The organism is Pseudomonas sp. Pse35 (assembly GCF_024519715.1).
Classification (GTDB): domain Bacteria; phylum Pseudomonadota; class Gammaproteobacteria; order Pseudomonadales; family Pseudomonadaceae; genus Aquipseudomonas; species Aquipseudomonas paracarnis.
Genome location: NZ_JALJRP010000008.1, coordinates 54,684 through 111,759 on the forward strand (window position 1 = coordinate 54,684; position 57,076 = coordinate 111,759).

Here is a 57,076-nt window from a genome sequence, read left to right on the forward strand (position 1 = left end):
ATGCCGACGGGGCCGTTGATTGCATGGCCATATGTACGCAAGGACCGCTCAATAACTTTTCCGCCTTGGTGGGTTTCACCAAGACCACTCTTCGCCGCATCGGCTCCCCCGCTAAGGATGCCTTCGACGATATGATCGTAGACCGCCCAACCGAGATCAGCATCAAATTCAAGGATTGCCACCAGGTGCTGTTGGAGCCATCGGCTCAAAGTATGGTTCAGTTTGACGATAATTATATGCGGGAGCCGTGCTACTCGGTTCAGGAATACTCGTCTCAGCCTGATTGTGGTGTCTGCAGGAAACTCATTGATCATGGACGACCAGAGCGCTTCTGGGTGGTCGCCAGCTCTACTTGCAATCGTTAGCGCAGACAATGCCTTTCGCGGATTCACTTTCACCAAGCCAGTAAAGGGTCGCTTCTCGATGAAGCTGCCAAAGTCACGTTTCAGCTCTTCCTTTGCCTTGGAAACTACCTCGCTTACGGGAAGATCCAAGACCGCATCTGGTTTTTCGTCCGTACCGACCCAGCCGGTGTGGGGGCCGTGCTCAGTGACCGTCGAAGTCGCCCAAGCGTCGCTCCAACCATGAATACCTCCGATCATCTCGGCAAGCCGGTCACTACGAATGGTTGTAAGCTCACAACCCTGTAGTTCGAGATATCGAGCGTATCTTGCAGTGAACTCATCCCGCAGGTCATGGAACTCTTCGTCAGACCATTGAATACGCTTATCGGGGCCCGTCAAGATACGGTCGATGACCTGATTCCGCTTCACCTGAGAGAACTCTTTCCATCGGTCAACCAGTAAGAAAAGAAGCTCTCTGGCCACATCAATGTCCCAGAATGCCTCCTGATCTAAGAACAAGACTTGCTCGGCAACCCAGTCGGCCTCGAAGACGTTTACTTTGCTATATGCGTAGAGTTTTAGCTTTCGGAAGAAGAATCGCTCCGTTGCGGGCCAAGTCGTTACATGTGCCTTCGCCAGTTCTGGCAATTTGGCAGCCATTTGGTCGAAAAGTTGAATAAACCAAGCCACGGCCTCCGCTGCTTTCGTGATGTACTTTTTCCCATCAATCTCACGTTCCGGATAGCAGGTGGGTATACGGAAGTAGATGGTCTCGATATCCCCCAATAGCCCTGAGGCGACAGTAAGTTGCTCCTGCAGGATGCCAAATACCTGTGGTAATACGTCGTCGGGGATGTCTAAATTTTCGTTGTGCTTATCAAGGAACATGACTTCGTACTGACCAAGATCGCCGAGATGAATGTCCCCCCAAGATGCCAACGGAGGCTTGGACTGCCCCAAGCCAAAAGGTCTCTTGATCTCCAATCGCGGAGTCGTAACCTTCCGGAATTCTCTTAGGACACTAGCCGTCCATCCCTCAGAATTAATACGCTTCTTTAAGTCAAACCATTCGCCATTCCACTGACGATTGCGAGGGTCTCGATGGTGTTCGAGGATGAGGTTCCAGATATGACGAGCTCGTTCGTTGAGAGCCTTTGAATGCTCCACTTGCCACTCAAGCTGCTGTAGAAGTCGCGGATGCAGACCGTTCTGACGAATGGTCCACCAGGCCAGCACAGGGCTTTCGATGGTCTTGCTTACCCAGGTGATAAGGTGGCCAAGCCTTATTGGCGTCGCCTCGAAACCTCCTACCTGTAGACCACCCAACCGATGAAACTCATGTGGATTGTCGTCTTCGTCTCGCCAGACTAATAGATTGTCGTTGCTTACACCCTGCTTGCGATCACCCTCAGAAATATCGCGCAGATCGTCATCAAGCCCGTAAGCAACTACAGGGTTAAAGCTCTCTGCATCGCCGCCGTAGCCGCGACTTGGCTGGGCAGATCTGACATACGCATCCATCACACATACCCATTCAGGATGCGGTGTCGGATCAGCTTCCGAGAACAATCTCGCTCCCTGTACTGTGCGAAGGACGTGAGCCACTTGGCCACGCTCATGAGGGGCAAGGACCTTCGGGTCCTGCTGACTTTGAGCGATTATAGATGCACGCCAGCTGCGCGGATCATCGGCTCGTTCGGCCCAAGCTTCCATGCTCATCCAGAGGTGCGAGTGATCGGAATAGGCTATGGCTGTAACCCCTCGGTCACGCCACTTAGCTTCGATGTCCTCAGGAAGCCCACGGTCAAAGGCATAGAGTCGGGACCGATCATACTGGCCGTCATGGTTCAGGCCCTGAAGAAGATATTTAACGGGAGGGTCTTCCGCCTGATAGCCGACTAAGACAACGGTATGTCGTTCGAGGAGGTGCCTGATGAAGTTGGTGGCCCATCCCTCTGAGAGGTATGCGCGTCCGAAGTCCGCGCTGCTCAGTACGTAGGGATGAGTTTCAGAGACTGCTTCCACCAGTCGCCCGTGAAGATATGTGATGCCCTCTATCTTCGATCCGAAGTTCAGATCAGGAAAAGCAGGCGGCACATGCCAGGCCAGATGCCCTCCTACTTGCCCTGCCTCGAATAATCGGTCGAAGTTCGTCGTGACAATTTGTGGCACGCCACTTTGACTCGAAGAAATCCGCTTGATCAGATCGTGCTCACGTCCAATATCTTTGCTTTGTAGGGGAGCACTTAGCCGCTCTGTGACCAGAGCGTTAACTTCATCCTTACCGTATTCAAGGTGCAGGAGGTTGAAGATTTGGTCGAGTGGGACATTCGCTGCAGATTGACCGTCCAGCCATGGCCGAAACGCGGTCATAATTTCTGAATCGGCAGGCGGGTCAAAAAATTCAATGACGTGACGAGTAAGCCCGACGAAAGTAGGCATACCCGATGGAAGCGAAACCCCGGCACCGCACAGGAATACGACGCGGCCAGAGTCACAGCGCTCCAGGAGGATATCTGGGATCGAAGGGCCATCGGGATGGAATCTCATACGTTCAATTCATCAATGCTGTTTAAAGTTGTCATATCGGAGTGGCGATTACGCTTTCGACGATAGGAATACTGATACTGAGTCGCCAGTATAGGCGCGCATCTACGGTAACTGCCGTCTATATCATGCACATCAATCTAATGTTCATAGCTAATACCTGATCCTGAAGGTACCGCTTTGGCCGTTAGTGGACGCTCAGGCTCCTTAGCCTTTAGCACAATCCCACGTCCAATCGAGGAAAGGCATACCCACAACGGTGTCTTAAATTTCCCGAAAAAAGGCAGGATTGCGGAAGCGATCCGAAAAATTGCGGAAGCGATCATCAAATCGTAGGCAATAAAAAACCCCGTAGACGTTAATCTACGGGGTTTTCAAGAGTGGAGGCCGAGGTCGGAATCGAACCGGCGTAGGCGGATTTGCAATCCGCTGCATAACCATTTTGCTACTCGGCCTCAAACGATCAATGCCCTGGTTGCTGACATTCACCGCATACAAACTTGAGTGGGCTACGTGAAGCCTGCCTCTACTCTAACTCATTGAATACATTGAAGTTTTTAATGCTTCGTTGCGTTCGATGGGCGCCATTATGTACTCATTTGCCTAGGCCTGCAACCCCTTGATTTCAAAAAATATTCTGCCTTGGCATCAAGGGGTTGCGCCTCTGCCCTACTCCTTCACCGTGTGGATTTGGTAGTGCGGGTCGGCCTTGATCTGGGCCTCGGTGAAGGGCAATGGGCGCAGTTTTTTCTCGGAGAAGGCTTGGGTCTGGTCCTTTGAATAGGCGGACGCCGGGTTGCTGGACTCGGAGAATGCCAGGACGCCGACTGCGTTGGGGCCTTTGTCGTCGAAGCTGACGATTTGCAGGTAGCTGGTGCCGCTGACGACTTCGCGTTTGCCGTCGGCGCGGGGCACGGTTTGCATGGCGTTGTAGATACCGAGTTCTTGCGGGCCGCCGTGGATGGGGGTTTGGCCGGAGACTTGGATATCGCCCCAGCGGGTCTGCCCCAGTTTGCTGACCTCAGCGCTGGAGGCCAGCATGGCTGCGCGCAGGGCCTTGGCGACCGGGGCGCGGTCGATGGCGAGGCCGCTAGGGGTGGTCAGGGGATGGGCCGGGTCGAAGGCCACGCGCCAGGCGTCAGGGATTTGCTGCAGGTGCTGCACCAGGTTGATGAAGTGCACCAGGCCGACGCCGCTGTCGAGGTTGGCGCGCTGGTCCCAGTTTTTCAGGCTGGTGCACAGCGGCTGTAGCGTAGCGGCGTCAGCGCCCAGGTGTTTGGCGCAGAACGTCAGCAGGTCGGGCATGACTTGGCCCGCCAGGTACACCTCGTTGTCCATGACCATGTCTTGCAGATCAGTGACGGTGATCGGCTGCTGCTCGAGGGTTTGCAGGCGCTGGAGCGCGAAGCGCGCACGCGGGCCGAGGCCGATGTTGTCCTGGCTGATCACCGGCGAAAAGCCACTTAGCGGCGCCTTGGGGTTGGCCATCCAGGCGGAATCGTTGGAGTGTTGCACGTAGTCGGTGCGTTGCAACTGGGGCAACTGGTCGGCCGGGAAGATACCCGGCTGGGCCGCGCGCGGGTCGATGTCCCACGCGCAGGCACTATGGGCGCCGTCGAGCATGATCATTTGCAGGCCGGCCCGTGGGTCGCTGCATTTTGCCAGCTTGGCGGCGCTGACGTTGGGCACTACCGACAGGTTCATGTACAGGCTTTGGCCCTGGTCATCGGCGGCCAGGGTGTTGACCCAGGGGATGCCTTGCAGGGTATGCACTGAGGTTTGCAGCTCCTTGAGGCTACCGGCGCGGTTCATGGCGTACCACTGTTGCAGCACCCGGTCGTTGCCCAGGTTGGCGTCGCGCAGGCTGAAGGCGTAGTGGTTGTCCCAGTCGAGCTTGCCCGGCCATTGCACCACGGGGCCGAACTGCGAACTGTAGACGGTGTGGGTCACGGCCTTGAGGCTGCCGTCGGCTTGCTTGACCTGTACCGTTACGGCGGTTTTCTCCAGGGGGATGGACTTGCCGTCCAGCAGGTAACGGGTGGCGTCCTTGGGGTCGAGGGTCAGGCGGTACAGGGTGAAGTGTTTGGACGTGTCCACGGTGTGGGTCCACGCCACATGCTGGTTGAAACCGATGTTCACCACGGGCAGCCCTGGCAGTGCGGCGCCCATCACATCCAACTGGCCCGGGATGGTCAGGTGCATCTCGTAAAAACGCATGCCGCCCACCCACGGGAAATGCGGGTTGGCCAGCAGCATGCCACGGCCATTGAATGAGCGGTCACGGCCCACGGCAACGGCATTGCTGCCTCGATCCAGCGTGAAGCGTTGCTGGTTGGCGGCGGCCGTGGCAAAGGCTTTGGCACCGGACTGCACACTGGCGGTGGCCTGCGGCGGTGCTGCCCCGACCAAGGCTTCGGCGAATTGGCCGATGCCCCCTTCCACCAATAGCCTGCGGGTCAACTTCACCAGGTCTTGCACTACCAAGGGCCGTACCCACGCGGCCTGGCACTGTGCGGGTGCGCCCTTATCCTTGAGATAACGGTTGTAGCCGGCCACGTACCCTTCGATGCGCTGTTGCATTTCGGGCGTCTGGGCTTTCCAGAATGCCGCAACGACCTCGGGTGTATTCAGCCAGTTGAAGAATACATCGCTGGCAAGGTTGTTGCGCTCTTCCAGGGTCGCCTGGTCCGGCCCGAAAAACCTCGCCCGCTCGCCATTGACCGTGACTATTTCATTGGCCAGCAAGCACAGGTTGTCCTGGGCATAGGCGTAACCCATACCCACCCCCAGGCCCCGCTCATCAGAGGCGCGAATATGCGGCACGCCATAACTGGTACGCCGTATATCCGCCGACGTTTGCGTCACTTGCTCGCGTGCCGATACGGCCAGGCTCAAGGCGAGTAACAGCCCTGCCGTGCCCACTCTGGACAACCCCTTGGAAATAATCACGCCGACTCCACAGTCAAATTGAACAGCCTTACGAGGGATGGTTACCCCACCGTAAGAACGCACATCGCCCGGCAAAATTTAACCGCACAAGGTTGCCTATCGACGGCGCAGGGGATGTGACAAACCTGATACCGACAAATTTTCTACATCCATCGTTTCATGATTTGCGTCACTCGTTCGTCTTATTACCCAAGAGCACCATCTTTTTCCTGATCAGGCTCTGAAAAGGAGTTTTTGCATGTATAACCCGCAAGTGCCCACGGATGGACATTCAAAGGCCGCAGATACCCACTATGGCAACGACGCACGGGCGTTCGGTAACGCGCCCGAACAGCAGGGCAACCAGCGCATCCGCCATTTGCTCAAGTGTTTCGGTTTGCGCACCAGCCTGATCCGGCTGAAGGTCATCGACGCCCTCCTCGCTGCCGCCGACAACCAGCGCACCCTCGGGGTACGCGGCGTGCACAGCCATTTGCTGGAGCTGGGCATACCGTTGTCGTTTCTCAGCGTGCGCGAGGTGCTCAAGCGTCTATGCAGCGAGGGCGTGATCACCCTCAACGCTGACAAGAGCTACAGCCTCCATGAAGAGGCTGCCAAGGTACTCGAAGGTCGTGCCTGACTGACGCCCGTCAGAAGTTAGGCTTGACCTTGCGGCGCATGATGCCGTTGATCACGACGACGACCACGGCAATCGCGATGGCCAGGTACTGGAAGGTTTTTTCACTGATCACGCCTGCGTTCTGCAGATAAGACAGGCCGAACATCGCGCCCAGTACAGCCAGGGCAATCAGAAGCGAGTATTTCAAGCGTTGCTTTTGGGTCATGACGAGTTCCTGAACCTGAAGAATGTATCCACTGTGTATCGCCGTGCATGCCAAGCACATACCCAGTCACGGGGATGGCGCGGTTTCGGCAGGGTCTTATGTTACAGGCGATGAAAAGTTTTGGCTTGCCCTCCGCCTGACAGGCCTTGCGAATACCCCTTGGAGAACTGTGAAATGCTGCGACGACTCATCCTGCTGATTCCACTGATGATCATGCTGAGCCTGGGCGGTTGTTTCTTCTTCCCGCGCGGCGGGGGCTGGCATGATCACCGCTATGAGGGTGGTGGCGGTTACCAGCGCCGCTGATCTGCATCCGGATAACGCTTCGTGCACAACGCGTGCAGCACGCTTGGGGGCTTCACGCGTTACTGCATCGACATTACCTACTCGTCAGGCGGGTTCGGAGCCTCGACGCCGGTTTCAACCACTTAGCCGCCATGCACCCACCGCCGATGCAACCAACGCGCAAACGCATCCAGCGCGAACCCCAGCACCCCGATCACCACCACCATCGCCATCAACTCCGAATACGCGAGCCGATCACGGGTGTCGAGGATGTAATACCCCAGCCCCGCACTGACCCCGAGCATTTCGCAGGGCACCAGCACGATCCACAGGATGCCGATGGCCAGGCGCACGCCGGTCAGCACATGCCCTACCACGCCAGGAATGACCACCCGGCGCAAGGTTTCCCAACGCGTGGCGCTCAAGCTCTTGCTCAACTGTAACCAGCGCGGGTCGAGCTGACGCACGCCCGCTGCGGTGTTGAGCATGATCGGCCAGACAGCGGCAAAGGCCAGCAGGAAATAGATTGGCTGGTCGCCCACGCCCATCAGCATCACCACGATCGGCATCCAGGACAGCGGCGAAATCATCCGCAGAAACTGGAACGCTGGCGTGGTCGCCGCCTCCAGGTTACGCGAACTGCCCACCAGCAGCCCGAGGGGTACGCCTACCAACAACGCGATAAACAGCCCGACGAAAATACGCTTCAGGCTCACGGCGATATGCAGGTACAACTCACCCCGCCCGAGCAATTCCCACAAGCTGCTGGCGGTGGCCGCCAGGGAAAAGCGCGCCGACAGGCCATCGGCCTCGCCGAACACTTTCACGCCCAACCACCACAGCACCAACAAACCCGCCAAGCCACTCAGCCCCAGCCACCAGCCGGGGATTCTGCTGTTGTTCAAACGCCGATCTCCTCGTGCCGCTCATAACCATCCGGCAAACCGAAGGTCTGCATGCCACCCACGGCTTCGATCGCGTTGCGCACGAAGCGGTCGTCCACCAGGTCCTTGGCCACGAAGGCTGGGTCCAGGTCCGTGAGAAACTTTTTGTCGCCTTCGATCAGGGTGTCCTTCAAGCGCCGCACCAGTTCTTCGGTGTAGCTGGGGAACGGGTACGGTTGGAAGTCGATGCGATGCTCGTCCCAGTTGGCGTGCTGGATCGCGCCGTCGGCCACGTAGGAGGCGCGGTCGCTGGCCGCCGGCGCCAGGACTTTGCTCAACACCGGTTCGGCATGGGGCGTGTAACGGTTCGGGCCATCCTTGGACAGCAGCTTCACCGCCTCTTCACGGTTGTTGCGGGTCCACACCTGGGCCTTGACGATGGCGTTCACCACCTTCTGCGACCACTCCGGACGGTTGGCCAGGTCGTGCTCGTGCATGAACACCACGCAGCACGCGTGGTTGCGCCACACGTCACCCGTGAAGCGCTGCACGCGACCGACCTTGAGGTTTTCTGCCAGGGCATTGAACGGTTCGGCGACGATGTAGCCGTCGATGCGTTTGCTGGCCAGGGCCGGAGGCATGTCCGAGGGCGGCAACACGATCAGGTTGACCTCATTGGCGGCAATCGAACTGCCGGTGGCACGAGTGACCGGCGTGAGGCCGTTATCGCGGAACAGTTGCTGCACCACCACGTTATGAATCGAGTACCAGAACGGAATCGCCACCGACTTGCCACCCAGTTGCTTCACGTCGGTAATACCTGGGGATACGGTCAAGCCCGAACCGCCCACATGGTTCCACGCCACGACTTTGGCCGGCACTTTACTGCCGTAGCGCGCCCATACGGTCATTGGCGACAGCAGGTGTATCACGTTGACCTGGCCGGAGATAAACGCCTCGATCACTTGGGCCCAACTGCGCAACAACACTGGGCGCTCGGCCTTGATACCTTCGGCTTCGAACAGGCCATTGTTGTGGGCCACCAGCAGTGGCGTGGCGTCAGTGATAGGTAGATAGCCAATACGCACCGGCGCGTCGGGCTCGTTGGCGGCACGCGCCTGCAGGCTGCTCAGCAGAGGCAAGGCGCCGGCGGCACTGAGCACGGCGGAGAGTTTGAGAAAGTCACGGCGCGAGTGGGCCAGGTCATCCAGACACATAAGTAAACTCCTGTCGTTCAAGGGGGTTGGGTTGAGGGCGGCTCGCCTGCCGTAAGGTTTTCAAAATTTCGATACGCAGCGCGCCGATGGCCTCGACCTGTTCTTCCCGTGGATGCGGCAAATCGATAGCCCACTCGCCCAACGTCCGCGCCGGGCGGTTACCCAGTAGCAGGATGCGGTCCGACAGCAGCAGCGCTTCGTCGATGTCATGGGTGATCAATACCGCCGCCGAGCCCTGCTCACGATTGACCTTGAGCAACAGGTGCTGCATGTCGGCGCGGGTCACTTCGTCCAGGGCGCCGAAGGGTTCGTCGAGCAGCAACACTTGCGGCTGACGCGCCAGGCAGCGAGCCAATGCCGTGCGCTGGGCCATGCCACCGGACAATTGCGCCGGGAACTGCTGGCGCGCAGGTTCCAGCCCTACCGCTGCAATGGCGTGGTCAACACGCCGGCGGCGCTCTTCACCACTCAAGTGCGGTTGGCGGGCGAAATCCAGACCAAAGGCGACGTTCTTTTCCAGGGTCAACCAAGGCAGCAGGCTCGGGTCCTGAAAGGCCACCACCACGCGCGGATGCGGGCCGCTCAATGGCTCGCCCAATACCTGCACACGGCCAGATTGAGGTACCTGCAAGCCAGCCAGCACCCGCAGCAGGCTGGATTTGCCCACGCCGCTGGGGCCCAGGATCGACACCACTTCACCCGGTTGCAAGTGCAAGTCGAAGCCTTGCAACACCGGCCCGCTGCCGTACCCCAGGCAAATGCCCTGGGCCGTCAATACCGCCTGGCTCATAGACTGGCCTGGCGGTGCAGCTCGGTACGCAGTTGCACCAGGCTAGGCGTCACAATCGGCACAAAGGCCGACTCGCGCCAGCGCCGCGCAAAACCGCTGCCGTGGGCGGTAAGGTAGGCCTTTCCGCCACTGGCTTGCAGTTCAAGCTGTACAGCGCTGGCGGCGGTTTCGGCCAAGGCGATACGCAGTTTGAACAGCGGTATGGGCTCGGCGGTAAAGCGCCCGGCCAACAGCCCCTTTTTAAGCTCGCTGACCAGATGATCCAGCGTTGCGCGCAGGGCTTCCAGCTCGTCGCGCAACACGGTACGACTGGCGCCCAAATGGTGGGCTACTTCAGCCAGGGAACGCCGTGCCAAACCAATCGACATACCGCACTGCAAGCCTAGAAACGCCGGGCGTACCGCCGGTAAAAACTTGCGCGCATCCTCGTGCAACAACCACTCGCGACTCAGCTCCACGCCTTCCAGGCCCAGCGCTGCGGTGTTGCTCGATTGCAGCCCGAGCAGCTCCAGGTCACGGGAGCGCTGCAACCCGGCCACCGAATCCGGAATGGCCAGGATAAATGGCGCGCCGCCCCCGGCATGCTCGATGGCCGCCGCAGCGACAAAGCCATTCTTGCGCAAGTTGGTCACCCAGTGCAGGCGACCGTTGAGGATCCAACCGTGGTCGTTGGGCTCGGCGCTGATCTGCAACGTCTCGATACCCGACAGGAACTTCATCGCATTCGACAGCCCGGTGGCGCCGGCCAACTTGCCGCTGAGCAGGTCTGGCATCAGCTGCTCGCGCAAGCGCTGATTGGGGCTCTGCAGCAGGTACTCGATAAACGAGCGCTGGCCCCAGCACACAAACGCCGCAGCCAGGGAATGGCTGGCCACATTGGCGATGGCCTCGACCGCACCCGCCACATCGCCGCCCAGGCCGCCCAGGTGGGTGGGCACGCCGATTCTCAGAATATTGGCTTCTGCCAGCCGTGGCAGCACTTCCTGTGGATCGCAACTGCCCACGTCCAGGGCCTGCGCTTGAACATCGAGCCAACGGCTCAAGATTGGGTCAAGCATTCATGTCTCTCCTTTTACAGCAGGTGGGCCAACGCCGAATCAGTTGGCCGGTTTTTCCCAACGGTATTGCGCCAGCTCCGGGTTCAGCGGGGTGCGGGCAAACACGTTGGCGAAGTTGCACAGGGTTGCCAGGCTGACACCCAGGATGACTTCCAGCGCGTGGCCGTCGGTGTAGCCAGCGGCGCGGAACGCCTCAAAGCCCGCGTCACTCACATCCCCACGGGTGGCGATCACTTCACGGGTAAACGCGGCAAGTGTCTCATAGCGCGCGTCAGGCAACTCACCCCGGCGGCGCAAGGCCTCGATCACCTCCTCGGGCAACTTGGCTTTGTTGCGGGCAACCGCCGTGTGGCCAGCGACGCAGAAATCACAACCGTGGGTAGTAGCGGCAATCAGTTGCACCACTTCACGGTCGGCCAGGCTCAGCTCGGCCTTGGCATTCAAGCCGGAGACAGTGATGTAGGTTTCCAGCGCAGCCGGTGCGTTGGCCAGTACGCCCAGTAGGTTAGGGATAAAACCCGAGCCTTTCAGCGCGTTTTCCAGAAAGGGCTTGGCGGCTTCCGGTGCGGTTTCAGGCGTGAGCAACGGTACACGGGACATGAAGTGGACTCCTGTTGGGTTTGAATGCCCCAGTCTGTTGGTTCTAAAAAAAGCGCTCAATAGGCTAAAGTAGCGATTACTTGCTCTTGAGTCTTTCCATTAGATGAATTCGTCCGATGTACTTGTCGATTGGTTATTAGATAGCCTCGAACTCAACACCAGCCTGTTTCACGTCGGCCGTTATTGCGGTGACTGGCACGCGAGCACCCATGGCCTCGCGAAGGCGAGCTTCCACTTGATTGTGCAAGGCGAATGCTGGCTGCATATCGACGGTGATCCAACGCCCCAACACCTGAACAATGGTGACGCGGTGTTCCTGCTGCGTGACTTTGCCTTCAGGCTTTCCGGCCAAGCCACGGCGGCCGGCGCCCAGCAGTGCCCACGCCGCTCGATGCTGCCTCTCGATAGCACGGCCACGGACGGCGTAGGATTAGTCTGCGGTTTCTTTCACTTCCAATCCGGATTGTCGACGCTGATCGTCGACACCCTGCCCAGCTGGATCATCCTGCGCGCCGGCGACCCGTCGCTGATGGCTGCACGCAACCTGTTCGAATTGATCCTGCAAGAATGCGCACGCACCCCAGCGCCCTCTTCCGCGCTGCTTGAGCGCCTGTGCCACCTGCTGTTCCTGTATGTGCTGCGCCAGCAAGTACTCGACAACACCGAGCTTGGCGGCTTGGCGGCGCTGGGCCGGGCACCGGCGTTTGCGCATTTGCTGGAACAATTGATCGCCCGCCCGGCCGAGCCCTGGAGCCTGGAAAGCATGGCGGCCTGTACCGGGTTGTCGCGCTCGGCGTTTTTCAAGCGCTTCAGCGAACTGTGTGGGCAGTCGCCCGGGCAAGTACTGCTGATGATCCGCATGCGCCACGCCTCTGGGTTGCTCAAGGCGGACCAGACCGTGGCCGAGGTTTCGCTGGCGGCCGGGTATCAATCGGTGGCGGCGTTTACCCGAGCCTTCCATAAAGTCACCGGGCAACAGCCTGGTGCCTATCGAAGGGCGCAAGCCTAGCCTTGTAAGCCGGTGCCGGGCCGAGCGCACAACTGCACCAGCCAATCGACGAACACCCTCACCCGCTGCGACAACTGCCGATGAGGCGGGTACAACGCAGTCAGCGCCATCTTCGGCACTGCAACATCTGGGAGCACCTGCACCAGCGTGCCCTCGGCCAGTTGGCGCAGGGCGTGATAACGAGGTGCCTGGATCAGCCCGTAGCCGGCTTCGCACGCAGCGAAGTAACCGGCAGAGCTGTTCACGGCAACCACTTTCGGCAGGTTGATCGGATGCAACTCGCTGCCCAGCAGAAATTCCAGGCCAAAACGTTTACCGCTGGCGCTGGACACGTACTCGACCATTTGGTGACCCGCCAACTGCTCCAGGCAAGTGGGCGTGCCCATGCGTTCAAGGTACGCGGGGCTGGCCAGGGTCAGTTGTTCCATCATCGCCAAGGGGCGTGCAACCAGCGATTCATCCAGGGCCTGACCACCGCGCAACACGCAATCGACGCCTTCGCGAATCAGATCCACTGGCCGGTCATTGAGGCCGATCTCCAACTCGATCTGTGGGTACAACGCGGTAAACGTTGGCAAAGCCGGAATGACAATCAAGCTCCCAATGCCTGAGGGCATATCGATGCTCAATGTGCCCCGGGGGTTCTGGCGCCGCGTGGAGAACACCGCCTCGGTTTCCTCAAGATCAGTCAGCAATTGCACGCAACGTTGGTAGTACGCCGCGCCATCCAGGGTCGGGCTGACGTGGCGCGTGGTGCGCTGCAGCAGTTGCACGCCGAGATGGGCCTCCAGTTGCTTGATCAGGATCGTCACGGAGGCGCGTGGCAATTGCAGGCTGTCGGCGGCCTTGGCAAACCCGCCCAATTCAACAATCCGAGTGAACACGCGCATGGCGTTAAAACGATCCAATAAAATGCTCCCGTGGGGAATTGTTTAGATATTACGAACAGTGATAGCACTTTTAGCGGGTTTATCTGCATTTTTTCAAGGGTAACAATGGGCCCCTCATCACAAGGAGCTTCCCTATGCACACTCGACAACTCGGTAAAAACGGCCCGCATGTGTCTGCCATCGGCCTTGGCTGCATGGGCATGACCGATTTCTACACGCCCGGCACCGATACCACCGAAGCCACCGCAACCTTGCACCGCGCCCTGGAGCTGGGCGTCAACTTTCTCGATACCGCGGACATGTACGGCCCGCACACCAATGAGCAACTGATCGGCAAGGCTATTGCCGGCAAGCGCGACCAGGTCTTCCTGGCCAGTAAATTCGGGATTGTGCGCGACCCTGCCAACCCCGTAGTGCGCGGGGTGAATGGCCGGCCCGAGTATATCCGCAACGCCATCGACGGCACCTTGCAACGCCTGGGGGTGGATACGCTGGACCTGTACTACCAGCACCGTATCGACCCCGACGTGGCCATCGAAGAAACGGTCGGCGCCATGGCCGACCTGGTGAAACAGGGCAAAGTGCGCTATCTGGGCCTGAGCGAGGCGTCCGCCGCTACTCTGGAACGGGCGCATAAGGTCCATCCCATTAGCGCCCTGCAAAGTGAATATTCGCTGTGGAGCCGCGACCAGCAAGACAATGGCTGCCTCGCCGCCTGCCAGCGCCTGGGCATCGCGTTTGTGCCGTACAGCCCGTTGGGCCGAGGTTTTCTCACCGGCGCCTTGAAGAGCCCGGATGATTTCGGCGCCGATGATTACCGACGCTTCAGCCCGCGCTTTCAGGGTGAGAACTTTGCGAAAAACCTGCTGCTGGTAGAACAGGTCAAGCGCTTGGCGGCAGACAAAGGTGTCACGGCCGGGCAACTGGCGCTGGCCTGGGTATTGGCCCAAGGCGATTACATCATCCCGATTCCCGGCACCAAGCGGCGCACCTATCTGCAAGAGAATGTGGAGGCGCTGTCGATTTCCCTCAGCGCGGACGAACTGGCTGCGCTGGATGCAATCTTCCCTGCCAATGCAACCGCAGGCCTGCGTTACCCCAAGGAAGTGCTGGCCATGCTGGATATCTAGCGTCTGCTGGAAACCCTTGTGGGGGCCGTTCTCAGCGGGATTGATCAACGGTCTGCCGACTCCCGTGCAAAGCATGGGAGTCAGACTATTCTCACAACTCCTAGTGTAAAAACCGCCACACAGGAGGTGTGTCATGCACGCGACTGAGCATTCGGTCCGCTTGGAGCAGATCAGTCAGGAACGCTTCATCCAGGCGCCGATCGAGGCGGTTTATGACTATGTGACCCAGCCCGACCGCTGGCACGAGTGGCACCCCACTTCCATCAGCGCCGACACCGGCACCACCGGCTCATTACCGGTCGGCACGCGTTTTACCGAAATCATCGACCTGCTGGGCATACGCGTCCCCATGAGTTACCGAGTACAAATCGCCCGCCGCCCCAGCGAGTTCAAGACCGTGTTCACCTCCCTGGCGGTTGACGGTTGTATCCATTACTGCTTGCGCGCTCATCAGGGCGGCACCCTGTTCAAACGGGTGCTGACCTACGAGACTGAACTGCAACTGGCGTCTTTGCATGAGCGCATGGTCGCGTTGTCGTCAATTGCGTTGGACCGGCTCAAGCAGCGGCTCGACAATCAGGGGTTCGTATAATTTAGAAACATTACCACGACGTCACATTGCAAACATGCCGGCAAAAGCAGGGAGAATGCCCGGCTTATTGCCGCGCCTTCAGTGAGACCCACGATGAAAACCCCATTGCGACTGGCCCTGCTCAGTGCCCTGTTTACCACCACCCTGGCCCAGGCCGCCGAACTGATCCCCATCGATGTACACCGCGACGCCAACTGCGGCTGCTGCAAGAAGTGGATCAGCCACTTGGAGAGCAACGGTTTCAAGGTCAACGACCATGTTGAAGCCGACATGAGCGCGGTGAAACAACGCTTGGGCGTGGCGCCACGCCTTGGCTCCTGCCACACCGCGGTGATCGACGGCAAGTTCGTCGAAGGCCACGTACCCGCCGAGCAGGTCCTGGCTCTGCGCAAGCGCAACGACCTGCTGGGCCTTGCCGCACCAGGCATGCCATTGGGCTCGCCAGGCATGGAAGTAGACGGACGCAGCGAGGCGTATCAAATCATTGGCCTGACCCGCGACGGCGAAGACGTGGTGGTAGCGGACTACCCGGCTCACTGACCGGTGTTGATGGGGTACCTGGGGCTGTTCGGCGCGGCATTTGGCGCCGCGACGTTATTGCCCCTGCAGTCGGAAGCTGTGCTGGTCGGCCTGCTGCTCAGCGGGCATTACAACCTTTGGCTGCTGCTGGGCATCGCCACCCTGGGTAATGTGCTGGGCTCGCTGGTCAATTGGCTGCTGGGGCGCTCGGTCGAGCGCTTCAAAGAGCGACGCTGGTTCCCGGTGAGCGCCAATCAGCTGGACAAGGCTCGCAGCCATTACGCACGCTGGGGGCACTGGACGTTGTTGCTCAGTTGGGTGCCAATCATTGGTGATCCGCTGACGTTGGTGGCTGGGGTGATGCGTGAGCCGTTGTGGCGTTTTCTACTGCTGGTAACCCTGGCGAAAAGCCTGCGCTATGGCGTAATCGCAGCGCTGACGTTGCAGTGGGCGTTAATCCCCCGTTAATCGCGGGCAAAGAGCATCCGGGCATCTGTCTCGGAGCCAAAACCCATGCCTTTTATCCGTACATTATGCGTAGCCGGTTTGTTTTCGGTCAGCGCGGCGCCCGTGTTAGCTGACACCTACGGCCCTGAGTTGCAGGGCTTTGCATACCCCTACCCTTTGAATCATTTTGCCTTCCAATCCCAGGGCAAATCCCTGCAAATGGGCTACATGGACGTCCCCGCCACCGGCACTCCAAACGGCCGCAGCGTGGTGCTGATGCACGGCAAGAATTTTTGCGGCGCTACCTGGGAGGGTTCGATCAAGGCGCTCAGTGACGCCGGTTACCGCGTCATCGCCCCGGACCAGATTGGTTTTTGCACCTCCAGCAAGCCCGACCACTACCAGTACAGCTTCCAGCAACTGGCGACCAACACCCATCAACTGCTGGAAAAGCTCGGCATTCAAAAGGCCACGGTGATCGGCCATTCCACCGGCGGCATGCTCGCCACACGCTATGCGCTGATGTACCCCCAGCAAACCGAACAGTTGGGGCTTGTGAACCCCATTGGCCTGGAAGACTGGAAAGCCCTCGGCGTGCCCTACCAGAGCGTCGACCAGTGGTACCAGCGCGAGCTGAAACTGAGCGCCGACGGTGTACGCAACTATGAGCGCACTACCTATTACGTGGGGCGCTGGAAACCTGAATACGAGCGCTGGGTAGACATGCTCGCCGGCCTGAACCAAGGCCCGGGGCATCTTCAGGTTGCCTGGAACTCGGCGCTGATTTACGACATGATCTTCACCCAACCGGTGTACTACGAGTTCAAGGACTTGCGGGTGCCCACCCTGCTGCTGATCGGCACCAGCGACACTACCGCCATCGGCAAAGATGTGGCGCCGGCGGCGGTCAAGGCCAAAATTGGTCATTACGAGGTACTGGGCAAGCAGGTGGCCAAGCTGATTCCCCGCGCCACGTTGGTGGAGTTCCCCGGCCTGGGCCATGCGCCCCAGATGGAAGAGCCGGAACAGTTTCATAAAGCCCTGTTGCACGGGTTGAACGCCCTTTAATTGCCACTTTTCGAGGCCCGCGTGCATGTCGATACAAATCGCAGTGATGGATGATTGGCAAAACGTGGCCAGCGACGTGGCAGATTGGTCGGCGCTGGACAGCGTGGGCAAGGTGCACTTTCTCCACGACTACCCCGCCGATACCGCCACCATGATCGAGCGCTTGAAAGGATTCGAGGTGATTTGCCTCATGCGCGAACGCTCAACCTTTGACAAAGCCCTGCTGCAAGGGCTGCCCCAGCTCAAATTGCTGGTGACCGGCGGCATGCGCAATGCGGCCATAGACCTTCCCGCAGCCAAGGCCCTGGGCATCCAGGTATGCGGCACCGACAGCTATAAACACGCAGCTCCGGAGCTGACCTGGGCCTTGATCATGGCCTCTACACGCAACCTGCTCGCCGAAGCCAACTCGCTGCGGGCGGGCGGATGGCAGGTCGGCCTGGGCGGCGACCTGCACGGCAAGACATTGGGCGTCCTGGGGCTGGGCAGTATTGGCCAGAAAGTCGCAAGGTTCGCCCAGGTGTTTGGCATGCGGGTGATTGCCTGGAGTGAAAACCTCACACCGGAGCGCGCGGCTGAATCGGGGGTGACCTGGGTCAGCAAGCGCGAGCTGTTTGAGCAGGCGGATATTCTGACCATCCATCTGGTGCTCAGCGAGCGCAGCCGTGGTCTGGTGGATGCGCAAGCGTTGGGCTGGATGAAGCCCACAGCGCGCCTGGTAAATACCGCACGCGGGCCGATTGTGGACGAGCAGGCACTGCTGCAAGCATTGCGCAGCGGACGCCTGGCCGGGGCGGCGCTGGATGTGTTTGCCGAGGAACCGCTGCCGGCTGACCACCCGTTTCGCCGCTTGCCCAATGTGCTCGCAACGCCACACGTGGGGTATGTGAGCGAGCAGAATTACCAGCAGTTCTATCAGCAGATGATCGAAGATATACACGCCTGGGCCAATGGTGTGCCCATTCGCGGGCTCGGCTAACGCACCATTAAAGTGCGCCCCCCCCCCTGTGGCGAGGGAGCTTGCTCCCGCTGGAGTGCGCAGCGCTCCCAAAATTTTGGGGCCGCTACGCGCCCCAGCGGGAGCAAGCTCCCTCGCCACAGGAGCATATCGTTAAAAGTTTTTTGTCCTACAAAATCTGCATGAAAACCCAGCAGGCGCTGGGATCTGTCCTAGACTCATGACCGATGGGTCCGTTCCAAAACAAAAACCCCGCAAAAAATCTAAACTTTCGAAACCTGCCGCTGGTCAAGTTTTAGGTAAGGGCGAGCACGCGCGCTTCAGGCCGAATGCCCGCTCATCCAATCTTTTTTAGCCGACGTTACAACTGGCATACGCCTTGCCAGCTTGTATAGCGCTTGTGTGCCTGGCCGCAGGATGCGGTCACTCGGAGCTGATGGCAGCGGGCCATTAGCCAACCAACAGATGGGAGTGCATTATGATCAGTGCCGCAGTAGATACTCAGGGAGAGCGTTTTAGTCAGCCGGCAGGAGGGCCAAAGTCTTTGGCCGACCTGCCCAACACTGTGCGGCCGGTCGTGAGTCAGAATCCGAATCGAAAGAAAGTCTTGTTTGTCACTTCCGAGTTCGCGGACCTGGTGAAAACCGGCGGCCTGGGCGACGTCTCCGCGGCCCTGCCCCGCGCCATGGCGCACCTGCATGACGTGCGGGTGCTGATTCCGGGTTACCCGCAAGTGATGGAAAGCGATAACCCGATTCATATCGTCGGTGAACTGGGTGGCCATGCCGCGTTGCCCCCGTGCAAGATCGGGCGCATGGACCTTGCGGACGGCCTGGTCATCTATGTGCTGATCTGCCCCGAACTGTATGAGCGCGAAGGCACGCCCTACGGCGCCAACAACGGCCGCGACTGGCCGGACAACCATATTCGCTTTGCCCGCCTGGGCTTGGCTGCCGCGGACATTGCCGCCAACCTTGCACAAATCCACTGGTGCCCAGACCTGGTGCACGCCCACGACTGGCCTGCGGGCCTGGCCCCCGCGTATATGCACTGGCGTGGGTCACGTACGCCAACTCTGTTCACCATTCATAACCTGGCCTACCAGGGCGTGGTCAGCCTGGCCTCGACGCCTGAGTTGGGCATTCCACCCCACGCCCTGCAACAGGAAGGCATGGAGTTCTACGGCAAGATGTCGTTTCTCAAGGCAGGCATGGCGTATTCCAGCCATATCACCACCGTGAGCGCCACCTACGCCCAGGAGATCACCACCCCGGAATTCGGTTGTGGCCTGGATGGCTTCCTCGCCAGCAAGACCCAGCAAGGCCTGCTCAGCGGCATTCCCAACGGCATCGACGAAAGCTGGGAAACCTCCACCGACACGCACCTGACCCACAACTTCAATATCGGCGATTGGGAAGGCAAAGCCATCAACGCCGCCCACGTGCGCGAGCTGTTTGAGCTGCAGCCATCCAGTGGTCCGCTGTTTGCTGTGGTCTCGCGCCTGGTCTACCAGAAAGGCCTGGACCTCACCGAAGCCGTCGCCGGTTTCATCGTCGAAAACGGCGGCCAGATTGCGATCATCGGCCGTGGCGAGCCGGAAGAAGAGCAGGCCATGCGCGAATTGGCACTGCGCTTCCCGGGCCAGGTGGGCGTACGCATTGGCTTCAACGAGACCGATGCGCGCCGCATGTTCGCCGGCAGCGATTTTCTGCTGATGCCGTCGCGCTATGAGCCCTGCGGCCTGAGCCAGATGTACGCGCAACGCTTCGGCTCGTTGCCGGTGGCGCGTAACACCGGCGGGCTGGCGGACACCATTGAGGATGGCGTCACCGGGTTCCTGTTCAATGAATCCACGGTGCAAAGCTACGAAGAGGCGTTGCGCCGCGCCTTCAAGGTGTTCGCCTTCCCCGGTCTGCTCAATGCCATGCGCAGCCGTGCCATGACCCAGCCGTTCAACTGGTGCCAGGCCGTGGAACCCTACGCCGAACTCTACGAACAACTGGTGGCCAAGGCCCTGGGGAAATCGAACAAGTAGCGACTGGAACAACTAAGGGAGGTCTTCATAGATGCCGTCAAGGACTCTGGAAACCTGGCCCCACGGCGCAATCATGCTGGACGCGCACCGCACGCGCTTTGCGTTATGGGCGCCAGACGCATTTTATGTCAGCGTTGAATTGGATCAGGGTAAAACCATCGTCATGCTGCCCCAGGCCGGTGGTTGGTTTGAAGTCGAAATCGCGTGCCCTGCCGGCACGCTTTACCGTTTTAACATCGATGGCGAAAACACAGTGCCCGACCCCGCCTCCAGGGCCCAGGCGCTGGACGTGCATGGGTGGAGCCGAGTAGTCGACCCCCTCGCCTATGAATGGCGCCACAGCCAGTGGCAGGGTCGCCCGTGGCACACGGCGGTGATTTACGAGCTCCATGTCGGCGCCATGGGCGGCTACGCTGCCGTCGAGAAACACCTGGCACGCCTGGCCGAACTAGGCGTCACCGCGATTGAATTGATGCCTTTGGCGCAATTTCCCGGCGAACGCAATTGGGGCTATGACGGCGTGCTGCCCTATGCGCCCCACGCCACCTACGGCACTCCCGAGCAACTCAAGCAGCTGATCGACAGTGCCCACGGCCACGGTTTGGCCGTGATCCTCGATGTGGTCTACAACCACTTCGGCCCCGACGGCAATTACCTGGGCCAGTACGCCCAGGGGTTCTTCCAGGAGGACGTGCACACCCCCTGGGGCGCTGGTATTGATTTCGAGCGCTGTGAAGTGCGGGATTTCTTCCTCGATAACGCCCTGATGTGGCTGCTCGAATACCGCTTCGACGGCCTGCGCCTGGATGCCGTGCACGCCATTGACAACCCCGGGTTTCTACAGGAACTGGCACAACGGGTACGCCAGCAGGTGGACAGCGGACGCCACGTGTGGCTGATGCTGGAAAACGAACTGAACCAGGCCAGCCTGTTGCAGCACGATTTCGACGCCCAATGGAATGACGACTTTCATAACGTGCTGCACGTGCTGCTCACCGGTGAAACCGACGCCTACTACAGCGACTTTGCCGAGCAGCCTACCGCCAAGCTGGCGCGTTGCCTGGCCGAGGGGTTCATCTACCAGGGCGAGACGACACGCCATGGCCATGCGCGCGGCGAACCCAGTGCGGATCTGCCCCCCAGCGCCTTCGTCGCGTTCCTGCAGAACCACGACCAGGTCGGCAACCGCGCCCTCGGCGAACGCCTGCACCAGCTGTGTTCGCCCCAGGCACTGAGCGCCGCGACCGCCCTTCTGTTGCTGTGCCCCATGATCCCGATGTTGTTCATGGGCGACGAGGTGAATGCCGCCGAGCCGTTCCTGTTTTTCACCGACCATCATGGCGAACTGGCCGAGGCGGTGCGTGAGGGGCGGCGCAATGAATTTGCCGACTTCGCGGCGTTTCACGACCCCAAGCAACGCCAGCGCATCCCCGACCCCAACGCGCTGCAAACCTTTTTACAGTCGGTGCCCTCTTTCGTCGAGAACGACCACACCCAGCTCTACCGCCACCTGCTGAGCCTGCGTCACGTGCACGTGGTGCCACACTTGCCCGGCACCGTCGCCCTGGGCGCGCACGTGCTGGCTGACCATGCCGTCACCGCGCGCTGGCGCCTGGGCAACGGCCGTGTGCTGCAGATCGACCTGAACCTGAGTGAACAGCCCCTGGATCATCCGGCACCCCACCCGATTATTTTCCAAACGCCTGCCCCGCAAGGTGCGCACTTACCGCCCTTGAGCGCACGCGTTTGCTTATCCCCTGTTGGAGACATTCTTTGAGCGAAGCGAACCTGGAAATTCTCGCCAGCCGCGCGGGCCTGGCCGTCGATTGGATCGATGCCAACGGTCGCCCGCAACATGTAAAGCCTGATGCCCTGCGCGCCGTCCTCAAAGGGCTGGGGCACCCGGCCGACAGCGATGCCGAAATCGACGCGAGCCTGCTGCAACTTGAGCAGGCGCAGCAGGACCGGCACCTGCCGCCCTTGATGACCACCGACAGCGGTGCGGGCCTGGACCTGGCACGCTACTTCGCCCCGGACACCCCGTGTCGCGTCAGCCTGGAAGGCGGCGAAACCCTGGAGCTGCGCCTGGATGGCGAGGCCGTATTGCCCGGCGTGATTGCCCTTGGCTACCACCAGGTGCATATCGACGGGCAAACCTTCACCCTGGCCGTCGCGCCCAGCCACTGCTACAGCGTGGCCGACGCGGTGGACAGCCAACCCGCTCGCGCCTGGGGCCTGAGCGCTCAACTCTATGCCTTGCGCCGCCTGGGCGATGGCGGTTTTGGCGACACCCTGGCCCTGGAGCACCTGGTGCGTTCCGCCGCCGAGCGCGGCGCCGACGCCGTGGCAATCAGCCCGATGCACGCGATGTTCAGCGCCGACACTGAGCGTTTCAGCCCCTATTCACCCTCCAGCCGCCTGTTTCTCAACAGCCTGTATGCTTCGCCGGCGTGCATACTCGGTGAACGTGAGGTGCGCAACGCCATCGAAGCTGCCGGGTTGGCCGAGGAGCTGCATGCCCTGGAACAGCTCACGCTAATCGACTGGCCGGCCGCCGCCAAAGCCAAGCAACGCCTGCTGCGCACACTGTATGAAGACTTCCGCCACGGCGCGCATCCCCAGCATGCCGACTTTCAAAGCTTCCGCCAGGCCGGCGGCGAAGCCCTGGAAAACCACTGCCGCTTCGAAGCCATACAGGCCCAGCGTGCCGCCGCGGGTGAGGACCTGGATTGGCGCCAATGGCCCGAAGCCTGGCGTACGCCACAGAGCCCGTCCCTGGCGCAGTTCGCTGAGGACAACCGCGACGAAATCGGCTATTTCGCCTTCACCCAATGGCTGATTGCCCGCAGCCTTGAGCGCGCACAACAGGCCGCCCGTGGCAGCGGCATGGGCATCGGCCTGATCGCCGACCTGGCGGTGGGCGCCGACGGCGGCGGCAGCCAGGCCTGGAGTCGCCAGGATGAACTGCTGGCCGACCTCACCGTCGGCGCGCCACCGGACATTCTCAACCGCGCAGGGCAAGGCTGGGGCATCTCTGCCTTTTCCCCTGAGGGCCTCAAGCGCAATGGCTATCGCGCCTTTATCGAAATGCTGCGGGCCAACTTCGCCCATGCCGGCGGCTTGCGCATCGACCATGTGATGGGCCTGCAACGCCTGTGGGTGCTCCCTCTGGGCGCGTCCCCCCGTGAAGGTGCCTACTTGTATTACCCGGTGGACGACCTGCTGCGTTTGCTCGCCCTGGAATCGCACCGCCACCAGGCCATCGTCCTCGGTGAAGACCTGGGCACCGTGCCCGAAGGCCTGCGCGAAAAGCTCAGCGCCCGTTCGATCCTGGGCATGCGTGTGCTGCTGTTCGAACAGAACCATGACGGCCAGTTCAAGCCCATCCTCGATTGGCCCGACAACGCCTTGGCCACCACCAGTACCCACGACTTGCCGACCCTCAATGGCTGGTGGCACAGCCGCGATATCGAATGGAATATCCAGCTGGGCCTGATCGATGCGCCCACCGTAGACCAATGGAGCGAACACCGCCTGCGCGAACGCCAGGCACTGCGCCAAGCCTTGAGTCAGGACCCGCAGAACTTCATCGACGAGATCCGCAACGACACCGACCATATGGTCGACGCCAGCGTGCGCTACCTGGGCCATACCCGTGCGCCACTGGTGTTGTTGCCCTTGGAAGATGCATTGGGCATCGAGGAGCAAGCCAACCTGCCGGGCACCCTCGACACCCACCCCAATTGGCGCCGACGCTTGCCCGGCGAAGCCGCCAGCCTGCTCGACAATGACAGCGCCGCGCGTCGCCTCGAACTGCTGGCCGTGGCGCGCAACCAAGCCTATGAGCGTGACCGATGAACGCACTGCCCCTGAGCGCCACCCAGCGCCTGCAATTTCATAAAGGTTTTACCCTCGATGACGCGGTGCCACTGGTGCCGTACTTTGCCCAACTGGGCATCAGCCACCTGTATGCTTCACCACTGTTAAGCGCCCGCGCCGGCTCCATGCACGGCTACGATGTGGTCGACCCGACCCGCGTCAACCCGGAACTGGGGGGCGAAGCGGCGTTGCGTCGCCTGGTCGCCGCGCTGCGTGAGCACGACATGGGTTTGATCCTCGATATCGTCTCCAACCATATGGCCGTGGGCGGCGCGGATAACCCTTGGTGGCTGGACCTGCTGGAATGGGGCCGCCTGAGCCCCTATAGCGAGTTCTTCGACATCCAGTGGCACTCCCCCGACCCGCTGCTCAAGGGCCAGTTGCTGATGCCCTTCCTCGGCAGCGATTACGGCGAAGCCTTGCAGAACGGCACGCTGGCGCTCAAGTTCGATGCCGCCCAGGGGAGTTTCTACGTCGAGCATTACGAACACCGTTTTCCGATTTGCCCCAGGGACTACGGCTTGATTCTGGGTAGCGACGAGTTACTCAAATCGCTGGCCGAACGTTTCGCCGCCCTCGCCTATCAGCACGACGCCTACGCCGAGGCCACCGAGCTCAAACAAGCCCTGGCCGAACGCGCCAGCGAGCTGCTACCCGCTATTGAACAACGCCTGACCGCATTCGACAGTCGCCAGCCCGAGGGTTTCGAGCGCCTGCATCACCTGCTCGAACAACAGACCTATCGCCTGGCCAGTTGGCGCACAGCCGCAGACGACATCAACTGGCGGCGTTTTTTCGACGTCAATGAGCTCGGCGGCCTGCGGGTCGAACGCGCGGCGGTGTTCGAAGCCACCCATGGCAAGATTTTCGAGCTGATCAGCGCGGGGCTGGTCGACGGGCTGCGCATCGACCATATCGATGGCCTGGCCGACCCGCGTGGCTATTGCCGCAAATTGCGCCGCCGCGTAGACGCGCTGTCACCCCAACGCCACTTGCCCATCTTTGTTGAAAAGATCCTTGGCGAAGGTGAAACCCTGCGTGAAGACTGGCAGGTGGATGGCACCACCGGCTACGAGTTCATGAACCAGTTGTCATTGCTGCAACACCATCCCGAAGGTTTTGCACCGCTGGCCGAGATGTGGACGCGTCACAGCGAGCGGCCCTCAGCCTTCGGCGAAGAAGCGCGGCTGGCGCGCCAGCAGATCCTCAATGGTTCGTTGGGCGGCGACTTCGAAAGCGTAGCCCAGGCGCTGCTGCAAGTGGCCCGCGATGACGTGATGACCCGCGATCTGACCCTGGGTGCCATCCGCCGGGCCTTGCAGGAACTGATCGTGCATTTCCCGGTGTACCGCACCTATATCAGCGCCAAGGGCCGCAGTGCGGCCGACGACAAGGTGTTCCAGCACGCCATGGAGGGTGCACGCAGTACCCTCAACGAAGGCGACTGGCCGGTGCTCGACCACCTGGAGCAATGGTTGGGTGGCCAGCCCTGGCGCAATCGCCCGGTAGGCCGCGCGCGCAAGATGCTCAAGCATGCCTGCGTGCGCTTCCAGCAACTGACCTCGCCCGCCGCCGCCAAGGCTGTGGAAGACACCGCGTTCTACCGTTCGGCGGTGTTGTTGTCGCGCAACGATGTGGGCTTCAGCACCGAGCAATTCAGTGCGCCGTTGGCAGATTTCCATGCGGCCAATCAACAGCGCCTGAAGACCTTTCCCGGCAACCTGCTGGCCACCGCCACCCACGACCACAAACGCGGGGAAGACACCCGTGCGCGCCTGGCGGTGCTCAGCGAGTGCGCACCCTGGTATGCCGAACAGGTCGAGCAATGGCGCCGTCTGGCCGAACCCCTGCGCGAGAGCGCCGACAGCCCCTCGGCTGGCGATGAGTTGATTCTCTATCAGGTGCTGCTCGGCAGTTGGCCGCTGGAGCCCAACCCCGATCTGGAGGCGTACCAGCAACGCCTGTGGCAGTGGCAGCAAAAAGCCCTGCGCGAGGCCAAGTTGCAGAGCAGTTGGAGCGCGCCCAACGAGGCTTACGAACAGGCGGCGGAAGCGTTCCTCAAGCGCCTGCTGCTCAGTGAGGCCGGTGCGCCGCTGCGCAGTGCGTTGGACAGCGCTGCGCAGGCCATCGCCCCCGCCGGCGCCCTGAATGGGCTGGCGCAAACCTTGCTTCATCTGACCGTGCCTGGTGTGCCGGATATTTACCAGGGCGATGAGTTCTGGGACTTCAGCCTGGTCGATCCAGACAACCGGCGCCCGGTGGACTTCGCTGCGCGGCAACGTGCCTTGCAGGCACCACCGGACATCGGCGAACTGTTGTTCAACTGGCGCGACGGGCGTATCAAACAGGCAGTGATCGCCCAGGTACTGGGCCTGCGTAAAGCCTGCCCCGAGCTGCTGCGCCATGGCAGCTATACGCCTTTGGAAGTGACGGGCCAGTACGCTGAGCGCGTGGTTGCGTTCTACCGTGAACATCAAGGCAAGCAGTTACTGGTGGTGGTGCCGCGTTGGTCTTATCCGTTGCTTGAAAACGGGATGTTTCCCCAGATCAATGCGCAGGTTTGGGGCGATACGCGGGTGAAATTACCGTTCGCCGCCCCTGCACAAAACTGGAAGGGACTTTTTCAAACGGGCGTAGTCACACCCAACAAGGAGCTGTTGATCAGCGCTGCCCTGGGGGATCTCCCGGTCAATGTCTTTATCAATCCTGATAATCAAGAAAGCTGAAAATTTTCTGTGAGGAGTTTGTGATGAGTAAAGAAGACAAACGCATTCGCGAACTGGCGCATCAGATCTGGGAGTCTGAAGGCAAGCCCGATGGCGCCCACGATCGCCACTGGGAGATGGCGCGCAAGCTGGCGGAAGCCGAGGCGCTGACGCCGAGCAAGCCTAAACCGGCCGCCAAGCCGAAAACCGCGCCCAAGGCTGCGGCAAAGCCCAAACCTGCTGCGCCTGCCGCCGCCAAACCTGCGGCGAAGAAACCCGCCGCCCCGAAGAAGCCCAAACCGCCCGCCCCATGATTTCTCGGGCCTGCAGCACGCATTGCGCGCTGCAGGCCCTTTTCCGTCCAAGCCATGCGCTGAAGCACCGTCAGTACGGCGGCCTTCGGCCCGAAAAAAGACCTTTTGCAGGAGCAACTCGATGAGCAAACCCGACAACACCACAGCGACGCCGGTTCATGAGCCGTCGCGGATCCGTGAAGGTTTGCCCTTCCCCCTCGGCGCCACCTGGGATGGCCTGGGTGTTAATTTTGCGCTGTTTTCCGCCAACGCCACCAAGGTGGAGCTGTGCCTGTTTGACGATACCGGCGAGGTCGAACTGGAGCGCATCGAACTGCCCGAATACACCGACGAGATCTTCCACGGCTACCTGCCCGATGCTCACCCCGGGCTGATTTACGGCTACCGCGTATACGGTGCCTATGACCCGGCCAACGGTCATCGTTTCAACCACAACAAGCTGCTGATCGACCCCTACGCCAAGCAACTGGTGGGCGAACTCAAATGGTCCGAAGCGCTGTTTGGCTACACCATCGGCCACCCGGACGACGACCTCAGTTTCGATGAACGCGACAGTGCGCCCTTCGTGCCCAAGTGCAAGGTCATCGACCCGGCGCACACCTGGGGCAACGACCAACCGGTACGGGTGCCGTGGGACCGCACGATCATCTACGAAACCCACCTGCGCGGCATCAGCATGCGCCATCCTTCGGTTGGCGAGTCGGTGCGGGGCACCTGCGCCGGTCTGATGGAAGATGACGTGCTCAAGCATATTCGCCAACTGGGCATTTCCTCGGTCGAGCTGTTGCCCGTGCACGCCTTCGTCAACGACCAGCATCTGCTGGAAAAAGGCATGACCAACTACTGGGGCTACAACAGCATTGCGTTCTTTGCCCCCGACCCACGCTACCTGGCCAGCGGCAAGATCGCCGAATTCAAGGAAATGGTCGCGCACCTGCATGAGCAAAAGCTGGAAGTGATTCTGGACGTGGTCTACAACCACACCGCCGAAGGCAACGAGCGCGGCCCGACCCTGTCCATGCGTGGCATCGACAACGCCTCCTACTACCGGCTGATGCCCGACGACAAGCGTTTCTACATCAACGATTCCGGCACCGGCAACACCCTGGATCTGAGCCACCCGTGCGTGCTGCAAATGGTCACCGATTCCCTGCGCTACTGGGCCACCGAGATGCATGTGGACGGCTTCCGCTTCGACCTGGCGACCATCCTCGGGCGCTACCGCGACGGGTTCGATGAGCGCCACAGTTTCCTCGTGGCGTGCCGCCAGGACCCGGTGCTGCGCCAGTTGAAACTCATCGCCGAACCCTGGGACTGCGGCCCCGGTGGCTACCAGGTGGGCAACTTCCCACCAGGCTGGGTGGAATGGAACGACCGCTTCCGCGACACCGTGCGTGCGTTCTGGAAAGGCGACGACGGCCAACTCGCAGACTTCGCCGGGCGCATGACCGCCTCGGGCGAGATGTTCAATCACCGCGGGCGCAGGCCGTACAGCTCGGTGAACTTCATCACCGCCCACGACGGCTTCACCCTGCACGACCTGGTGTCGTACAACGACAAACACAACGAAGCCAACGACGAGAACAACCAGGACGGCAGCAATAACAACCTGTCCTGGAACCACGGCGTCGAAGGCCCTACCGACGACCCGGAGATCAACGCGCTGCGCCTGCGCCAGATGCGCAACTTCTTCGCCACTTTGCTGCTGGCCCAGGGCACTCCAATGATCGTCGCCGGGGACGAGTTCGCTCGCACTCAGCACGGCAACAACAACGCCTATTGCCAGGACAGCGAGATCGGCTGGGTCAACTGGGATCTGGACGATGACGGCAAGGCGCTGCTCAAGTTCGTCAAGCGCCTGATCAAGCTGCGTCTGGCGTACCCGATCCTGCGGCGTGGGCGCTTCCTGGTGGGCGACTACAACGAAGACATCGGCGTGAAGGACGTCACCTGGCTCGCGCCGGATGGCAACGAAATGACTACCGAGCAATGGGAAGACAGCCAGGGCCGCTGCCTGGGCATGTTGATGGATGGCCGCGCCCAGGAAACCGGGATTCGTCGTGCCGGGGCCGACGCCACGTTGCTGCTGGTGGTCAACGCCCATCACGACCTGGTCAATTTCCGCCTGCCGCCGGTGCCGGAGGGCGAGTTCTGGACGTGCCTGCTCGACACCAACGACCCGGCTGTGCGTGGCCAGGAACGCTTTGATTTCGAGCATGAGTACGCGGTCACCGCTCGCTCGCTGCTGCTGTTTGAACTGCAGCACGAAGGCGAGGTGTGAAATGGCGTTGCACGGTTTCCTTCAGGGCTACCGGGGCTATGCCGACACGCAAGCCCTGGGTAATGCCCTGAGGGCCCTTCAGGAAGAAGGCCTTGATCAACTGCCGTTACCGGGCAGCGGCCAGACTCTGTCCCGCTTGAGCCAATTGGCCCAGGTGGCCGGGCATGACCTGCGTCTGTGCAAGTTGTTCGAAGGCCATACCGATGCCCTGGCGATCATTGCCGAACTCGACAGCCCCTTGCCGCCGCTGGGCAGCACCTGGGGCATGTGGGCGGCCGAGCCGCCGACGGCCAAGGTGCGTGTGCGTCGCGACGGCCAGCGGCTGCTCGTCGAGGGGCGCAAGGCCTGGTGTTCCGGTGCGGCGGTGGTCAGCCATGGTTTGCTGACGGCCTGGGACGAAGAGGACCGCCAGCAATTGGTGGCCGTGGCGATGGATCAACCGGGCATCACGGTGACGGATGAGGGTTGGAAGGCGGTGGGCATGGCGGCGACCGGTAGCGTCGACATCCTGTTCAGCGCCGCCAGGGGAATTGCCGTGGGCGGCCCGGGCGACTATCTGTCCCGTCCGGGCTTCTGGCACGGTGGGATCGGCATTGCCGCGTGCTGGTACGGCGCGGCGCAACGCCTGGGTGAAGTACTGCGCGCCCAGTGCGCCACACGTGCAGAGCCCCATGCGCTGGCCCACCTCGGCGCGGTCGACAGCGCCCTGAACAGCGCCGCCTGCGTGTTGCGCGCCAGCGCCGCGCAGATCGACCGCGAGCCTCGCGCTGATGCGCGGCAACTGGCGCAACAGACGCGTGCGTGTATCGAGGACACAGTCGAGCAGGTGATCCAGCATGTGGGCCGCGCGGTCGGCGCCGGGCCGTATTGCAAGGATCCGCACTTTGCCCAGTTGATGGCCGATTTACCGGTGTATGTGCGGCAAAGTCATGCCGAACGCGACTTGGCCGCCCTCGGTGAACAGGTCGCCGGCGAGCCCACAGGGAGATGGGCGCTATGAGGCCCAATCCGATTGTTGGCCAGGGCACGCCGTTGAGTCACTGGCAAAACAGCGCACGATTGGCCGAATTGCAGCACATCAGTGTGGCGCAGTTGGTGCCGCCAGGGCATCGAGCGGTGATAGTCGCCCCGCATCCGGATGACGAGGTGCTGGGCAGTGGTGGCCTGCTGCAAGGGCTGGCTGCGCTGGATCGCCCTATCCAGTTGATCTCCGTCACCGATGGCAGCGCCAGCCACCCGGGCTCCCGGCGCTGGCCGGTGGAGCGTCTGAGTGTGGTGCGTCCGCAGGAATCGGCCCAGGCCTTGCACCGCCTTGGCTTGCCGCTGCACAGTTTGAAATGGCTGCGCGGCGGGTTTGCCGATAGCCATGTGGCCGAGCGCGAAGCCCAGCTCTGCGAATTTATCCAGCGCCACCTCAAGCCTAACGATGTGGTGTTCGCCACGTGGTGCGAGGATGGGCATTGCGACCATGAGGCCGTGGGCCGCGCCAGCGCCAGGGCAGCCAAGGCCGTCGGTGCAGTGCTGTGTGAACTACCGGTGTGGACTTGGCACTGGGCCACCGCCGAAGACCACAAGGTGCCCTGGCATCGGGCGCGCAAGATTCCGCTGACCGCTGAGCAAGTGGCACGCAAACGCCATGCGATCCACGCCTTCGCCAGCCAGTTGGAGGGCGACCCGCAAATCGGCCTGCCACCGGTGCTGGCGCCCTATGTGGTGGAGCGCTTGCTGCAACCTTTTGAGATGGTGTTCGTATGAGTGTGGCAACCCCCTACTTCGACCAGTTGTTTGCCGGCAATGACGACCCTTGGGCTTTTCGTCAGCGCTGGTACGAACAACGCAAGCGCGCCCTGACCTTGGCCGTGCTGACGCGGCCGCGCTATGCGTCGATATTCGAGCCGGGTTGTGCCAACGGCGAACTGAGTGCCGAGTTGGCCCCGCGTTGTGAACGCCTGCTGTGTTGCGACACTGCAACTGCGGCGGTACGGCTGGCACAAGCGCGGCTGGAGTGTTTTCCTCATGCCCGGGTGGAGCAGCGTCGCCTGCCGGAACAATGGCCCGGCGGGCAATTCGAGCTGATCTTATTGAGTGAGCTTTGTTATTACCTCGATGCAGGTGATTTTAATCGTCTGATCGATTGCGCACTCGCCGCCTTGACCGCTGACGGGCAAATCCTGGCCTGCCATTGGCGAGTGCCCATTGACGGTTGCCCGCAAACCGCCGAACAGGTGCACGCCGTGCTGCAACAGCGTCTGGGTGTAGCACCGTTGGTGCAGTACCAGGACCCGGATTTCCTGCTCGACCTGTGGAGCCTCGATGGCACCTCGGTCGCTCGCCATGAGGGTTTACGATGATCGGTATTCTGATCCCGGCACATAACGAAGAAGCCCTGTTGGATGATTGCCTGCGGGCTGCGCGGATCGCCGCCGACCACCCGGGCTTGCTGGGTGAAGCGGTACAGATTCTGGTAGTACTCGACAGTTGCAGCGATGCCAGCGCGGCGATTGCCCAGGCCCACCAGGTGCATTGCCTGCACGTGCAGGCGCGCAATGTCGGCCACGCCCGCGGCGTGGGTGCACGGTACTTGCTGGAGCAAGGCGCGCGGTGGATTTCCTGCACCGACGCCGACAGCCGTGTCGCCCCTGACTGGTTGGTGGCCCAACTGGCCCAAGGCTGCGACGCAGTGTGCGGCACAGTCACCGTGGACGCCTGGAGCGACGGCTTCGACCCGGCCGCGCAGATTCGTTATCAGCAGGCCTACCAGGCCCGCGATGGGCATCGGCATATTCATGGGGCCAACCTGGGCGTGAGTGCCCGCGCCTACGTAGAGGCCGGTGGGTTTGAACCACTGGAATGCCACGAGGATGTACAACTGGTACGTGAATTGGAGCGTTGCGGTGCCTCCATTGCCTGGAGCCATGCGCCGCAAGTGGTGACCAGTGCGCGACTGGATTGCCGGGCTGAGGGTGGGTTTGGTGATTACTTGAAGAGCTTGATGCGGGCTGGGTAAAAACAAAATCGCAGGCAAGCCAGCTCCCACAGGGATCCGCGCCAGGCGCAGATATTGTGGGCAACATAGCCCCCTGTGGGAGCTGGCTTGCCTGCGATGACGTCAGCCCAGCAAACATCGCATCAAAGTTGTGCAGATACCCATGCCTGTCTATGCTCCTAACGCCTTGCATGGCATTCCTTGATTGGCATGCTGCGCACTCACCCAGCGGAGCCTGCGGTGAAGACAAGAGCGTCGTCCCGTCAACGGAGCACGACCCGGTATCAACCGACAAGGATGTGACACCCCATGAAGCCTGCCTCCTTAAGCGAAGGCCGTCGCGGCCCCGTGCAAATCTGGAACAGTGCGCCGCAGTTGGCGCAAACCCCCATCATCTCCCTGAACACCCTGGTACCACCCGGTGCTCGCGTCGTGGTAATCGCACCTCATCCTGGCGATGAAGTGCTGGCGTGCGGCGGTTTGCTGCAACTGCTCAGCACCCGCGAGCATCCGCTGCAATTGATCTCCATCACCGATGGCAGCGCCAGCCATCCCGGCTCTCAGGTATGGCCGGCCAGCCGCTTGAGCGTGGTGCGCCCCCAGGAAAGCGCAGAGGCCCTGCGCCGATTGGGTATGCCCTTGCACAGCCTGAAATGGATTCGTGGCGGGTTTTGTGATGATGCACTGGCCGCCCGTGAACAGCCCATGAGCCAATTCATCGCGCGCTACCTGCAACCTGGCGACGTGGTGTTTACCACCTGGCGCAACGACGGCAATGACGACCATGACGCCGTCGGCCGCGCGAGTGCCAAGGCGTGCAGCCTGGTAGGTGCGCAACTGTATGAACTGCCGATCTGGGCCTGGCATTGGCCGGCCCGGGAAAGCGCGGTAATGCCCTGGCAACGTGCACGCAAGGTCCGCCTGGACACCTGGACCGTCGCGCGCAAGCTGCACGCCGCCCATGCCTACGCCAGCCAGTTGGTGGGTGACCCACAAATTGGCTTACCGCCGATGCTCGCGCAGATATTGCTGGAGCGCATGCGCGAGCCCTACGAAATTCTGTTCACCTGAACACCACCCTGTAGGAGCGAGCTTGCTCGCGAAAAACCTCTACGATAACGCGTGCGTCCTGGAGAAACGCGGCGCCCATGAGTCTTTCGCGAGCAAGCTCGCTCCTACAGATTTTGGACTTTTCCCTACAGACTCAATCTGTCAGACTGATGCGAATAATTATCAACAGATTTACTATTCGCCACGGAAGGCACTTGGGGAGCCCTACTTTCATGTCTGTGCAACAACGCGGCGGCAACGTTTTTACACCCCGTCTGATGGCAATCACTATCGCGCTAGCAACCTCCAATGCGGCCATTGCCGCCGACGCCGAAGCACCGGCCACCATCGAGCTGGGCGCTACCCAGGTCTCGGGCCAACAGCTTGGCGCAACCACCGAAGGCAGCGAGTCGTACACCACCGGCTCGATGAAGACCGCGACCAAACTGCCGCTGACCTTGCGCGAAACCCCGCAGGCCGTCACCGTGATCACGCGCCAGCGCATGGATGACCAGGCCATGACCAGCATCAACGACGTGGTCAACGCCACGCCGGGGCTGTTCCTCAATTACTCCAACGGCCCTGGGCGACAAGGCTTTACCGCACGCGGTTTCGATATCGACAACCTCATGTATGACGGTATCCCCAGCGGCTACAACGGTGCGTCGGTAGGCGCCCAGCCGAACCTGGCGATGTTCGACCGCGTCGAAGTGGTGCGCGGCGCTACCGGCCTGGTGACCGGCGCAGGCAACCCTTCGGCCGCCATCAACCTGATCCGCAAGCGGCCACTGGATGAGCAGAAAGTCACGCTCACCGGCGCCGTCGGCAGCTGGGACGACTACCGTGGCGAGCTCGACGCCTCCAGCCCACTCAATGACAGTGGCACCTGGCGCGGCCGCGTCGTCACCTCTTACCGCGATGCCAACAGTTTTATCGACAAGGCCGAGCAGGATCATGGCCTGTTCTATGCCGTCACCGAAGCCGACCTGAGCGAAGACACCACCCTGACCCTCGGTTACTCGAACCAGAAGGACAAGACCAACTACTTCTGGGGCGCTTCGATGGTCGGCCTGGATGGGCGCCACCTGGGCCTGTCGCGCTCCTATAACCCAGGCACCGATTGGGAGAACAAGGACCAGGAAATCAACACCGTGTTCGCTGAGCTGCGCCAGCGCCTGGCCAACGACTGGAGCCTGCAGGTCAACGCCAACTATGCCGAACAGAACGCCTTGTTCTCCGGCTCCTACCAATCGCGCTGGACCAACGACACCCTCGCCCGCACGGTGTACCAGGCCAGCTACGATGAAAACCAGGCCGGGCTCGACGCCTTTGCCAGCGGCCCGTTCGAGGCGTTCGGCCGTACCCATGAACTGGTGGTGGGCGCCAGCAAGCGCATCTACGACATGACCACCCACAACTACAGCCCCTACGACCTCAACTGGCCGATCAATGCGGGCAAGCCGAACTTCACCCGCACCAACAACGTTCGCGAAGTCACCACCCAGGACGGTTTCTACCTGACCAGCCGCCTGAGCCTGGCCGACCCGCTGAAGCTGATCCTCGGCGCTCGCCTGGACTGGTACGACTACGACAACCGTGATGCCGCCGGCGACTACAAGGTCACCCGCAACCTCACCCGCTACGCCGGCCTGATCTACGACCTGGACGACCAGCATTCGGTATACGTGAGCTACAGCGACATCTTCACGCCGCAAAAAGAAAAGAGCACAGCCGGCACCCCACTCAAGCCCATCGTCGGTAAAAATTATGAGGTTGGCGTCAAAGGCGAATATTTTGGTGGCGCGCTGAATGCCAGCGTGGCGCTGTTCCGCGTCGACCAGGAAAACCGCGCCGTGGCCGTGGTGGTGCCCAACTGCCCGCAGGCGTCCTGTGCAGAAGCCTCGGGCGAAATCCGCAGCCAGGGTATCGACTTCGAACTGCAAGGCGCCTTGACCGAAAACTGGCAGGTCGGCGGCGGCTATACCTATGCGCGCACCCACACCATCAAGGACGACGCCAACCCGCAGAAGGTCAACAAGCAGTTCGATACCGACATCCCGGAGCACCTGTTCAAAGTGACCACACGCTACAACTTCCAGGGCCCGCTGGAAAAACTCCGCGTCGGCGGCAATATCTCCTGGCAGAGCCGCATGTACAACGACATCAAGCTAGCGGATGGCAGCAACTACCGGCTCCAGCAAGGCGGCTACGCCGTCACCGACTTGATGGCGGGCTACCGGGTCAATCAGCACCTGGACTTGCAGCTCAATGCCAACAACATCTTCGATCGCCACTACTACCAGTCCATCTCCAACTCAGTGACTTATGGTGGCGACTCCTATGGCAGCCCCCGCAATATGATGCTGACCGCCAAGTACAGTTTCTGAGCCTGATGCCCACCTCGGCTGCCCGCTCGGGCAGCCGCTCTTAAAGTCCCACGCCCGCAGGCCGATAACGCGTGGGTAACCGGCAACAATCCTGAATATCTGCTTGACTCCACAGCGGCGCGCCTGTGTGGCACACCGCGTGCTTGCTTGACCTCGACGCCCCCCTCTCATGGAGTAAGAGTGAATGCCCGTCCGTTTTCAAGAGCACGACCGCAAGGCCGACCGCATCATGCTGGCATTGATCTGGCTGATGTTCCTGTTCTCCCTCGGCCTGGCGTTCTGGCACGACACCCTCATGCAGGCCGTGATCGTCGGTGGCGGCACCGGCGTGGTGCTCACGGCGCTGTATCGCGTCATCGGCGGCACCCGCGTGATGCGCTGTGCACTGGGCGCCGGCTTGATGGTGATGGCGGCGTTGCACATCAACCAGGCGCATGGGGTGATCGAATCCCACTTCGGCATTTTCGCGCTGTTGGCGGTGCTGACCTTCTACCGTGACTGGCTGCCGATTTTGGTGGCGGCACTGACCATCGCGGTGCATCACGTGGTGTTCCATGCCTTACAGCACCAGGGTTTTCCTGTATTTGTGATGGAGCATCACGGCGGCTGGACGATGGTGTTCGTCCACGCCTTCTATGTGGTGATGGAGACCGTCGCCCTGCTCTACCTGGCCGTCCATAGCCAGGCCGAAGCGGTGGAGAGCCAGGAAATGCTGGAGAAGATGCTCGCCGTTACCTCGCAGTTCACGGTGGAAACCGCCCAAGGTGAAGGCAAGGCCCACGTATCCCTCGCCAAGCGGTTCGACCACTTCCTGCAGCAACTCACCCACCTGATCGACGGCGTCGCCCGCGACTCCCATGGCTTGGGCCAGCTTGGCCAGGAACTGGCCAGCGCGAGCGGCACCCTGGAAAAAGGCGCACGGCATCAACTGGCGCAGATCGGCGAAATGACCGGTTCGATGCAGCGCATGGAAGACGCCATGGGCCACATTACGGTGCAGGTCGAACAGGCAGTGGAACATGCAGGCCAGGCCAGCCAGCAGATTGTGCGCGGCCAGGAAAGCGTCGGCCGCGCCCAACATGAAATCAGCCAATTGGCCTCGCGCATCAACGGCACGGAATCGACCGTGGAATCCCTGGCGGTGCAGGCAGAGCAAATCGGCTCGGTGCTGGAAGTGATCAGCAGCATCGCCAACCAGACCAACCTGCTGGCCCTCAACGCCGCCATCGAGGCCGCCCGCGCCGGCGAGCAAGGCCGTGGCTTTGCCGTGGTTGCCGATGAAGTGCGCAGCCTGGCCCAGCGCACCGCCCTCTCCACCCAGGAAATCAAGAGCATCATCGAGGGCCTGCAACACGGCAGCCGACAAGCCGTCGAAGCCATGCACGCCAGCCGCGAAGGCGTAGAGCGCTGCGTGGCAGACAGCCAAGTGGCCGTGGACATGCTACGGGCTGTGGGCGAGGACATCGCGCACATCGAACAACTCAACGGCCACATCGTCACCACCACCCGCGAGCAGACCTCGGCAAACCTGGAGATCGTCGAGCGCTTGCAGTCGGTACAGAGCATCGCCCAGAACACCGCCGACGACGTCGAGACGCTCGCCCGCAGCAGCGAACGCCTGCCACCGATCGCGGTGCGGCTGGATGCGTTGGGGCGCAGGTTTCATCCTTGAGCCCGACCCGGAACATGGCGAGTCAGAGAGAACAGGTGGGCATACCGCTGGAGTGCATCAAGGCTCCAGATGCGGAGCCATCAAGGCGGCAAACCAATCGATGAACGCGCCAAGGCGACGAGAGCGTTGGCGGCGAGTCGGGTACAGGACTGAAACGCACATGGGGGCCGGCCGATAGGCCGCCATCACCTCCACCAATTCGCCGCTGTCCAATAAATGCTGAACATCGAACAACGGCACCTGAATCAAACCGAGCCCTGCACAGCATCCTGCGATATAGCTTTCGGCATTATTGACCACCACACGGCTCGGCATCATGACAGCCTGCGCGGTGCCATCGACGCAATATTCCCAGGCCGTTTCCTGCCCGCCTGCGCTCGTGCTGTAGCCGATACAGACATGCCGGTTTTGCAGATCGCAAGGCTGTGTGGGCACCCCGAATTCCGCCAAGTATGCGGGGCTCGCGCAATTGACCAGCAACACCTTGCCCAACGGTTTCACCACCAGGCTGCTGTTCTGCGGGGTGCCAAAACGAATGACACAGTCAACGCCTTCCTGTACCAAATCAATGGCGCGATCGGTGGAGCCCAGGCCGAGTTGGAGCCCAGGGTAGCGGCGGAGAAACTCGGCCAACGCAGGCATCACCAGGCGCCGCGCTATGCGGCTGGGCACGTCCACTTCCAGACGGCCCATGACCTGTTCCTGATGGCTGTTAAACAGTTGGTCGATATCATCGATGTCCAGCAAGACCTGGCGCGCCTTCAGCAGTAACTGGGTGCCATCGGCGGTCAGGGAGACCTTGCGGGTTGTCCGGTGCAGCAGTCGAGTGCCGGCATTGGCCTCCAGCTGTTGAATGGCGGCCGACACGCTTGCGCGTGGCAGCCTCATCAGCCGTGCCGCTTGTATGAAACTGCCAAGCTCTGCGACCTGAACGAAGACGCGGTACTGTTCGATTCTATCCATGGGCTCTCAATGCTCGGGGGGCACGGATCGATCGGCGCTCACCACGTCTGCGCCTGTGCGTTGACCGTTTACTTGGTGGTGTAGCCGCCATTGATCAAAATTGTCTGGCCAGTCACCCACCAGCCGTCACTGACCAGGTTACGGATGAACGGGACCACATCCTCGATATCTGTCAGGCCCGTGCTCGAGAACGGCGACAGCGCGGCAGCCGTCTTGTGGTAACTGACCGCATCCTCACCTTCGGCCGGGTAGAAGAACGGCGTGTCCATCGGCCCCGGCCCTACTGCCGTGACCGAAATACCTCGAACGCCCAGCTCCTTCGCCGCCGCTCGCGTAAATTGCTCTACCGGCGCCTTGCTGCCGGCATATGCAGCGTAAAAGGGCGTGAAAGCGCCCAGCAGTGAAGTGACAATAGTGCAGATCTTGCCATTGTCATTGAGGTGCTTGCCGGCTTCCTTGATAAAAAAGAACGCAGTCTTGGAGTTGACGGCCATCATCTCGTCATACTCCGCCTCCGTGATTTCAGCCATTGGCTTTTTCAGCACCTTGCCCACGGTATTGATCGCGATGTCCGGCCTGCCGACTGCGGCGACGGCATCGTTGAAGAGTTTTTCCATCGCTCCCGCCGTGGTCAAGTCCGCCTGCAATGCCACAGCCTTCGCGCCTAGCGCCTCGATTGCGGCGACGGTTGCGTTCGCGTCAGCCTGGCTGGAAGCGCTGTTGTAGTGCACGACCACAGCCTTGGCGCCATGCTTGGCCAGATCGCGGGCGATCAACCCGCCGAGGTTCTTCGCACCACCCGCGATCAGTGCAACCTTGCCGTTGATTGAATGATTAGGCATGACAACATTCCTTTAATTGGGAGAAGTACGCCGCCATTCTAGAGTGGCCCTCGACAAAGATAAGCACACCTTGGCTGGATGCAGTGTTCAGAGATACTGGCTAATCACAAAGGCCCTATCGATGAATGAAAAGGATGTGAGGTACGCTACACTCCGGCCTTGCACACCGGCCAAGGAAGCCCCCATGAGTACTCGTGGCAGAGACCGACAGATCGACAATATCGAATTCAACGTAAGCGACATTGCCCGCAGCAAAACCTTCTACGGCGCTGCATTCGGCTGGACTTTCGTCGATTACGGCCCCACCTACAGCGAGTTCAGCGATGGCCGGCTCACGGGTGGTTTCACCACCGGCGAGCCTGTGCGACCGGGCGGCCCCTTGGTTATCGTGTACGCAGATGACTTGGACAGTGTGCAGCAGCGGCTTCAACAGCTGGGAGCGGTGATAACCCGCCAGACATTTTCGTTTCCCGGTGGCAGCCGGTTCCACTTTACCGACCTGGATGGGTATGAACTGGCGGTGTGGAGCGTTGCGCCGTGATCCAGCGCTTTCGCTGTATCGCTGAAGCTCGACATCTCCAACCGAGAACAGGTTGCGTTGTGTGAGCCTGTTCTGGGTTCAAAGCTGTTGCAGCTTGCGCTGCAAGCGGGTCATGTACCGATTGACGATCAGTTTGTGCGCCGGCCCCACCGGTAGCATGTAAAGGCGCCCGAAGGTGTTGTGGGTGATCACCGATGAAGTGATCGTCAGCACACGATCAGCAATTGAAAGGCAAATCATCACATCCAGGTGCCGGTCACGCTCAGTCAGCACCAGCCTATCCGGCGCGCAGTCCTCTACCAAGAAAAAATCAAGCCGCTCACCCGCTTGCACCGTCACGCGCCGATTGCCGGAGAACCCGCCGATGCGCTTTACGCCAAACCTTGAAGAAATCCCATCCCTGATCCGAAAGGCCAATCGCAACAGCGGCCCTGATTCGGCGGTCATGATGTTCCAGGCATCCAGCGCGCTGATCTCAGCCGACAATGGCACCGACCTGTAATCGTAATAATCGAGTTCGGACGGTGCACCCAATGTGTGACTTCCAGAGCGAGTCGCCAAGATTTTTCCGTCCATGACCAAAACAGGAATTGGCATCATAACGCTTCAAGCGAATGCTGCGCTAAGCTCGACAGGGGCTGTGTAACTCAAGCGGAGTACCCATTATGGAATACGACGAAAAACTGATTGAGGAAGCCGTACTTGCCCTGCTGACCACCTTCAGCTTTGATAACGGCAACTCATGGAAAGGCCACGACTTTCAAATAATGAACCGACTCCACGAGCAAGGTTTTATCAGTAATCCGGTGAACAAAAACAAATCCATTTGGTTGACGCAGGAAGGCTTGGAACGGGGCAGGCAAATTGCCGATCGGTTGTTTGGCGCGGCACCTGAAGCGCTCGCGGGGCCATAAGCCCAGCCACGGAGTGTTAAACCGCGCTTCATGCGTTTATCCTCAAGACTCCCCGACCTGCCAACCCGGAGCCGCCATGGACCTCGCCACCCTAGCCCTCTTCCTGCCCGCCTGCTTCGCCCTGAACATGGCCCCCGGCCCCAATAACCTGCTATCCGTGAGCAACGCTACCCGCTATGGCTACCGCACCTCCTGCCTCGCCGGTCTCGGCCGTCTGCTGGCCTTCGCCGGCATGATCGCCCTCGCGTCCGCTGGCTTGGCGGTGGTACTGCAAACCTCGGAGTTGTTGTTCTACGGGATCAAGATTCTCGGCGCGGCGTATCTGTTTTACCTGGCATATCAGCTATGGCGCGCAGACCCGCAGCAGCAGGTGGACACCGCGCCGAGCAAGGTAGGCCTGTGGGCCTTGGCGCGGCAGGAATTTCTGGTGGCCGCGGGCAACCCCAAAGCGATCCTGATTTTCACCGCCTTCCTCCCGCAATTCGTGGTGCCCGGCCAACCCATCACCGCGCAATTTGCCCTGCTGGGTGTGATGTTCCTGGCCTTGGAATGGGTGGCTATCAGCGCCTACGCCTATATGGGCCTGCATATGCGCCGCTGGTTTGCCGAGCCGAAGGGCAAGCGCCTGTTCAATCGCTGCTGCGCGGGTTTGTTGTCAGCGGCCGCGGCGGTGTTGTTGACTGCGCGTAAGGCATGAGTGAGGTGTGAATGCGCCTGTGAAGATAGCCGTCATCGGTATCCACCTACCTTCAGTACGAGGCTGCACCTGTGGCGAGGGAGCTTGCTCCCGTGACGACCTGGCAGCCGACGCTGACATAACTGATGCCCCGCGATCCAAAGTGGGAGCTGGCTTGCCTGCGATGACGGCCTGGCAGCCGACAACGATCCCACTGATGCCCAAGTTGCGTAAATACCTAGGCTATCTCAACGGCAAACCATACCTCACCTCCAGCAGCGCCACACCGCCCCTCTCAAGATGGCGCTCTGTCCCGGCCTCCTCGACGCACCCCGACCGGCGATAAAATCGAATCGCCCTTTCATTACCGGCCAAGACCCACAGCGTTAAACGCTCATAGCCTTGCGCCAACAGGTCCTGCAAGCCGGCATTCCACAAGGCCCGCCCGACGCCGGTGTGCCAATACTCGGCGAGTACGTAGATGGCCATGACCTCACCTGCAATGGCCTGCACGGCGTCTTCGTCACGGCTGGCGCCGACGGCTATCCAGCCAACCACCTGCTGGCCCACCTCGGCGACCCATACCGTTGACTCACCCGAGGCAATCGAGCGTACCCAATGGGCTTCGCGCCTAGCCAGCGTTGCTTGCAATCCGCTCAAGAACTGGGCAGGCATCAGGTCACGATAGGCGTCTTGCCAACTGCTGATATGCACCTGGGCAATGGCTTTTGCGTCGGTGGGTAATGCTCTGCGAATCATGGAGATGCTCCTGAAATACGGTTATTCCAGTATGCATGCCCGTCGATGACAGAAAGCCCTGCGCTGAACAGGGCCCAATATCAATGCCAACCCCTATGTAGGAGCGAGCTTGCTCGCGAAGAACTTCAACGATAACGCGGGCTTCCTGAGTGAACGCGGCGCCTGTGGTTTTTTCGCGAGCAAGCTCGCTCCTACAGTAGTTTGAGTACGCAGGCCCGGCGTCGATGAAGAACGCCGGGCCCCGCGTGAAGGCTCCAGCCAATGTCACCCCTTGGTCAGATCCACCAAAGGCGTCTGCCGCACCTCAGTCTCCCGCCCACCCTGAATCTCGCTGACCTGCTTCAAGGCCTTTTCAACAGCCGCCTTATCCGCCAACAAGCTGTAGCTGATCCGGAACTGCTTATGTTCCTTCGCCCCGATCGTAGGCACCAGGTTCAATGGCCGCTGATAACGACGGTTGTACGAAAAACTCGTCCCCGGCTCCAACCCCGTGACATAGCCCTGCCCTTGGGTATCAGTGTTCTTCCACAGGGAAAACACCGGCAGTGTCTGCGTATTGAAGCCAACCGAAACACCCAGGCTGCCGGCCTTGTTATGCAGCACGGTCAAGGTATCGCCCTTGGCATCGGCATACGGCACCACGTTGTAAACCGTTTCGTCATAGTCCTTGGTCGGTGCGCGATAGGTTTGCCAGTCGGCCAGTTCGCCCTTGGCCTTGTCGTTGAACGGCGACACCTGCTTCACCGGCGCAACGAAACGCGCGCCCTGCTCCAGGAACGGCGTGCTGAAGTTACTGTGATACAGCGCCTGGTATTCCTTCGGATAATCGCCATTGTTGGTGAGCGTGTCGTTGAGGGCGAACACCACACTGCCAGGCTCGGTGACCAGTTCGGTCGCAACAGAGAAATCGACCTTCTTGAACGCCTGCTCTTTCAGCTCGCCGCGCAGGGTGATGGCGTACGGCGGTTTTTCATCGATATGCAGGGTGACTTTATTCGCAGGGATATTGGCCGCCCGCCCGTGCAGGGTCAGCAACTCGCCGTTGTCGATGCCAGGATGCCCCACCCATTCGTAGCCGCAACGGGTAACCAGCTCATTGAAACCTTCCAACCATCCCAGACCACCGCGGCCATTGAGCTCGATGAAGGAAGGATTGACCACTTCCTTGACCGGCGAATCCCAGCCCATCCGCACATCGCCAACCGACGCCTGCAACACGTTCATGCCACGGGTCGGCACTACCGAGAGCTTCATCGTGCCGTTGTCGATATCCACGATGCTCACACCCTCCTGCCGACCGCCGTGCAAGGTGCGCAGGGTGACGCTGAAGGGCTTGTCGGTTTGGATGCCGAGTTGCTGGCTGGTGATTTGCCAGTTCTGGGCGGCTTTGTCGGTGTCGAGCAGCACGTAATCCCAGGCCATGGCGTGGGAGGCGGCAGAGAATGCGCTGAGGGCAACGAGGAGTTTTAGCGGGGTCATGGCGGTCGCCTTTATTGGAGTTGTTTGCGCTTTATAAACTCGATGAAACGTTTCAGCAAGCTTAAAAGACGCGACAGTGCGGGGAAAGGCCATGAAAAGGCGATGCGCTTGCGGGCAGGCTGGAACGAAAACGCGAGTGGGCGGTGTATGAGCTTTGGTCCATCCGTGCCGGTTACAACCTTGCGTTGACTCATTGGCTGCAAACGGCCAATTGCAGACCATAGATAACCTGCTAGGCTTCGGGATGTGGCCAAAAGCCATATCGCTTTTCCTATTTCTGGCGCGACACATGAGACAGAGCAGGGAGTGATGCACAGGCAAGGAGCACAATCAGACACAGCAGCGGAAAGCATTACACCACTTTTGCCGTCTATTTATAGTTAGAAACTCACATCTGAGCACGAAAGGAGCGCTGCGAACAAAATTCAAAAACAAGCCAAAGACGAACCAATCAACTGAAATCCAGCCAAAGGATCTCAAAATGAAATCGACGACCGTCTCAGCTACACCCAAAATCAGACTCACTGGAGACACAGGCACAGCGATTGAAGTGGATATTTCAAATCTAAATGCTACCCCTGATCAAAAGATAGCGCTTGAAAAGCTTCTGTCCTCTGGAGATTTAAACTCACTTGACCAATCTGAGCGAGATCTAATAAAGGATCTAAAGGCCTACGTTGGACTTGGAACAATAACGCCTCAATTCTTGGTTAGATTCGATACAACATGGGTAAAAATCGACGAAATTTAACGTAAGCGTGGTGAAATTGAACTATAAGATATTGTTATCAGGCATCGGGAGCATTCAAGCCTTTTTAAGAGCTGAATCAATTTCAGCCAAGGAAGCATTGAATGTTTCCCTTTTCTCCCTTGATATTCTTGCAGCATACAAACTCGAAGAGATAGTCGCCCCGAAGGAGATACTGTCATGCCTAGCCGATTATAGTGAAGTATTTTTAACAAATACACCGAGCGCAGATTTTATTAAGTCCGTCATAAAAAATTACCCACAAAAGCCCCCATCAATACAAAGAGATATAAGTGAATCCAATTGCACTGAAGAGCTATTCAAGTATGGAATAATTTTCAACGAAAACACCACGGATTCATTTGCAATCAAGCCGTGTGAAGAGTTGGTGCTCTCACTTTCTTCACGAGATTTATTCAAATCAATATTTTGGGTTCATGCTGCCTTATCCGCGAAACGCGAACTGAGTGAGACGGAAGCTCTCTCGATAAAGCAAGCAGTTAATTACATAAACATAACGGCCGAGTCAATGGCTGATGCAAAATTGAAGTGGTGGCTAAAAATGGCCAATCTAGTGCCGCATAGGGAGCGCATATGAACATTGAAAAAAATGTGGAGGCGGTGCTAAAGCTAATTAACTGGGTAGTAGCCAATCGAGATAATTTTTCCCACAAGTTAGGCAAAACAACTGATGAGCAGCTTATTCTGCTTAAGCCAATTGGTGAGCTCGCTCTTTGCTGCGACCTAATGATCCGAGGAAATTTGCATTCCGTAGCAGCGAGAGAGTTGCTAGAGTGGGCTTGGCTAGAGCTCGACTCTGGCGACTTCCTCAAGTTGGCGCTAATCAGTCGCCCAGGACTAATGATGATTAGCTCTCTTTACGCAACATTTTATCGAAACAACATAAAAAACGAATCCCTAGGGCGATTGATAAAAAACTTCTCAGAGTCAGAGTTCTCAAAATCCATTCAATACCCTTACTGGCGCCGCCTGGATCTAAATAGGGCATTGTGCGACCTGGAAGTGTTTGAAAGCTTAAACTACTCGCCTGATCTTACGTGGTCATATCATCGCCCAGAGCCATGGATCATCGAAAATGATTCAGCCTATGCGCTAACTCACGAAGTTTTCTACATAACAAACTTTGGCGCATCACCTGACTCTCTAACACCAGCAACCACCAGCTACATAAGAACCTGGCTGCCTGCCTGGAAGAGAATTTTTCTTGGTGACAACAACCTTGATATATTTACCGAACTGTTAATGGTTTCCCTATGCATAGGAAAGCCTTACAACGAGCTAGTTAGCTTCAAAATAATTGCTGAATCAATAAGCCCATCAGGGTTCTTGCCTGGCCCGGAAAATGGAGGCAAGAGCCTACTTTCCGGTATCAGGGATGAAGGTAGGTCAATTTTTCTTCAAAACTATCACACTACATTAGTTGGCATAATGGCGTTTAGTCTACTTGAGTCAGCATGCCCCACCAGAGAACTTCTAACCACCGGCTCAACGTGGTCGGATAACATGGGCGTTAGTAACCAAGAAGGTTAGCGGGTTCGAACGATCAATCACCCCAATCTAATGGTCCCTTTTGGCCGAAATCCGCCGGTCAGCCCCCTCCTCCCCAAAAATCCCTCCCCTCACCCCCCACACCTCTCCACCAAAAAATCCACAAACGCCCTAACCCGCGCCGGCATCGCCCCTCCCCCCACAAACACCGCATGAATCGGTTCCACATCCCCAGGATTAAATTCCTCCAACAACACCACCAACTCCCCCCGCCTCACCTCCTCCACCACACTAAACGCCCCAATTCTCGCCACCCCCGCCCCCAGCTTCGCCAACTGCGCCAATGCCTCGCCGCTATTTCCCTCAATCGTCCCCGCCACTTTCAGCGAAAACTCCCGCCCCTCCACCCGAAACGGCCAATCCGGGGCCGCTCTACGGAAGTTAAAGCGCAGGCAGTTGTGCTGCAGTAAATCCTGCGGCGTCACGGGGGTGCCATGCCGTGCCAGGTAGTCCGGTGAAGCAACGATAACCTGCCCGGTAGAGCCGATAAGGCGAGCAGTCAGGGGGCTGTCGGCGAGGGGGCCGAAGCGGATGGCGACGTCGGCCTGGCCGCCGAGGATGTCCACGACTTCGTCGCCGAGCATCAGGTCGACGACGATGGCGGGATAGCGGGCGCTGAAGGCGGCGATCAGGGGGACGATGGTCATGCGGCCGTGGGCTAGTGCGGCGCTGACGCGCAGGCGTCCGCGTGGGGCGCCCTGGTCGGTGATGGCGTCTTCGACTTCGGCCATGTCGGCGAGGATGCGCCGGGCGCCGCGCAGGTAGGCTTCGCCTTCGGCGGTGAAGGTGATGGCGCGGGTGGTGCGCAGTAGCAGACGGGTGCCGATGCGCTGTTCGGTGCGGGTAATGATGCGGCTGATGGCCGATGGGGTCAGCCCCAAGGCCCTGGCCGCGCCCGACAGGCTGCCGTGCTCGGCGACCATGGTGAACACTTCCATCTCTCCCGAACGCCCGCCGATGTCCATTTGTGCCTCCTGCGCAAAGCTGTAGTTCCCAACCAAGGGCTACTGCTGCAAAAGACAGGATTGTAGCATTTGGCTCACAGATGAGGAGTCACCCATGCGTATCAATCCCCCCCTTGTAGCATTGTCCGTCGGTGCCTTTGGCATCGGGGTCACAGAGTTTGCCCCTATGGGCATGTTGCCCGGTATCGCCGCTGATCTTAACGTCTCCATTCCCGCTGCGGGGCTGTTGGTAAGCGCCTACGCCATGGGCGTGCTGATTGGCGCGCCGATCATGACCCTGGCGACGGCCAGGGTGCCCCGCCGTTATCTGCTGATCGGGCTGATGGCGATTTTTACCCTGGGTAATTTGCTGTCGGCGTTGGCCAGCAACTACCAGACGCTGATGATCGCCAGGCTGGTGACGTCGCTCAATCACGGAGCGTTCTTTGGAATTGGCTCGATCGTGGCCGCAAGCCTGGTGGCGCCCGAGAAACGCGCGGGCGCTGTGGCGGCGATGTTCATGGGGCTGACCCTCGCAACCATTGGCGGCGTGCCTCTGGCGACCTGGTTTGGCGAGAACTTTGGTTGGCGCACCGCGTTCTGGGGCATCAGCGGGCTTGGCGCGGTGGTCATGGCTGCGCTGTGGTGGGCCTTGCCCAATACTCCCGCGCCCAAGGGTGGCGGCCTGATGGCGGAAATCCGTGTGCTGGGGCGCGGGCCGGTGCTGGCCGCGCTGGCCCTGACCGTGGTGGGCTCGAGTGCGATGTTTACGGTATTCACCTACATCGCGCCGATTCTGCGCGATGTCACCCATGCCTCGACCAACTTCGTCACTGGAATGCTGGTGCTGTTCGGAATCGGGCTCACCCTGGGCAATGTGTGGGGTGGCAAGTCAGCGGACCGCTCAGTGGACCGCACTTTGATCATCTCGCTGGTGGTGTTGATTGCCGTGCTGTTGGCCTTTTCGGTGCTCATGCAGTGGCCGTTGCCCGCTGCGCTGTCGATCCTGCTGTGGGGCGCTGCCAGCTTTGCCCTGGTGCCGCCGCTGCAGATGCGGGTGATGGAGGCCGCCAAAGACGCGCCTAACCTGGCTTCGGCGATGAACATCGGTGCGTTCAATTTTGGCAATGCGATTGGTGCGGCATTGGGTGGCGCGGTGATCAATGCCGGGCTGGGCTACCCGGCCATATCCCTGGCAGGCGCACTGATGGCGGGCCTGGGCTTGCTGATGGTATTGGGGCTGAGCTGGCGTTCGCGGCGGGCCGACTCACGCGCTGGCCGGGAGGCGGTGCAAGCCTGAGTAGCGTGCAGGTTGTTCGTCTAGACTTCATGCACCTTTCAACCCGAGGAGCCTTGCGATGAACAACAAGAATACAATCTGCCTCTGGTACAACGGCGATGCCCTGGAGGCAGCGACCTTCTACGCGCAGACCTTCCCCGACAGCGAAGTAAAGGCCGTACACCGTGCGCCTGGCGACTACCCATCCGGCAAGCAGGGTGATGAGTTGACGGTGGAATTCACCGTACTGGGTATCCCCTGCGTGGGCCTCAATGGCGGCCCCCTGTTCAAGCACAGTGAGGCGTTTTCCTTTCAGGTGTCTACCGAGGATCAGGAGGAAACCGACCGTTTATGGCATGCCATCATCGACAACGGTGGGCAGGCGAGCGCTTGCGGTTGGTGCAAGGACAAGTGGGGGCTGTCGTGGCAGATCTCGCCGCGGGTGTTGGTCGATGCAGTTACCAGTAAAGATCCTGCCGTCGCCAAGCGTGCATTCGAAGCGATGATGACCATGACCAAAATCGACATCGCTGCCATCGAAGCCGCCATTGCCGGAAACTGAACGGTGGGAGCGCTCGAGCCTTGGCGAGGCCGCGATGGCGGTGGGTCAGCCAGCGTAACAGCAGACAGCAACCACGATGCGAAGCGAGTCGCTCTTGATCTTAGGCGCCCCGTTAAACCGCGCTGGCGGATTACGGGCACACCGAGCCTAGGCGAGGTGCCGAGTGGTGGGGCAAGAGCGTTTTGCTTACTTTGGCCTGGGCCGGCATCCCGGCTTTTGCAAAGTGAGCCGCCGTCAGGGCGGAACCATCGGTGGCCGTTACCTTAATAATGGATATGTACTCGGTCAGATCCAATATCCCGGTCGGCTGGCAGACCGCCTTCGCAGGCAAGCCAGCTCCCACATTTGAATCGCGGCGCGTTAGTTAGATCGACGCCGGCTGTCAGGCCGTCACGGGAGCAAGCTCCCTCGCCACAGGTTCAGCGTCGCACCAAATTTGTGTAGATACCTATGACCATCGCAGGCAAGCCAGCTCCTACATCTGGATTGCGCGCCCTCCCCCATGCGGCAAAAAAAGTCATACAACGGACGCCCGGTTGCGACACCGTCAATACCGGCCTATGTTCCAAGCCATGCTGTTTTTTTGCTGTCCCCCGCCCTGCGCCCATCCCGTAACCAGGAGACGACATGCCCACCCCTTCACGCCCTGCTGTACTTGAGCTGATCGGCAACACCCCGCTGGTCAAGGTCAGCCGCTTCGATACCGGCCCCTGCACGCTGTTTCTCAAGCTTGAATCGCAAAATCCCGGCGGTTCCATCAAGGACCGCATCGGCCTGGCGATGATCGACGCCGCTGAACGCGACGGTCGTTTGCGCCCTGGCGGTACCATCATTGAAGCCACCGCCGGCAATACCGGCCTGGGCCTGGCGCTGGTGGGCCGGGCCAAGGGTTACCGGGTGGTGTTGGTGGTGCCCGACAAGATGTCCACGGAAAAGGTGCTGCACCTGAAGGCCATGGGCGCCGAGGTGCATATCACCCGCTCCGATGTGGGCAAGGGCCATCCCGAGTATTACCAGGACGTGGCGGCACGCTTGGCCAAAGATATTCCAGGCTCGTTCTTCGCCGACCAGTTCAATAACCCGGCCAACCCCTTTGCCCACGAGACCAGCACCGCGCCGGAGATCTGGGCGCAGACCCAGCACGACGTAGACGCCATTGTGGTGGGCGTCGGCTCGGCCGGCACGCTCACCGGTTTGACGCGGTTCTTCAAGCGCGTGCAACCCGAACTGGCCATGGTGCTGGCCGACCCGGTCGGTTCGGTGATGGCCGAATACAGCCGCAGCGGCAAGCTGGAAACCCCTGGTTCCTGGGCCGTGGAAGGTATCGGCGAAGACTTCATCCCTTCGATTGCCGATCTGTCCAGCGTGCGCCACGCCTACTCCATCAGCGATGCCGACAGCTTCGACCACGCCCGCCAATTGCTCAAGGCCGAAGGCATCCTCGGCGGCTCATCCACCGGCACCCTGCTCGCCGCTGCCTTGCGCTACTGCCGCGAGCAAACCGAGCCCAAGCGCGTGGTGACCTTTGTTTGCGACACCGGTACGCGCTACCTGTCGAAGGTTTACAACGACCAGTGGATGAACGACGCGGGCCTGTTGCAGTACAAGCACTACGGCGACCTGCGCGACCTGATCGCGCGCCGCTTCGAAGACGGCCGCGTGATCAGCGTAAGCCCCGACGACACCCTGCTCACCGCCTTCCAGCGCATGCGCCTGGCGGACGTGTCGCAACTGCCGGTGCTGGTCGATGGCCAGACCCTGGTGGGCGTGATCGACGAGTCCGACATCCTGCTGGGCCTGCACCACGACGCCGCAGACTTTTCCATGACCGTCGCCAGCGCCATGACCAACACCCTGCACACCCTGGCCCCCAGCGCCAGCCTGGCCGAACTGCAGGCTGAGCTGGATCGCGGCCTGGTCGCCATTATTGCCGACGCCGCAGGCTTTCATGGCCTGATCACCCGCGTCGACCTGCTTAACCACCTACGGAGGTCCCTTGCATGAGCCAGCCCGATAAAAGCGCGTTTGCCACCCGTGTGATCCACGCCGGGCAGTCACCCGACCCGACCACGGGCGCGCTGATGCCGCCGATCTACGCCAACTCCACCTACCTGCAAGACAGCCCCGGCGTGCACAAGGGTTTTGACTATGGCCGCTCCCATAACCCCACGCGTTTCGCCCTGGAACGCTGCGTGGCCGACCTTGAAGGCGGCAGCCAGGCATTTGCATTTGCCTCGGGGCTGGCGGCGATCTCCACCGTGCTGGAACTGCTGGATGCCGGCGCGCATATCGTCTCGGGCAACGACCTGTACGGCGGCACTTTCCGCCTGTTCGACAAGGTGCGCCAGCGCAGTGCCGGGCACCGTTTCAGCTATGTCGACCTCAGCGACTTGTCGGCGTTTGAAGCGTCATTGCAGGACGACACGCGCATGGTCTGGGTCGAAACCCCAAGCAACCCGCTGCTGAGCCTGACCGACCTGCACGCCGTGGCCCGCATCTGCCGTGCCCGCGGGATTATCTGCGTGGCCGACAATACCTTTGCCAGCCCCTGGATCCAGCGCCCGCTGGAGTTGGGCTTCGACATCGTGGTGCACTCCACCACCAAATACCTCAATGGGCATTCTGATGTGATCGGTGGTATCGCTGTTGTCGGTGATAACGCTGAATTGGCCGAACGCCTGGGCTTCCTGCAAAACTCCATCGGCGCCATCGCTGGGCCGTTCGATGCCTTCCTGACCCTGCGCGGGGTAAAAACCCTGGCGCTGCGCATGGAGCGCCATTGCAGCAATGCCCTGGACCTGGCCACCTGGCTGGAGCAACAGCCGCAAGTGTCACGGGTTCACTACCCGGGCCTCAAATCCCACCCACAGCACGACCTGGCGAAACAGCAGATGCGCGGCTTTGGCGGGATGATTTCAGTGGACTTGAACAGCGACTTGGCCGGCGCGACGCGCTTTCTGGAAAACGTGAAGATCTTCGCCCTGGCCGAGAGCCTGGGGGGCGTGGAAAGCCTGATCGAGCACCCGGCGATCATGACCCATGCCAGCATCCCGGCGGCGACGCGAGCGCAATTGGGGATTGGCGATGGGCTGGTGCGCTTGTCGGTGGGGGTTGAAGATGTGGAGGATTTGCGCGCCGATCTGGCGCAAGCCTTGGCCCACATCTAACTCAATTTGATCGTTCCCACGCTCCGCGTGGGAACGCATCCGGTGACGCTCTGCGTCACGCTTGGGGACGCAGAGCGTCCCTGACTGCATTCCCACGCGGAGCGTCGGAACGATCATTGTGTATCAGCCTTGGGTGATGCTGGCCCGCGCCGCATGCAGCTTCTTGTAGCTGTCGATCAAGCGCAAATGCCGGTCCAGGCCTTCCAGCTTCATGCTGGTCGGCGTCAGCCCATAAAAGCGCACACTGCCGTCAACCGAACCGATCACCGCGTCCATGCGCTCATTACCGAACATGCGCCGGAAGTTGGCCTCGTAGTCAGCCAGCTCGAGGTCATCATCCAGTTCCATCTCCAGCACCGCATTCATCGCCTGGTAAAACAGGCCGCGCTCAACGGTGTTGTCGTTGTACTGCAGGAACATCTCTACGCATTCCTTGGCCTCTTCATACTGCTTCAGCGCCAGGAATATCAGCAGTTTCAGCTCCAGGATGGTCAACTGGCCCCACGCGGTGTTGTCGTCGAACTCAATGCCAATCAACGTAGTGATATCGGTGTAGTCGTCCAGCTCACTTTCTATCAGGCGCTCGACCAACGCCTGCAGCTCCTCCTCGCTGAGGCGATGCAGGTTGAGGATGTCTTCGCGGAAAAACAGCGCCTTGTTGGTGTTGTCCCAGATCAGGTCATCCACCGGGTAGATTTCCGAGTAGTCCGGCACCAGGATGCGGCAGGCAGTAGCGCCCAGGTGCTCATACACCGCCATGTACGACTCTTTGCCCATGCCTTCTAGGATGCCGAACAGCGTGGCGGCTTCCTGGGCGTTGGAGTCTTCGCCCTGGCCGGAGAAGTCCCACTCGACGAATTCATAATCCGACTGGGCACTGAAGAAGCGCCACGACACTACGCCGCTGGAATCGATAAAGTGCTCGACGAAGTTGTTCGGCTCGGTGACCGCCTGGCCTTCGAAGGTCGGCTGCGGCAGGTCGTTCAAGCCTTCGAAGCTACGGCCTTGCAGCAGCTCGGTGAGGCTGCGTTCCAGCGCCACTTCCAGGTTGGGGTGCGCGCCGAACGAAGCGAACACGCCGCCGGTACGCGGGTTCATCAAGGTCACGCACATCACCGGGAACTCACCGCCCAGGGACGCGTCCTTGACCAGCACCGGAAAGCCCTGGGCTTCCAGGCCTTCGATACCCGCCAGGATGCCCGGGTACTTGGCCAGCACTTCGGCGGGTACGTCCGGCAGCGCAAATTCGCCTTCGATGATTTCGCGCTTCACCGCTCGCTCGAAAATCTCCGACAGGCACTGCACCTGGGCTTCGGCCAAGGTGTTGCCGGCGCTCATGCCGTTGCTCAGGTAGAGGTTTTCGATCAGGTTGGACGGGAAATACACCACCTCGCCATCGGACTGACGCACGAACGGCAGCGAGACAATGCCACGGGCTTCGTTGCCGGAGTTGGTGTCGAACAGGTGTGAACCACGCAGCTCGCCCTCGCGGTTGTAGACTTTCAGGCAGTAGGCATCGAGGATTTCACTCGGCAGCTCATCGTTGGGGCCCGGCTGGAACCAACGTTCGTCCGGGTAATGCACGAACGGCGCGTTGGCCAGGTCCTCGCCCCAGAACTGGTCGTTGTAGAAGAAGTTGCAGTTCAGACGCTCTATGAACTCACCCAGCGCCGACGCCAGCGCGCCCTCTTTGGTCGCGCCTTTGCCGTTGGTAAAGCACATCGGTGAATGGGCGTCGCGGATATGCAGCGACCACACGTTGGGCACGATATTGCGCCACGAGGCAATCTCGATCTTCATGCCCAGGCCCGCGAGAATCGCCGACATGTTGGCGATGGTCTGCTCCAGCGGCAGGTCCTTGCCGGCAATGTAGGTGCCTGCTGCGGACGTGGAGTTGGGCATCAACAGCGCCTGGGCATCGGCGTCGAGGTTCTCGACTTCCTCAATCACGAATTCCGGCCCGGCCTGCACCACCTTCTTCACGGTGCAGCGGTCGATGGAGCGCAGGATGCCTTGGCGGTCCTTGTCGGAGATATCTGTGGGCAATTCGACCTGGATCTTGAAAATCTGGTTGTAGCGGTTTTCCGGGTCGACGATGTTGTTCTGCGACAGGCGAATATTCTCGGTGGGAATATTGCGCGTCTGGCAGTACAACTTCACAAAGTACGCCGCACACAACGCCGACGAAGCCAGGAAGTAGTCGAATGGCCCCGGTGCCGAACCATCGCCCTTGTAGCGGATGGGCTGGTCGGCAATGACCGTGAAGTCATCGAACTTGGCTTCAAGCCGAAGGTTGTCGAGAAAGTTGACCTTAATTTCCATGCGGGCACACCAGAATAACGAGCTAAACAAATTGGCCGCCATTATGAAGCGTTTCGCCGGGAAGTCTCAGGGTTTTGCGTATGGGCTGCTGATCAGTGCTAACGTCCGCCCTGTGGGAGCGCGTTGCTCCAGTTAGATAATGCTCACCACTGCCAGGACAGGCCATGGAACCGATAGCGCCGAACGCCGCACTGTTGATCATCGATATGCAAAAAGGCATGGCCGATCCCACCCTTGGCCGCCGCAACAACCCAGACGCTGAGCAGCACATACAGCAATTGCTCAATGCCTGGCGCCAGGCGCAACGCCCGATCATTCATGTGCGGCATATCTCCCGCTCTGGCGCTTCGGTGTTCCGGCCAGGCCAGCCCGGCTGTGAGTTCCAGGATGCGCTGCACCCTCTGGCCCATGAGCATGTGGTGGAAAAAAACGTACCGGATGCATTCAGCGCCACGGGCCTGGAGCGCTGGCTGCACCTGCGCTCGATCCAGCAGTTGGTAATCGTCGGGGTCATCACCAACAATTCAGTGGAATCCACCGCACGCTCGGGCGGCAACCTGGGGTTCGACGTGATCGTGGCGGCGGATGCCTGTTTTACCTTCGATCAAACCGACTTGTCGGGACGGCTGTGGGCCGCAGAGGATGTGCATGCGTTGTCGCTCAGTAACCTGGCGATGGACTATGCAAGGGTGTTCAATACCGGGGAAATATTAGATCCATGTAACCCGCGATGCGCTTTTTGATGCAATGCTGCACCTGTGGCGAGGGAGCTTGCTCCCGTGACAGCCCTAAAGCCGCCGCTTACCTAAATGTCGCCCCGATTCGCCTGCCCCCATCGTTCATGGAAAACGGCTAAAACACCCCGGCATCCTCCAGCATTTGCGGCAACGCCTGCGGCCATACCGTATCGCTCGTCGCGAGCAGCGCCTCTGCCGACCACCAATGATGATCCGCCATCACCTGGGTCTCCTCTACTGTCCATTCGGCCCTGGAAAGCGCGTCGCTGGATGCATGCACAACGAAGTACCGCTCTACTGCCAACACGGTTTCACCGCTGGGTAACACCAACGGGAAACTACGCTCTGCCACGGATTCCCCAACGCTGCTGACCGTGATACCCGTCTCTTCGCGCAACTCACGAATCGCGGCGCTGTAAAAGCTCTCCCCAGCCTCTACGCCGCCGCCCGGTGTGGCCCAGTAATCCTGGCCGGCTAGGGCGCCGTCTTTATGCACGAAGCGAAACAGCAACACTTGCTGTGCAGGGTTGATGACCAGTAATCGTGCGGCTTTGCGTTCACGCATCTGATTGATTCCTTTCTATGAGGGCCGAAACCATCCAGCTTAGAAACGCCCGTAGGCGTGTCGTAAATGCCTCGCCCTCGGCGCTCGGGTTGCGTGCCTCAAACAGGAAGTAGGCGATTTGCACGCGCATGGTCGGGTAATGCTGAACGAACAGCCCGACGTAGTCTTCCAGGGTTTGCGGCCAGTTTTGTGCATCTACCGCTCGCAGGGTGTGGGTAGCGCGGATCAAGGCTCGCGATGCTTCCCGCTGCAGGCCAAGCCGTGTGTGTTCAGTACTGGCCTGTTCGATGCGCAACAGGTACGCCGTAAGCGCCTGTTCAAAATCGCCGTTGACCGCCAGGGCGATGGCGCGGGACGGGCGAAACGGTTCGACGTGCAGTGACAGGTCTTCGCCCCAGAGACAGCGGCAATGATGTTTGAGCCAGAAGCCCCAACTGTTTAGGTTTTCAGGCGCCAACACCTGGGCGCGGTGACCGATATCAAAGTCGATCTTGGTGACATGGGGATGCCGTTGCTCCAAAGCGAGTCGGGCCGACTCCAATTGTTCAAGCACAGGCGCATCCGGTGGCTCGACCAGTATCAGGGAAAGGTCAAGATCAGAAATGCCGGTCTCACCTTCGCCCCGTGCGATGCTGCCATACAGGTAGATCCCGTGCAGCCCCAGCTCAGGCCGGGACAAGGTAGCGCAAACGTCCGCCAGCAGGGGCTGGAACTCCGGTTGTATAGGTCCATCAGCGACGGTGAGGATATAGCCGTCGCCATCGATGCCAGCAGGTTTTTGGGTAGTCACGGGCGATGCACCTCAATCACCAACCCTTCCTCTTCACTCGGCACACTGAAATGGCGAGTGATCAGGTCAAACTCGGCATCAGTGGCGGCAAAATCATGGTCACCTCGGGCATTGCGCGCATGCAGGCGCGCACGACAGGTGGCATCGTCCAGATCCAGGTAATGCAGGCAGTGCGGCACCTTGGCTGCCTGGGCCAGGCCGAGTAACCATTGACGATTGGCGAGGGTATTGGCCGGAAAATCCAGCACCACATTGACGCCGCACGCCAACAGATCGATCACCAGCGGCTCAAGTACTCCACGAACCTGCTGGGCACAGCGCAGGTAGTCGGCAATGCTCTGGATCTGACCAGGGTAGAGACTGGCCAGCCACTGGTCTTCGCTGAGCACAATGGCTGCGTGCTCGGTGGCGAGGGTCTTGGCGAGTGTGGACTTGCCGGAGGCGATCTTGCCGCATAACAGGTGCAGGGTTGGCATAAAACGATTCCTTGGAGGAGCCCAACAGGATGAGTCATGCAGGCATTATCGTAAACACATCCAGTTGAATCCTCGTTCCCGAGCGAGGTCACCTATCAGGAGACGACAACGCAATTGGAGGTGGTGATGAACCTTGCAATGACACTCTTCAGTCTGTTTGCCGGTTGGATGGCGATTGTGATTTCGATGCTATGGGGTGTGCTGCGAGTGCTGCGCTGGCACCATGCTTAGCACCCCGGACGGTCGCTACTTTGTGGTCAAGGGGCAGTTGTGGCGCTGTACCAATCCGGCGCTGGATGAAGCGACGCGCCAATACTGGGTCA

At 60.3% G+C, this 57,076-nt stretch carries 53 protein-coding genes and 1 tRNA gene (2 of these 54 only partly in view); 34 read left to right on the plus strand and 20 right to left on the minus strand.

The window, feature by feature from the left end:
• The 3 genes from OC445_RS09675 to OC445_RS09685 form a co-directional block, all read right to left on the minus strand.
• Positions 1 to 2,786: the 5' portion of an SIR2 family protein gene (locus tag OC445_RS09675; RefSeq protein ID WP_262020125.1), read on the minus strand. It extends 919 nt beyond the left edge of the window; the window shows 2,786 of its 3,705 coding nt (coding positions 1-2,786); the start codon lies at positions 2,784 to 2,786; the stop codon falls past the left edge of the window.
• A 486-nt stretch (positions 2,787 to 3,272) separates the two neighbouring features.
• Positions 3,273 to 3,346, minus strand: a tRNA-Cys gene (locus OC445_RS09680).
• A gap of 214 nt (positions 3,347 to 3,560) precedes the next feature.
• Positions 3,561 to 5,840 carry an acylase gene (locus OC445_RS09685; protein WP_262020126.1) on the minus strand — a complete coding sequence of 760 codons (2,280 nt, stop codon included), beginning with the start codon at positions 5,838 to 5,840 and terminating at the stop codon, positions 3,561 to 3,563.
• 238 nt (positions 5,841 to 6,078) lie between these two features.
• Between OC445_RS09685 and OC445_RS09690 the strand changes: the two genes are divergently transcribed.
• A complete protein-coding gene (locus tag OC445_RS09690) occupies positions 6,079 to 6,459 on the plus strand; it encodes a fe2+ zn2+ uptake regulation protein (RefSeq protein ID WP_198791321.1) in 381 nt (126 codons plus the stop codon).
• A 10-nt stretch (positions 6,460 to 6,469) separates the two neighbouring features.
• On the opposite strand, the gene OC445_RS09695 is transcribed toward OC445_RS09690, so the two are convergent.
• A complete protein-coding gene (locus OC445_RS09695) occupies positions 6,470 to 6,664 on the minus strand; it encodes a hypothetical protein (protein ID WP_198791322.1) in 195 nt (64 codons plus the stop codon).
• A 174-nt stretch (positions 6,665 to 6,838) separates the two neighbouring features.
• Between OC445_RS09695 and OC445_RS09700 the strand changes: the two genes are divergently transcribed.
• On the plus strand, positions 6,839 to 6,970 hold the full coding sequence (locus OC445_RS09700) for a hypothetical protein (protein WP_262020127.1): 132 nt from the start codon (positions 6,839 to 6,841) through the stop codon (positions 6,968 to 6,970).
• Positions 6,971 to 7,092: 122 nt separating this feature from the next.
• Here the strand turns inward: OC445_RS09700 and OC445_RS09705 are convergent, their stop codons facing one another.
• Genes OC445_RS09705 through OC445_RS09725 form a run of 5 tightly spaced genes read right to left on the minus strand, consistent with a single transcriptional unit; the run spans position 7,093 to position 11,498 of the window.
• Entirely contained in the window at positions 7,093 to 7,854 is a 762-nt protein-coding gene (locus OC445_RS09705) for an ABC transporter permease (RefSeq protein WP_054897391.1), read from the minus strand.
• Positions 7,851 to 9,050, minus strand: coding sequence for an ABC transporter substrate-binding protein (locus OC445_RS09710; RefSeq protein ID WP_034127545.1), 1,200 nt, complete (start codon positions 9,048 to 9,050; stop codon positions 7,851 to 7,853). Before OC445_RS09710 ends, OC445_RS09705 begins: the two co-directional genes overlap by 4 nt.
• Positions 9,037 to 9,840, minus strand: a complete 804-nt coding sequence (locus OC445_RS09715; protein WP_057975802.1) for an ABC transporter ATP-binding protein — start codon at positions 9,838 to 9,840, stop codon at positions 9,037 to 9,039. The genes OC445_RS09710 and OC445_RS09715 overlap by 14 nt, the downstream gene beginning before the upstream one ends.
• Positions 9,837 to 10,898 (minus strand): acyl-CoA dehydrogenase family protein, encoded by a 1,062-nt coding sequence (locus OC445_RS09720; RefSeq protein WP_034127547.1) that lies wholly within the window; start codon positions 10,896 to 10,898, stop codon positions 9,837 to 9,839. Before OC445_RS09720 ends, OC445_RS09715 begins: the two co-directional genes overlap by 4 nt.
• A gap of 39 nt (positions 10,899 to 10,937) precedes the next feature.
• Positions 10,938 to 11,498: a carboxymuconolactone decarboxylase family protein gene (locus OC445_RS09725; RefSeq protein ID WP_054897387.1), complete on the minus strand. Its 561-nt coding sequence runs from the start codon at positions 11,496 to 11,498 to the stop codon at positions 10,938 to 10,940.
• A gap of 103 nt (positions 11,499 to 11,601) precedes the next feature.
• Here OC445_RS09725 and OC445_RS09730 point away from each other — a divergent pair, with 103 nt between their 5' ends.
• Positions 11,602 to 12,507, plus strand: a complete 906-nt coding sequence (locus OC445_RS09730; protein WP_262020128.1) for an AraC family transcriptional regulator — start codon at positions 11,602 to 11,604, stop codon at positions 12,505 to 12,507.
• Here OC445_RS09730 and OC445_RS09735 read toward each other — a convergent pair.
• Complete coding sequence (locus OC445_RS09735; RefSeq protein ID WP_197900205.1) at positions 12,504 to 13,415, minus strand: LysR family transcriptional regulator; 912 nt, start codon at positions 13,413 to 13,415, stop codon at positions 12,504 to 12,506. The genes OC445_RS09730 and OC445_RS09735 overlap by 4 nt on opposite strands.
• A gap of 116 nt (positions 13,416 to 13,531) precedes the next feature.
• Here OC445_RS09735 and OC445_RS09740 point away from each other — a divergent pair, with 116 nt between their 5' ends.
• The 19 genes from OC445_RS09740 (at position 13,532) to OC445_RS27030 (ending at position 37,420) form a co-directional block, all read left to right on the plus strand.
• Complete coding sequence (locus OC445_RS09740) at positions 13,532 to 14,527, plus strand: aldo/keto reductase (RefSeq protein ID WP_262020129.1); 996 nt, start codon at positions 13,532 to 13,534, stop codon at positions 14,525 to 14,527.
• 133 nt (positions 14,528 to 14,660) lie between these two features.
• The gene (locus OC445_RS09745) at positions 14,661 to 15,119 is read left to right on the plus strand and encodes an SRPBCC family protein (protein WP_259284339.1); all 459 of its coding nucleotides are present in this window, start codon (positions 14,661 to 14,663) and stop codon (positions 15,117 to 15,119) included.
• Positions 15,120 to 15,212: 93 nt separating this feature from the next.
• Positions 15,213 to 15,659 carry a DUF411 domain-containing protein gene (locus OC445_RS09750; RefSeq protein ID WP_034127552.1) on the plus strand — a complete coding sequence of 149 codons (447 nt, stop codon included), beginning with the start codon at positions 15,213 to 15,215 and terminating at the stop codon, positions 15,657 to 15,659.
• 3 nt (positions 15,660 to 15,662) lie between these two features.
• A complete protein-coding gene (locus tag OC445_RS09755; protein WP_072446419.1) occupies positions 15,663 to 16,106 on the plus strand; it encodes a YqaA family protein in 444 nt (147 codons plus the stop codon).
• A gap of 45 nt (positions 16,107 to 16,151) precedes the next feature.
• Complete coding sequence (locus OC445_RS09760; RefSeq protein ID WP_262020130.1) at positions 16,152 to 17,153, plus strand: alpha/beta fold hydrolase; 1,002 nt, start codon at positions 16,152 to 16,154, stop codon at positions 17,151 to 17,153.
• A gap of 25 nt (positions 17,154 to 17,178) precedes the next feature.
• Positions 17,179 to 18,132: a D-2-hydroxyacid dehydrogenase family protein gene (locus OC445_RS09765; protein ID WP_198791773.1), complete on the plus strand. Its 954-nt coding sequence runs from the start codon at positions 17,179 to 17,181 to the stop codon at positions 18,130 to 18,132.
• 457 nt (positions 18,133 to 18,589) lie between these two features.
• On the plus strand, positions 18,590 to 20,146 hold the full coding sequence (gene glgA / locus OC445_RS09770; protein WP_089041779.1) for a glycogen synthase GlgA: 1,557 nt from the start codon (positions 18,590 to 18,592) through the stop codon (positions 20,144 to 20,146).
• A gap of 31 nt (positions 20,147 to 20,177) precedes the next feature.
• Positions 20,178 to 21,923: a malto-oligosyltrehalose trehalohydrolase gene (treZ, locus tag OC445_RS09775; protein WP_198791772.1), complete on the plus strand. Its 1,746-nt coding sequence runs from the start codon at positions 20,178 to 20,180 to the stop codon at positions 21,921 to 21,923.
• Complete coding sequence (gene malQ / locus OC445_RS09780) at positions 21,920 to 24,004, plus strand: 4-alpha-glucanotransferase (RefSeq protein ID WP_198791771.1); 2,085 nt, start codon at positions 21,920 to 21,922, stop codon at positions 24,002 to 24,004. The genes treZ and malQ overlap by 4 nt, the downstream gene beginning before the upstream one ends.
• Positions 24,001 to 26,751, plus strand: a complete 2,751-nt coding sequence (locus OC445_RS09785; protein WP_198791770.1) for a malto-oligosyltrehalose synthase — start codon at positions 24,001 to 24,003, stop codon at positions 26,749 to 26,751. Before malQ ends, OC445_RS09785 begins: the two co-directional genes overlap by 4 nt.
• Positions 26,752 to 26,774: 23 nt before the next feature.
• On the plus strand, positions 26,775 to 27,044 hold the full coding sequence (locus OC445_RS09790; protein WP_003191595.1) for a DUF2934 domain-containing protein: 270 nt from the start codon (positions 26,775 to 26,777) through the stop codon (positions 27,042 to 27,044).
• A 121-nt stretch (positions 27,045 to 27,165) separates the two neighbouring features.
• Positions 27,166 to 29,325, plus strand: a complete 2,160-nt coding sequence (gene glgX, locus OC445_RS09795) for a glycogen debranching protein GlgX (RefSeq protein WP_054897376.1) — start codon at positions 27,166 to 27,168, stop codon at positions 29,323 to 29,325.
• Position 29,326: 1 nt separating this feature from the next.
• Positions 29,327 to 30,325 carry an acyl-CoA dehydrogenase family protein gene (locus OC445_RS09800; RefSeq protein WP_054897375.1) on the plus strand — a complete coding sequence of 333 codons (999 nt, stop codon included), beginning with the start codon at positions 29,327 to 29,329 and terminating at the stop codon, positions 30,323 to 30,325.
• Entirely contained in the window at positions 30,322 to 31,080 is a 759-nt protein-coding gene (locus tag OC445_RS09805) for a PIG-L deacetylase family protein (RefSeq protein ID WP_262020131.1), read from the plus strand. Before OC445_RS09800 ends, OC445_RS09805 begins: the two co-directional genes overlap by 4 nt.
• Positions 31,077 to 31,676 carry an SAM-dependent methyltransferase gene (locus OC445_RS09810; RefSeq protein ID WP_057975792.1) on the plus strand — a complete coding sequence of 200 codons (600 nt, stop codon included), beginning with the start codon at positions 31,077 to 31,079 and terminating at the stop codon, positions 31,674 to 31,676. Before OC445_RS09805 ends, OC445_RS09810 begins: the two co-directional genes overlap by 4 nt.
• A complete protein-coding gene (locus OC445_RS09815; RefSeq protein WP_054897372.1) occupies positions 31,673 to 32,332 on the plus strand; it encodes a glycosyltransferase in 660 nt (219 codons plus the stop codon). The genes OC445_RS09810 and OC445_RS09815 overlap by 4 nt, the downstream gene beginning before the upstream one ends.
• Positions 32,333 to 32,620: 288 nt before the next feature.
• Positions 32,621 to 33,382 (plus strand): PIG-L deacetylase family protein, encoded by a 762-nt coding sequence (locus tag OC445_RS09820; RefSeq protein WP_057975790.1) that lies wholly within the window; start codon positions 32,621 to 32,623, stop codon positions 33,380 to 33,382.
• A gap of 212 nt (positions 33,383 to 33,594) precedes the next feature.
• On the plus strand, positions 33,595 to 35,748 hold the full coding sequence (locus OC445_RS09825; protein WP_262020132.1) for a TonB-dependent siderophore receptor: 2,154 nt from the start codon (positions 33,595 to 33,597) through the stop codon (positions 35,746 to 35,748).
• A 184-nt stretch (positions 35,749 to 35,932) separates the two neighbouring features.
• Entirely contained in the window at positions 35,933 to 37,420 is a 1,488-nt protein-coding gene (locus OC445_RS27030) for a methyl-accepting chemotaxis protein (RefSeq protein WP_280089522.1), read from the plus strand.
• Positions 37,421 to 37,477: 57 nt separating this feature from the next.
• Here the strand turns inward: OC445_RS27030 and OC445_RS09835 are convergent, their stop codons facing one another.
• Positions 37,478 to 38,383, minus strand: coding sequence for a LysR family transcriptional regulator (locus tag OC445_RS09835; protein WP_054919234.1), 906 nt, complete (start codon positions 38,381 to 38,383; stop codon positions 37,478 to 37,480).
• A 68-nt stretch (positions 38,384 to 38,451) separates the two neighbouring features.
• Positions 38,452 to 39,225, minus strand: coding sequence for an SDR family oxidoreductase (locus OC445_RS09840; RefSeq protein WP_262020133.1), 774 nt, complete (start codon positions 39,223 to 39,225; stop codon positions 38,452 to 38,454).
• A gap of 184 nt (positions 39,226 to 39,409) precedes the next feature.
• On the opposite strand from OC445_RS09840, the gene OC445_RS09845 reads away from it, so the two are divergent.
• Entirely contained in the window at positions 39,410 to 39,766 is a 357-nt protein-coding gene (locus tag OC445_RS09845) for a VOC family protein (RefSeq protein WP_197900192.1), read from the plus strand.
• A 78-nt stretch (positions 39,767 to 39,844) separates the two neighbouring features.
• Here the strand turns inward: OC445_RS09845 and OC445_RS09850 are convergent, their stop codons facing one another.
• Positions 39,845 to 40,366 (minus strand): DUF2867 domain-containing protein, encoded by a 522-nt coding sequence (locus tag OC445_RS09850; RefSeq protein ID WP_052199971.1) that lies wholly within the window; start codon positions 40,364 to 40,366, stop codon positions 39,845 to 39,847.
• A gap of 65 nt (positions 40,367 to 40,431) precedes the next feature.
• Here OC445_RS09850 and OC445_RS09855 point away from each other — a divergent pair, with 65 nt between their 5' ends.
• Positions 40,432 to 40,680: a DUF6429 family protein gene (locus tag OC445_RS09855; RefSeq protein WP_003191615.1), complete on the plus strand. Its 249-nt coding sequence runs from the start codon at positions 40,432 to 40,434 to the stop codon at positions 40,678 to 40,680.
• Positions 40,681 to 40,756: 76 nt separating this feature from the next.
• Positions 40,757 to 41,377, plus strand: a complete 621-nt coding sequence (locus tag OC445_RS09860; protein WP_259038300.1) for a LysE family translocator — start codon at positions 40,757 to 40,759, stop codon at positions 41,375 to 41,377.
• 222 nt (positions 41,378 to 41,599) lie between these two features.
• Here OC445_RS09860 and OC445_RS09865 read toward each other — a convergent pair whose 3' ends face one another.
• Positions 41,600 to 42,115, minus strand: coding sequence for a GNAT family N-acetyltransferase (locus tag OC445_RS09865; protein ID WP_262020134.1), 516 nt, complete (start codon positions 42,113 to 42,115; stop codon positions 41,600 to 41,602).
• 264 nt (positions 42,116 to 42,379) lie between these two features.
• Positions 42,380 to 43,594 carry an aldose 1-epimerase family protein gene (locus tag OC445_RS09875; RefSeq protein ID WP_054919244.1) on the minus strand — a complete coding sequence of 405 codons (1,215 nt, stop codon included), beginning with the start codon at positions 43,592 to 43,594 and terminating at the stop codon, positions 42,380 to 42,382.
• Positions 43,595 to 44,075: 481 nt separating this feature from the next.
• On the opposite strand from OC445_RS09875, the gene OC445_RS09880 reads away from it, so the two are divergent.
• Genes OC445_RS09880 through OC445_RS09890 form a run of 3 tightly spaced genes read left to right on the plus strand, consistent with a single transcriptional unit; the run spans position 44,076 to position 45,893 of the window.
• Positions 44,076 to 44,345: a hypothetical protein gene (locus tag OC445_RS09880; protein ID WP_072446388.1), complete on the plus strand. Its 270-nt coding sequence runs from the start codon at positions 44,076 to 44,078 to the stop codon at positions 44,343 to 44,345.
• Positions 44,346 to 44,355: 10 nt separating this feature from the next.
• On the plus strand, positions 44,356 to 44,940 hold the full coding sequence (locus OC445_RS09885; protein WP_198791763.1) for a hypothetical protein: 585 nt from the start codon (positions 44,356 to 44,358) through the stop codon (positions 44,938 to 44,940).
• Positions 44,937 to 45,893 (plus strand): DUF6895 family protein, encoded by a 957-nt coding sequence (locus tag OC445_RS09890; RefSeq protein ID WP_072446384.1) that lies wholly within the window; start codon positions 44,937 to 44,939, stop codon positions 45,891 to 45,893. Before OC445_RS09885 ends, OC445_RS09890 begins: the two co-directional genes overlap by 4 nt.
• Positions 45,894 to 45,982: 89 nt before the next feature.
• Here the strand turns inward: OC445_RS09890 and OC445_RS09895 are convergent, their stop codons facing one another.
• Complete coding sequence (locus tag OC445_RS09895) at positions 45,983 to 46,876, minus strand: LysR family transcriptional regulator (RefSeq protein ID WP_038450309.1); 894 nt, start codon at positions 46,874 to 46,876, stop codon at positions 45,983 to 45,985.
• A gap of 94 nt (positions 46,877 to 46,970) precedes the next feature.
• Between OC445_RS09895 and OC445_RS09900 the strand changes: the two genes are divergently transcribed.
• From OC445_RS09900 to OC445_RS09915, 4 genes are all read left to right on the plus strand, one after another.
• Positions 46,971 to 48,155: an MFS transporter gene (locus OC445_RS09900; RefSeq protein WP_198791721.1), complete on the plus strand. Its 1,185-nt coding sequence runs from the start codon at positions 46,971 to 46,973 to the stop codon at positions 48,153 to 48,155.
• Positions 48,156 to 48,213: 58 nt separating this feature from the next.
• Positions 48,214 to 48,696: a VOC family protein gene (locus OC445_RS09905; RefSeq protein WP_089041791.1), complete on the plus strand. Its 483-nt coding sequence runs from the start codon at positions 48,214 to 48,216 to the stop codon at positions 48,694 to 48,696.
• Positions 48,697 to 49,323: 627 nt separating this feature from the next.
• Entirely contained in the window at positions 49,324 to 50,700 is a 1,377-nt protein-coding gene (locus OC445_RS09910; protein ID WP_262020135.1) for a cystathionine beta-synthase, read from the plus strand.
• Positions 50,697 to 51,863, plus strand: coding sequence for a cystathionine gamma-synthase (locus OC445_RS09915; RefSeq protein WP_262020136.1), 1,167 nt, complete (start codon positions 50,697 to 50,699; stop codon positions 51,861 to 51,863). The genes OC445_RS09910 and OC445_RS09915 overlap by 4 nt, the downstream gene beginning before the upstream one ends.
• 123 nt (positions 51,864 to 51,986) lie before the next feature.
• On the opposite strand, the gene OC445_RS09920 is transcribed toward OC445_RS09915, so the two are convergent.
• A complete protein-coding gene (locus OC445_RS09920) occupies positions 51,987 to 54,185 on the minus strand; it encodes an OsmC domain/YcaO domain-containing protein (RefSeq protein ID WP_262020137.1) in 2,199 nt (732 codons plus the stop codon).
• Between the two features lie 164 nt (positions 54,186 to 54,349).
• Here OC445_RS09920 and OC445_RS09925 point away from each other — a divergent pair, with 164 nt between their 5' ends.
• Positions 54,350 to 54,928 (plus strand): cysteine hydrolase family protein, encoded by a 579-nt coding sequence (locus OC445_RS09925; RefSeq protein ID WP_057975776.1) that lies wholly within the window; start codon positions 54,350 to 54,352, stop codon positions 54,926 to 54,928.
• A 109-nt stretch (positions 54,929 to 55,037) separates the two neighbouring features.
• Here OC445_RS09925 and OC445_RS09930 read toward each other — a convergent pair whose 3' ends face one another.
• The 3 genes from OC445_RS09930 to OC445_RS09940 are packed head-to-tail and all read right to left on the minus strand — an operon-like array spanning position 55,038 to position 56,753.
• Entirely contained in the window at positions 55,038 to 55,487 is a 450-nt protein-coding gene (locus tag OC445_RS09930) for an NUDIX hydrolase (RefSeq protein WP_236455714.1), read from the minus strand.
• Positions 55,480 to 56,277, minus strand: coding sequence for a nucleotidyltransferase domain-containing protein (locus OC445_RS09935; RefSeq protein WP_198791717.1), 798 nt, complete (start codon positions 56,275 to 56,277; stop codon positions 55,480 to 55,482). The genes OC445_RS09930 and OC445_RS09935 overlap by 8 nt, the downstream gene beginning before the upstream one ends.
• Complete coding sequence (locus tag OC445_RS09940; protein WP_262020138.1) at positions 56,274 to 56,753, minus strand: AAA family ATPase; 480 nt, start codon at positions 56,751 to 56,753, stop codon at positions 56,274 to 56,276. Before OC445_RS09940 ends, OC445_RS09935 begins: the two co-directional genes overlap by 4 nt.
• Before the next feature lie 223 nt (positions 56,754 to 56,976).
• On the opposite strand from OC445_RS09940, the gene OC445_RS09945 reads away from it, so the two are divergent.
• Positions 56,977 to 57,076, plus strand: the beginning of a protein-coding gene (locus OC445_RS09945) for a hypothetical protein (protein WP_089041797.1). Its footprint extends 224 nt past the window's final position; the window shows 100 of its 324 coding nt (coding positions 1-100); its start codon is at positions 56,977 to 56,979; the stop codon falls past the right edge of the window.

What these genes read in the sequence shown, in the direction of transcription:
- OC445_RS09690 (WP_198791321.1), top strand. Translation starts at nt 6,079, where the DNA reads ATGTATAACCCGCAAGTGCCCACGGATGGACATTCAAAGGCCGCAGAT.
- OC445_RS09695 (WP_198791322.1), bottom strand. Translation starts at nt 6,664, where the DNA reads ATGACCCAAAAGCAACGCTTGAAATACTCGCTTCTGATTGCCCTGGCT.
- OC445_RS09700 (WP_262020127.1), top strand. Translation starts at nt 6,839, where the DNA reads ATGCTGCGACGACTCATCCTGCTGATTCCACTGATGATCATGCTGAGC.
- OC445_RS09710 (WP_034127545.1), bottom strand. Translation starts at nt 9,050, where the DNA reads ATGTGTCTGGATGACCTGGCCCACTCGCGCCGTGACTTTCTCAAACTC.
- OC445_RS09715 (WP_057975802.1), bottom strand. Translation starts at nt 9,840, where the DNA reads ATGAGCCAGGCGGTATTGACGGCCCAGGGCATTTGCCTGGGGTACGGC.
- OC445_RS09720 (WP_034127547.1), bottom strand. Translation starts at nt 10,898, where the DNA reads ATGCTTGACCCAATCTTGAGCCGTTGGCTCGATGTTCAAGCGCAGGCC.
- OC445_RS09725 (WP_054897387.1), bottom strand. Translation starts at nt 11,498, where the DNA reads ATGTCCCGTGTACCGTTGCTCACGCCTGAAACCGCACCGGAAGCCGCC.
- OC445_RS09730 (WP_262020128.1), top strand. Translation starts at nt 11,602, where the DNA reads ATGAATTCGTCCGATGTACTTGTCGATTGGTTATTAGATAGCCTCGAA.
- OC445_RS09740 (WP_262020129.1), top strand. Translation starts at nt 13,532, where the DNA reads ATGCACACTCGACAACTCGGTAAAAACGGCCCGCATGTGTCTGCCATC.
- OC445_RS09745 (WP_259284339.1), top strand. Translation starts at nt 14,661, where the DNA reads ATGCACGCGACTGAGCATTCGGTCCGCTTGGAGCAGATCAGTCAGGAA.
- OC445_RS09750 (WP_034127552.1), top strand. Translation starts at nt 15,213, where the DNA reads ATGAAAACCCCATTGCGACTGGCCCTGCTCAGTGCCCTGTTTACCACC.
- OC445_RS09760 (WP_262020130.1), top strand. Translation starts at nt 16,152, where the DNA reads ATGCCTTTTATCCGTACATTATGCGTAGCCGGTTTGTTTTCGGTCAGC.
- OC445_RS09765 (WP_198791773.1), top strand. Translation starts at nt 17,179, where the DNA reads ATGTCGATACAAATCGCAGTGATGGATGATTGGCAAAACGTGGCCAGC.
- glgA (WP_089041779.1), top strand. Translation starts at nt 18,590, where the DNA reads ATGATCAGTGCCGCAGTAGATACTCAGGGAGAGCGTTTTAGTCAGCCG.
- treZ (WP_198791772.1), top strand. Translation starts at nt 20,178, where the DNA reads ATGCCGTCAAGGACTCTGGAAACCTGGCCCCACGGCGCAATCATGCTG.
- OC445_RS09785 (WP_198791770.1), top strand. Translation starts at nt 24,001, where the DNA reads ATGAACGCACTGCCCCTGAGCGCCACCCAGCGCCTGCAATTTCATAAA.
- OC445_RS09790 (WP_003191595.1), top strand. Translation starts at nt 26,775, where the DNA reads ATGAGTAAAGAAGACAAACGCATTCGCGAACTGGCGCATCAGATCTGG.
- glgX (WP_054897376.1), top strand. Translation starts at nt 27,166, where the DNA reads ATGAGCAAACCCGACAACACCACAGCGACGCCGGTTCATGAGCCGTCG.
- OC445_RS09800 (WP_054897375.1), top strand. Translation starts at nt 29,327, where the DNA reads ATGGCGTTGCACGGTTTCCTTCAGGGCTACCGGGGCTATGCCGACACG.
- OC445_RS09805 (WP_262020131.1), top strand. Translation starts at nt 30,322, where the DNA reads ATGAGGCCCAATCCGATTGTTGGCCAGGGCACGCCGTTGAGTCACTGG.
- OC445_RS09810 (WP_057975792.1), top strand. Translation starts at nt 31,077, where the DNA reads ATGAGTGTGGCAACCCCCTACTTCGACCAGTTGTTTGCCGGCAATGAC.
- OC445_RS09815 (WP_054897372.1), top strand. Translation starts at nt 31,673, where the DNA reads ATGATCGGTATTCTGATCCCGGCACATAACGAAGAAGCCCTGTTGGAT.
- OC445_RS09820 (WP_057975790.1), top strand. Translation starts at nt 32,621, where the DNA reads ATGAAGCCTGCCTCCTTAAGCGAAGGCCGTCGCGGCCCCGTGCAAATC.
- OC445_RS09825 (WP_262020132.1), top strand. Translation starts at nt 33,595, where the DNA reads ATGTCTGTGCAACAACGCGGCGGCAACGTTTTTACACCCCGTCTGATG.
- OC445_RS27030 (WP_280089522.1), top strand. Translation starts at nt 35,933, where the DNA reads ATGCCCGTCCGTTTTCAAGAGCACGACCGCAAGGCCGACCGCATCATG.
- OC445_RS09835 (WP_054919234.1), bottom strand. Translation starts at nt 38,383, where the DNA reads ATGGATAGAATCGAACAGTACCGCGTCTTCGTTCAGGTCGCAGAGCTT.
- OC445_RS09840 (WP_262020133.1), bottom strand. Translation starts at nt 39,225, where the DNA reads ATGCCTAATCATTCAATCAACGGCAAGGTTGCACTGATCGCGGGTGGT.
- OC445_RS09845 (WP_197900192.1), top strand. Translation starts at nt 39,410, where the DNA reads ATGAGTACTCGTGGCAGAGACCGACAGATCGACAATATCGAATTCAAC.
- OC445_RS09850 (WP_052199971.1), bottom strand. Translation starts at nt 40,366, where the DNA reads ATGATGCCAATTCCTGTTTTGGTCATGGACGGAAAAATCTTGGCGACT.
- OC445_RS09855 (WP_003191615.1), top strand. Translation starts at nt 40,432, where the DNA reads ATGGAATACGACGAAAAACTGATTGAGGAAGCCGTACTTGCCCTGCTG.
- OC445_RS09860 (WP_259038300.1), top strand. Translation starts at nt 40,757, where the DNA reads ATGGACCTCGCCACCCTAGCCCTCTTCCTGCCCGCCTGCTTCGCCCTG.
- OC445_RS09865 (WP_262020134.1), bottom strand. Translation starts at nt 42,115, where the DNA reads ATGATTCGCAGAGCATTACCCACCGACGCAAAAGCCATTGCCCAGGTG.
- OC445_RS09875 (WP_054919244.1), bottom strand. Translation starts at nt 43,594, where the DNA reads ATGACCCCGCTAAAACTCCTCGTTGCCCTCAGCGCATTCTCTGCCGCC.
- OC445_RS09880 (WP_072446388.1), top strand. Translation starts at nt 44,076, where the DNA reads ATGAAATCGACGACCGTCTCAGCTACACCCAAAATCAGACTCACTGGA.
- OC445_RS09890 (WP_072446384.1), top strand. Translation starts at nt 44,937, where the DNA reads ATGAACATTGAAAAAAATGTGGAGGCGGTGCTAAAGCTAATTAACTGG.
- OC445_RS09895 (WP_038450309.1), bottom strand. Translation starts at nt 46,876, where the DNA reads ATGGACATCGGCGGGCGTTCGGGAGAGATGGAAGTGTTCACCATGGTC.
- OC445_RS09900 (WP_198791721.1), top strand. Translation starts at nt 46,971, where the DNA reads ATGCGTATCAATCCCCCCCTTGTAGCATTGTCCGTCGGTGCCTTTGGC.
- OC445_RS09905 (WP_089041791.1), top strand. Translation starts at nt 48,214, where the DNA reads ATGAACAACAAGAATACAATCTGCCTCTGGTACAACGGCGATGCCCTG.
- OC445_RS09910 (WP_262020135.1), top strand. Translation starts at nt 49,324, where the DNA reads ATGCCCACCCCTTCACGCCCTGCTGTACTTGAGCTGATCGGCAACACC.
- OC445_RS09915 (WP_262020136.1), top strand. Translation starts at nt 50,697, where the DNA reads ATGAGCCAGCCCGATAAAAGCGCGTTTGCCACCCGTGTGATCCACGCC.
- OC445_RS09920 (WP_262020137.1), bottom strand. Translation starts at nt 54,185, where the DNA reads ATGGAAATTAAGGTCAACTTTCTCGACAACCTTCGGCTTGAAGCCAAG.
- OC445_RS09925 (WP_057975776.1), top strand. Translation starts at nt 54,350, where the DNA reads ATGGAACCGATAGCGCCGAACGCCGCACTGTTGATCATCGATATGCAA.
- OC445_RS09930 (WP_236455714.1), bottom strand. Translation starts at nt 55,487, where the DNA reads ATGCGTGAACGCAAAGCCGCACGATTACTGGTCATCAACCCTGCACAG.
- OC445_RS09940 (WP_262020138.1), bottom strand. Translation starts at nt 56,753, where the DNA reads ATGCCAACCCTGCACCTGTTATGCGGCAAGATCGCCTCCGGCAAGTCC.